Source organism: Shewanella aquimarina (assembly GCF_023349185.1).
GTDB lineage: Bacteria > Pseudomonadota > Gammaproteobacteria > Enterobacterales > Shewanellaceae > Shewanella > Shewanella aquimarina.
The window spans coordinates 1-57671 of sequence record NZ_JAKIKY010000008.1; the positions used below are offsets into that span (position 1 = coordinate 1).

General features: G+C 53.3%; 55 protein-coding genes and 1 tRNA gene (1 of these 56 running past the window's edge). 31 read left to right on the forward strand and 25 right to left on the reverse strand.

Annotated features, from left to right (window positions below; genetic code table 11):
* From L2731_RS11050 to hemC, 5 genes are all read right to left on the reverse strand, one after another.
* On the reverse strand, nt 1–1407 hold a 1407-nt coding region (locus L2731_RS11050), incomplete at its 3' end, for a retention module-containing protein (RefSeq protein ID WP_249253147.1).
* Between the two features lie 290 nt (nt 1408–1697).
* Nucleotides 1698–2864 (reverse strand): heme biosynthesis HemY N-terminal domain-containing protein, encoded by a 1167-nt coding sequence (locus L2731_RS11055; RefSeq protein ID WP_249253149.1) that lies wholly within the window; start codon nt 2862–2864, stop codon nt 1698–1700.
* Nucleotides 2861–4003 (reverse strand): uroporphyrinogen-III C-methyltransferase, encoded by a 1143-nt coding sequence (locus L2731_RS11060; protein WP_249253151.1) that lies wholly within the window; start codon nt 4001–4003, stop codon nt 2861–2863. The genes L2731_RS11055 and L2731_RS11060 overlap by 4 nt, the downstream gene beginning before the upstream one ends.
* 55 nt (nt 4004–4058) lie before the next feature.
* Entirely contained in the window at nt 4059–4790 is a 732-nt protein-coding gene (locus L2731_RS11065; RefSeq protein WP_249253153.1) for a uroporphyrinogen-III synthase, read from the reverse strand.
* A 2-nt stretch (nt 4791–4792) separates the two neighbouring features.
* The gene (gene hemC, locus L2731_RS11070; protein ID WP_249253154.1) at nt 4793–5722 is read right to left on the reverse strand and encodes a hydroxymethylbilane synthase; all 930 of its coding nucleotides are present in this window, start codon (nt 5720–5722) and stop codon (nt 4793–4795) included.
* A 209-nt stretch (nt 5723–5931) separates the two neighbouring features.
* On the opposite strand from hemC, the gene L2731_RS11075 reads away from it, so the two are divergent.
* Nucleotides 5932–8352 (forward strand): class I adenylate cyclase, encoded by a 2421-nt coding sequence (locus tag L2731_RS11075; protein ID WP_249253155.1) that lies wholly within the window; start codon nt 5932–5934, stop codon nt 8350–8352.
* A gap of 7 nt (nt 8353–8359) precedes the next feature.
* Here the strand turns inward: L2731_RS11075 and cyaY are convergent, their stop codons facing one another.
* A complete protein-coding gene (cyaY, locus tag L2731_RS11080) occupies nt 8360–8692 on the reverse strand; it encodes an iron donor protein CyaY (RefSeq protein ID WP_041510749.1) in 333 nt (110 codons plus the stop codon).
* Between the two features lie 543 nt (nt 8693–9235).
* Between cyaY and lptM the strand changes: the two genes are divergently transcribed.
* The 7 genes from lptM to L2731_RS11115 all read left to right on the forward strand — a co-directional run bounded on the left by lptM (nt 9236) and on the right by L2731_RS11115 (nt 14438).
* Nucleotides 9236–9391: an LPS translocon maturation chaperone LptM gene (gene lptM / locus L2731_RS11085; protein WP_249253156.1), complete on the forward strand. Its 156-nt coding sequence runs from the start codon at nt 9236–9238 to the stop codon at nt 9389–9391.
* Between the two features lie 5 nt (nt 9392–9396).
* Entirely contained in the window at nt 9397–10641 is a 1245-nt protein-coding gene (gene lysA, locus L2731_RS11090; protein WP_249253157.1) for a diaminopimelate decarboxylase, read from the forward strand.
* 37 nt (nt 10642–10678) lie between these two features.
* A complete protein-coding gene (gene dapF, locus L2731_RS11095) occupies nt 10679–11518 on the forward strand; it encodes a diaminopimelate epimerase (RefSeq protein WP_239852961.1) in 840 nt (279 codons plus the stop codon).
* Nucleotides 11515–12153, forward strand: coding sequence for a DUF484 family protein (locus L2731_RS11100; protein WP_415837002.1), 639 nt, complete (start codon nt 11515–11517; stop codon nt 12151–12153). Before dapF ends, L2731_RS11100 begins: the two co-directional genes overlap by 4 nt.
* A 7-nt stretch (nt 12154–12160) precedes the next feature.
* Nucleotides 12161–13054 carry a tyrosine recombinase XerC gene (gene xerC, locus L2731_RS11105; RefSeq protein WP_249253158.1) on the forward strand — a complete coding sequence of 298 codons (894 nt, stop codon included), beginning with the start codon at nt 12161–12163 and terminating at the stop codon, nt 13052–13054.
* Nucleotides 13047–13769 carry an HAD-IA family hydrolase gene (locus L2731_RS11110; RefSeq protein WP_283165068.1) on the forward strand — a complete coding sequence of 241 codons (723 nt, stop codon included), beginning with the start codon at nt 13047–13049 and terminating at the stop codon, nt 13767–13769. The genes xerC and L2731_RS11110 overlap by 8 nt, the downstream gene beginning before the upstream one ends.
* A 93-nt stretch (nt 13770–13862) precedes the next feature.
* Entirely contained in the window at nt 13863–14438 is a 576-nt protein-coding gene (locus L2731_RS11115) for a HupE/UreJ family protein (RefSeq protein ID WP_249253159.1), read from the forward strand.
* Nucleotides 14439–14534: 96 nt separating this feature from the next.
* Here L2731_RS11115 and ric read toward each other — a convergent pair whose 3' ends face one another.
* The 4 genes from ric to prmA form a co-directional block, all read right to left on the reverse strand.
* A complete protein-coding gene (ric, locus tag L2731_RS11120) occupies nt 14535–15251 on the reverse strand; it encodes an iron-sulfur cluster repair di-iron protein (RefSeq protein WP_249253160.1) in 717 nt (238 codons plus the stop codon).
* A gap of 255 nt (nt 15252–15506) precedes the next feature.
* Complete coding sequence (gene fis, locus L2731_RS11125) at nt 15507–15812, reverse strand: DNA-binding transcriptional regulator Fis (RefSeq protein ID WP_011864135.1); 306 nt, start codon at nt 15810–15812, stop codon at nt 15507–15509.
* 17 nt (nt 15813–15829) lie between these two features.
* Entirely contained in the window at nt 15830–16798 is a 969-nt protein-coding gene (gene dusB, locus L2731_RS11130; RefSeq protein WP_041510757.1) for a tRNA dihydrouridine synthase DusB, read from the reverse strand.
* Nucleotides 16799–16949: 151 nt separating this feature from the next.
* Nucleotides 16950–17831 carry a 50S ribosomal protein L11 methyltransferase gene (prmA, locus tag L2731_RS11135; RefSeq protein ID WP_041510758.1) on the reverse strand — a complete coding sequence of 294 codons (882 nt, stop codon included), beginning with the start codon at nt 17829–17831 and terminating at the stop codon, nt 16950–16952.
* A gap of 357 nt (nt 17832–18188) precedes the next feature.
* On the opposite strand from prmA, the gene L2731_RS11140 reads away from it, so the two are divergent.
* From L2731_RS11140 to L2731_RS11160, 5 genes are all read left to right on the forward strand, one after another.
* Nucleotides 18189–18911 (forward strand): fumarate reductase cytochrome b subunit, encoded by a 723-nt coding sequence (locus L2731_RS11140; protein ID WP_041510759.1) that lies wholly within the window; start codon nt 18189–18191, stop codon nt 18909–18911.
* A 155-nt stretch (nt 18912–19066) separates the two neighbouring features.
* A complete protein-coding gene (locus L2731_RS11145; RefSeq protein WP_239852957.1) occupies nt 19067–19738 on the forward strand; it encodes a fumarate reductase cytochrome b subunit in 672 nt (223 codons plus the stop codon).
* A 47-nt stretch (nt 19739–19785) separates the two neighbouring features.
* Nucleotides 19786–21792: a fumarate reductase flavoprotein subunit gene (locus L2731_RS11150; RefSeq protein ID WP_239852956.1), complete on the forward strand. Its 2007-nt coding sequence runs from the start codon at nt 19786–19788 to the stop codon at nt 21790–21792.
* Entirely contained in the window at nt 21789–22520 is a 732-nt protein-coding gene (locus tag L2731_RS11155; protein WP_041510762.1) for a fumarate reductase iron-sulfur subunit, read from the forward strand. The genes L2731_RS11150 and L2731_RS11155 overlap by 4 nt, the downstream gene beginning before the upstream one ends.
* A 238-nt stretch (nt 22521–22758) precedes the next feature.
* Entirely contained in the window at nt 22759–23670 is a 912-nt protein-coding gene (locus tag L2731_RS11160; protein WP_249253162.1) for a LysR family transcriptional regulator, read from the forward strand.
* A gap of 50 nt (nt 23671–23720) precedes the next feature.
* On the opposite strand, the gene rho is transcribed toward L2731_RS11160, so the two are convergent.
* Together rho and trxA are read right to left on the reverse strand one after the other, a co-directional pair.
* Nucleotides 23721–24986: a transcription termination factor Rho gene (rho, locus tag L2731_RS11165; RefSeq protein ID WP_011864143.1), complete on the reverse strand. Its 1266-nt coding sequence runs from the start codon at nt 24984–24986 to the stop codon at nt 23721–23723.
* Between the two features lie 231 nt (nt 24987–25217).
* Complete coding sequence (trxA, locus tag L2731_RS11170; RefSeq protein ID WP_041510764.1) at nt 25218–25544, reverse strand: thioredoxin TrxA; 327 nt, start codon at nt 25542–25544, stop codon at nt 25218–25220.
* 171 nt (nt 25545–25715) lie between these two features.
* Here trxA and rhlB point away from each other — a divergent pair, with 171 nt between their 5' ends.
* From rhlB to L2731_RS11185, 3 genes are all read left to right on the forward strand, one after another.
* Nucleotides 25716–27023, forward strand: a complete 1308-nt coding sequence (gene rhlB / locus L2731_RS11175; RefSeq protein WP_249253164.1) for an ATP-dependent RNA helicase RhlB — start codon at nt 25716–25718, stop codon at nt 27021–27023.
* Nucleotides 27023–27955, forward strand: coding sequence for a Ppx/GppA phosphatase family protein (locus tag L2731_RS11180; RefSeq protein WP_249253166.1), 933 nt, complete (start codon nt 27023–27025; stop codon nt 27953–27955). The genes rhlB and L2731_RS11180 overlap by 1 nt, the downstream gene beginning before the upstream one ends.
* 292 nt (nt 27956–28247) lie before the next feature.
* Nucleotides 28248–31226 (forward strand): TonB-dependent receptor, encoded by a 2979-nt coding sequence (locus tag L2731_RS11185; RefSeq protein ID WP_249253168.1) that lies wholly within the window; start codon nt 28248–28250, stop codon nt 31224–31226.
* 54 nt (nt 31227–31280) lie between these two features.
* Here the strand turns inward: L2731_RS11185 and L2731_RS11190 are convergent, their stop codons facing one another.
* Together L2731_RS11190 and L2731_RS11195 are read right to left on the reverse strand one after the other, a co-directional pair.
* Nucleotides 31281–31817, reverse strand: a complete 537-nt coding sequence (locus tag L2731_RS11190; protein ID WP_041510768.1) for a thioredoxin family protein — start codon at nt 31815–31817, stop codon at nt 31281–31283.
* Between the two features lie 226 nt (nt 31818–32043).
* Nucleotides 32044–32622, reverse strand: a complete 579-nt coding sequence (locus tag L2731_RS11195) for a nucleoside triphosphate pyrophosphohydrolase family protein (RefSeq protein ID WP_249253170.1) — start codon at nt 32620–32622, stop codon at nt 32044–32046.
* A 382-nt stretch (nt 32623–33004) separates the two neighbouring features.
* Here L2731_RS11195 and nhaC point away from each other — a divergent pair, with 382 nt between their 5' ends.
* Nucleotides 33005–34525: a Na+/H+ antiporter NhaC gene (gene nhaC / locus L2731_RS11200; protein WP_249253173.1), complete on the forward strand. Its 1521-nt coding sequence runs from the start codon at nt 33005–33007 to the stop codon at nt 34523–34525.
* 122 nt (nt 34526–34647) lie between these two features.
* On the opposite strand, the gene L2731_RS11205 is transcribed toward nhaC, so the two are convergent.
* From L2731_RS11205 to L2731_RS11215, 3 genes are read right to left on the reverse strand one after another with little or no spacing between them, the layout of a single operon-like run.
* Nucleotides 34648–35253 (reverse strand): TlpA family protein disulfide reductase, encoded by a 606-nt coding sequence (locus L2731_RS11205; RefSeq protein ID WP_249253176.1) that lies wholly within the window; start codon nt 35251–35253, stop codon nt 34648–34650.
* Complete coding sequence (locus L2731_RS11210) at nt 35250–35687, reverse strand: cytochrome c-type biogenesis protein (protein WP_249253178.1); 438 nt, start codon at nt 35685–35687, stop codon at nt 35250–35252. Before L2731_RS11210 ends, L2731_RS11205 begins: the two co-directional genes overlap by 4 nt.
* Nucleotides 35684–37642: a heme lyase CcmF/NrfE family subunit gene (locus tag L2731_RS11215; protein ID WP_249253180.1), complete on the reverse strand. Its 1959-nt coding sequence runs from the start codon at nt 37640–37642 to the stop codon at nt 35684–35686. Before L2731_RS11215 ends, L2731_RS11210 begins: the two co-directional genes overlap by 4 nt.
* 467 nt (nt 37643–38109) lie before the next feature.
* Here L2731_RS11215 and L2731_RS11220 point away from each other — a divergent pair, with 467 nt between their 5' ends.
* The 11 genes from L2731_RS11220 to L2731_RS11270 all read left to right on the forward strand — a co-directional run bounded on the left by L2731_RS11220 (nt 38110) and on the right by L2731_RS11270 (nt 49039).
* Nucleotides 38110–40149: a multiheme c-type cytochrome gene (locus L2731_RS11220; RefSeq protein WP_249253182.1), complete on the forward strand. Its 2040-nt coding sequence runs from the start codon at nt 38110–38112 to the stop codon at nt 40147–40149.
* Nucleotides 40150–40221: 72 nt separating this feature from the next.
* Nucleotides 40222–40647 (forward strand): rhodanese-like domain-containing protein, encoded by a 426-nt coding sequence (locus tag L2731_RS11225; RefSeq protein WP_041510773.1) that lies wholly within the window; start codon nt 40222–40224, stop codon nt 40645–40647.
* Between the two features lie 68 nt (nt 40648–40715).
* Entirely contained in the window at nt 40716–41501 is a 786-nt protein-coding gene (locus L2731_RS11230; RefSeq protein ID WP_249253184.1) for an FKBP-type peptidyl-prolyl cis-trans isomerase, read from the forward strand.
* A gap of 23 nt (nt 41502–41524) precedes the next feature.
* On the forward strand, nt 41525–42217 hold the full coding sequence (locus tag L2731_RS11235; protein WP_041510775.1) for a tetratricopeptide repeat protein: 693 nt from the start codon (nt 41525–41527) through the stop codon (nt 42215–42217).
* A 60-nt stretch (nt 42218–42277) separates the two neighbouring features.
* Nucleotides 42278–42982, forward strand: coding sequence for a 4Fe-4S dicluster domain-containing protein (locus L2731_RS11240; protein ID WP_041510790.1), 705 nt, complete (start codon nt 42278–42280; stop codon nt 42980–42982).
* Between the two features lie 2 nt (nt 42983–42984).
* Nucleotides 42985–43932 carry an NrfD/PsrC family molybdoenzyme membrane anchor subunit gene (gene nrfD, locus L2731_RS11245; RefSeq protein ID WP_249253186.1) on the forward strand — a complete coding sequence of 316 codons (948 nt, stop codon included), beginning with the start codon at nt 42985–42987 and terminating at the stop codon, nt 43930–43932.
* 54 nt (nt 43933–43986) lie between these two features.
* On the forward strand, nt 43987–44475 hold the full coding sequence (locus tag L2731_RS11250; RefSeq protein WP_239852935.1) for a nitrous oxide reductase accessory protein NosL: 489 nt from the start codon (nt 43987–43989) through the stop codon (nt 44473–44475).
* Entirely contained in the window at nt 44453–45808 is a 1356-nt protein-coding gene (nosD, locus tag L2731_RS11255; RefSeq protein ID WP_249253188.1) for a nitrous oxide reductase family maturation protein NosD, read from the forward strand. The genes L2731_RS11250 and nosD overlap by 23 nt, the downstream gene beginning before the upstream one ends.
* Complete coding sequence (locus L2731_RS11260; protein ID WP_249253190.1) at nt 45805–46728, forward strand: ABC transporter ATP-binding protein; 924 nt, start codon at nt 45805–45807, stop codon at nt 46726–46728. The genes nosD and L2731_RS11260 overlap by 4 nt, the downstream gene beginning before the upstream one ends.
* A complete protein-coding gene (locus L2731_RS11265) occupies nt 46728–47576 on the forward strand; it encodes an ABC transporter permease (protein WP_249253191.1) in 849 nt (282 codons plus the stop codon). Before L2731_RS11260 ends, L2731_RS11265 begins: the two co-directional genes overlap by 1 nt.
* Before the next feature lie 182 nt (nt 47577–47758).
* Complete coding sequence (locus L2731_RS11270; protein ID WP_249253192.1) at nt 47759–49039, forward strand: winged helix-turn-helix domain-containing protein; 1281 nt, start codon at nt 47759–47761, stop codon at nt 49037–49039.
* Between the two features lie 50 nt (nt 49040–49089).
* Here the strand turns inward: L2731_RS11270 and fre are convergent, their stop codons facing one another.
* Nucleotides 49090–49788, reverse strand: coding sequence for an NAD(P)H-flavin reductase (gene fre, locus L2731_RS11275; RefSeq protein WP_249253193.1), 699 nt, complete (start codon nt 49786–49788; stop codon nt 49090–49092).
* Nucleotides 49789–49923: 135 nt separating this feature from the next.
* A complete protein-coding gene (gene ubiD, locus L2731_RS11280) occupies nt 49924–51405 on the reverse strand; it encodes a 4-hydroxy-3-polyprenylbenzoate decarboxylase (RefSeq protein WP_249253194.1) in 1482 nt (493 codons plus the stop codon).
* A gap of 179 nt (nt 51406–51584) precedes the next feature.
* On the opposite strand from ubiD, the gene L2731_RS11285 reads away from it, so the two are divergent.
* Nucleotides 51585–52052 carry a hypothetical protein gene (locus tag L2731_RS11285; RefSeq protein WP_249253195.1) on the forward strand — a complete coding sequence of 156 codons (468 nt, stop codon included), beginning with the start codon at nt 51585–51587 and terminating at the stop codon, nt 52050–52052.
* A 31-nt stretch (nt 52053–52083) separates the two neighbouring features.
* Here L2731_RS11285 and lepB read toward each other — a convergent pair whose 3' ends face one another.
* Nucleotides 52084–52767, reverse strand: a complete 684-nt coding sequence (gene lepB / locus L2731_RS11290) for a signal peptidase I (protein ID WP_249253196.1) — start codon at nt 52765–52767, stop codon at nt 52084–52086.
* A 163-nt stretch (nt 52768–52930) separates the two neighbouring features.
* Here lepB and yjjG point away from each other — a divergent pair, with 163 nt between their 5' ends.
* Nucleotides 52931–53608 carry a pyrimidine 5'-nucleotidase gene (gene yjjG, locus L2731_RS11295; RefSeq protein WP_239852923.1) on the forward strand — a complete coding sequence of 226 codons (678 nt, stop codon included), beginning with the start codon at nt 52931–52933 and terminating at the stop codon, nt 53606–53608.
* Nucleotides 53609–53619: 11 nt separating this feature from the next.
* Here yjjG and L2731_RS11300 read toward each other — a convergent pair whose 3' ends face one another.
* Entirely contained in the window at nt 53620–54111 is a 492-nt protein-coding gene (locus tag L2731_RS11300) for a type IV pilin protein (protein ID WP_249253197.1), read from the reverse strand.
* Between the two features lie 189 nt (nt 54112–54300).
* Between L2731_RS11300 and L2731_RS11305 the strand changes: the two genes are divergently transcribed.
* Nucleotides 54301–54391: transfer RNA gene (locus tag L2731_RS11305), tRNA-Ser, on the forward strand.
* A 637-nt stretch (nt 54392–55028) separates the two neighbouring features.
* Here the strand turns inward: L2731_RS11305 and L2731_RS11310 are convergent.
* From L2731_RS11310 to hslU, 4 genes are all read right to left on the reverse strand, one after another.
* Nucleotides 55029–55895, reverse strand: coding sequence for an AraC family transcriptional regulator (locus tag L2731_RS11310; RefSeq protein ID WP_249253199.1), 867 nt, complete (start codon nt 55893–55895; stop codon nt 55029–55031).
* A 95-nt stretch (nt 55896–55990) separates the two neighbouring features.
* The gene (locus L2731_RS11315; RefSeq protein ID WP_249253201.1) at nt 55991–56425 is read right to left on the reverse strand and encodes a DUF3859 domain-containing protein; all 435 of its coding nucleotides are present in this window, start codon (nt 56423–56425) and stop codon (nt 55991–55993) included.
* A gap of 19 nt (nt 56426–56444) precedes the next feature.
* Complete coding sequence (locus tag L2731_RS11320; RefSeq protein ID WP_041510794.1) at nt 56445–56840, reverse strand: gamma-butyrobetaine hydroxylase family protein; 396 nt, start codon at nt 56838–56840, stop codon at nt 56445–56447.
* A 72-nt stretch (nt 56841–56912) separates the two neighbouring features.
* A protein-coding gene (hslU, locus tag L2731_RS11325) for an ATP-dependent protease ATPase subunit HslU (protein WP_041510795.1) crosses the window boundary here: on the reverse strand, nt 56913–57671 show its 3' portion. Its footprint extends 567 nt past the window's final position; the window shows 759 of its 1326 coding nt (coding positions 568–1326); the start codon falls outside the window, past its right edge; it ends in the stop codon at nt 56913–56915.

The following is a 57671-nucleotide window of genomic DNA, read 5'->3' on the forward strand; positions in this document are numbered from 1 at the left end:
ATTGTTGTAGACCTCGGTGACGCTGTGGGTGTTGTTGACATCCACGTCGGTGAAGCTGAGGGCGCCGCTGTCGGTCAGGTTAGGGTTGCTGGCATCTTCCGTCACGCCGCCTAGGCCGTCAATTGTCAGTATTGGAAGATCGTTAGTACCCGTGATGGTAATGGTCAGTGGGACGAGTACCGCGTCGCCGTCGCTGTCGGTTAGCAGGTAATTAAAGGTTTCTGTTATCTGCTCACCGAGCGCAAGTGACTGTACTGAGTTGGAGCCATTGTTGAGTTGATAGCTATAGCTGCCATCGGCAAACAGGGTGAGTACCCCGAACTGGCCTTGGATGCTATTGATCTCACCAAGGTTGATGGAGGTGCCTTGGCTATTGGTGACGGCTGTAACCTGAGCTGAGTCTGCACCCAGAGTATCATTTACGAGCAAGTTGCCTGTTGCCACGGTGGCCGAATCTTCTGTGACGGCGTTGCTGTCGGCGAGTCCTGTAGGTTGATCGTCGATAATATTGACTGTAATGGTACCTGTGGCGACAGCACCCTGATTATCGATCAGTTCAATGTTGAACAGGAATTGCAGTTGATCGCCTGCGCTGTGATCGGCTGCGCTATTGAAAGCATAGTCGTAGGTAAATTGTCCCGATGCGCTGTCAAAGCCTGTAATGGTGAGGACACCGTTTGGAGTATTGATCACTATAGGACCGGCAAATTGGCCGCCACTAATGATGTTGATGCCATTAATGGTGAGGCTACTAATGCCTGCATCTGCTGCGGTTTGAATACTGTTGGCAAAACTGGTTAATAGGGCAGACGGTGAGCTACCCTGCGCCAGATTGGCCTCAAATAGCGAGAAGGTCGCAGAGGATACCGTTGGCGTGGGTTGAAGCTCGGGAATGATCACTTCTTCAACCGTGGTATCCGATGTCAGTGGGAAACCTGTTGTGTCCCAGCCCGCATCGGCAAGTGTCTCATCGCCGGCTCTGCCGATGGAGACGAAGTCGGATCCACCTTCATTACCGCCAGTACCGGCTCCGGCCGCTGTTTCTGGGAGTCCTTGGGTCGGATCATCACCGGCTAGTATCTGGGCTTGCAGTGCGGCGATTTCGGGATCCAGAGCTACTGGCGTATCGGTTTCGGGCGCGGCGTCATTCTGTTGTCCCTGGCTGGTAGCATTGCTGACCCTTGTGTCTTGATTAAGTGTATCTTGCATCAAGTTGGCTTGGGTCGTTGATGAGCCATCTTCATATTCAAGATTAAACTTAACATTGGGTGAAAATATAAGTTGCTCCCCGGCATGGATCAGGTCGCCTATTTTTACCTCTCTGATATTTCCTTGTTCATCTTTAACCTTGAGTTCGCCTACAAGGTTAACAACTACTGCATCCTGTGTTGTGATTGAAGCACCCATAATCATTTCTCGCTCTACTAAATGTAAAATCAAGAGCAAAAGAGTTCTGTTTTGCGCTTGCTATTGGTATACCCACCTGGTTTATCTCTTTAAGTGTGGTTGGCATTGAATAGCTGTCAAATAGCGGCAATTAAGCGAAAAATAGGGGAAAATACAGTGTTTTGATAAAAGTACAACTAATTGATTGTTTTAGAGAGGGTTATATGGAAGGAAGCAAGTTAGGGACTCCTTTAAAAACAAAAAACCACCAGTGATGGTGGTTTCTTATCTAAAAACAGTATAAGAAAGCGTCAAAAAATTGCCGCTTTACGGTAATTTTGTAGCGCCTGGTTCTGTTCTCCCAGGTGTTCGCAGGCCTCGGCAAGCGCCAGCCAACGCTGTTTAGTGGGGGATTGTTGACAGACTCTTAACCACCATTTCTGTGACTCTCTGAACTCCTTACTCTGATCATACAGGGCGGCGATACAGGCTTGGTATTCGGTTTGTTCGCCGAGTTTCTTTTCAAGTTCAAAAAGTTGCTTTCTTGCGTCGAGATCGGCGGGGGTCAATACCTGGGGAAGAGCGTCGAAGATCGCCTGCGTCGGTTGCTGTTTTGCCTGCTTCATCAAGAGCTTGATCGCCTCGTCTCTGCGCTCGAATTTGGCCAGACCCAGGGCATATTGTGCAATAAACTCGGTTTGTTTGCGTTCTACTCGGCTAAGCCAGTGCCAGGCTTTTTCTAATGCCTGTTCGTTCTGCCCCGCAGCTTGCTTGAGCAGGGCCAGATTCACTTCGGCGTTGAGCTGCTGATGCTCTGTCTCGTCGATAATCCCTCGCTTCTTAACTATGGGAAGCAACAGCTTGAGGGCTGACCAATCCTCCTGGGCACGGTAGAGATCGAGCGCCAACCCTAACACAGGCGGCTTACTCTTGCTGGTTGGATTGAGCTCGTCCAGTAGTGCGCGTGCCCGGGTGAGTTCACCCTGTTGAAGTAGATATCTAACCCTAGTGGTGAGTACAGCCTTGTATGCAGCAGGGTCTTTTGCCGCCTCGTTGAGGTAATGGTCGCGGGCGTCATGATCATTTCTATGTTGGGCGGCGCGGGCGGCCGCTAACAGGTTCAAAGCCGGGATCTCACCCTTGTCAGCCCCGCGGGCCATGGCTTTTTCGGCGGTGGACCAGTCCTCTTCTGCCAACGCCAGGGCGCCGGTCAGGGTATGTTTTCTAGCCGCCTTACGGCGCCACTTTTCCGGTAACAGACGGCTGTTTAGGACCAGGTTCACGCTCCAGACGACCAGCATTTCCAGCAAGACCAGGCCCACGTAAAACATGACGGCAGCAAACATGGCAAATACTAGGCTGGTTTCCAGTTCATAGTCGCCGATGGCGATATAGATATAACCCTTTAGCCAGGACAGATAGGGGCTGGCGATTAACCCTATTATGACGATTACCAGGTAGATCAAGGCTCTTATCATAGCGATGTCTCCCGAGCTTTAATTAGGCTGCCATTTGAGACCAGTTGCTGTAGCAGCGGCGTGGCGGCAAATTGTTCTATGGTGGGCGACTGGATTTCCAGCGTGGCCAAGGCATCCAGGGCGGCCAGTGTCTGCTCGGTTTTGTTATCGTCGAGAGCGAAGTACTGGAAGATCCACTTTCTGGCGAGGGTTACCGACTGACGATAGTTCACCTGATCCTGACGGAACAGAGCCAACTGGGCCTGTAGGAGTTTGTTGCGAATATTTTCAACAAGATACCACTGTTGATCGGGTGCCAGTAGCGGTGCTGGGTCAGTGGTGCGCTTGCGTATGATGACAAACTCTTCGATGAGTGCCTGCCAGGACTTGGCCAGATTGGTCTGCCAGTCGTCGATAGACTCGGTGACTTGCAGGGAATCGTCTCTGGCGTTGATCTTGGATTCGCTACGGTTAACCTTTAGTTTCGGCAGGCGCTCTATGATGGTGTCTAGGCTAAGCACTGTGCCGGCGACATCGGTACTCTTGATGGCGGCGACATCGCTCATGTCCCGTGCCAGGGCTTTGCGGATCGGCGTCAGCGAAGGATCTTTCATGGTTTCGATGCGATCGTCCGCAGCCTCTAAGAGACTCAGCGCCGTCTGGGGATCTTTCTCTAACCAAAGCTTATTGCCGGCCATTCTGACCAGATACTTGGCCTCTTCTGCCATCCAATGATTAGGATTACGCTGAGCCAGTTTGTTGACTTGGTCCTGCACCTCATTCTGTTTAGCCTGTAGCTGGGCAAGCTTTTGATCGAATTGATTTTCTGAGGTGCGTTGCTGCTGTTCCAGATGGGTGATGCGGGTGCGCGGGTCGTCGAGACCCTGTTGCAACTGCTTAGCCAGCGCGACCGTCTTTTCCTGTTGCTGGGTTAACTCCTGATACAGGTAGAAACCACCGGTTGCCGTGGCAAATAGGAGCAACAAGATAAATACCAGATTAAAGAGGAATCCCCAGGAAACCCCACCGCCAGACGAAGCAGGCTTAGCCTCCTGGGAAGTCGTCGAGTTGGCCTGTGGCGTCTCGGTAAAGGTCGCATCGATAGACTCATCGTGCTCTGTGGTGGCGACCGCTTTACTCTCTTGGGTATTTTTGTCCATTTAGGCAGATCCTTGAAGACGAGGGCGACATCGGCGAGCAGCTGAGTAAGAAGGTTTAATCCTGTAAACCTAAGGCTGTGAGTACTGCGTCGCGGTTTGCTGCTTTTGCATTGGTGACCCGTGTAAAACCTGCCGCGATGGCTTGGTTATAGACACGTTCGCTGGGCACTATAATATGACATGCGTGCAGCCAAGCAAATAATTCTTTAGGTACAAGTGTAATTAGGTTAGCCAGAATTTCACCACTGGTAATGACTATGGTGTCAATCGCTTGCGCTTGCCATTCAAAGGCGGTGCTGGGATCGAATTCAGGGCAGGCGCGGCGATAGACCTCCCAGTAGTCCACCTGTGCCCCTCGCTCTGCTAGCGCACTAGCCAGGGCTTCTCTGCCACCAACGCCTCTGACTATGGTGATCCGCTTAGCCGTTAAGGCCTGGAGTGAAGGTAAGGTGAGTAGGCCTTCAGTTTGCTGACAAGACTCGGGGGCCTCGGTGGCGGTAATGCCTTTGGCTTGCAGGGCAGCGTAGGTTGCCTGACCGACCGCAAAATATTGCTTATCCTTCGGCCAATCTGACGCCAGGGCGGTATCGGCATACTCTACCGCGTTGGTGCTGATAAAGATGATGATGTCAGACTGATAAAATAGCTTTTTCTTGTGCTCATGGTCGGCGGCGTCGTTAGCGACGACCTGAAGTAACGGCGCTATGGTAAAAGGCACGCCACGCTGTGACAATGCCTCGGCCATAGACTGATTGCGCCCTTCTGGGCGCGTCAGTAGTAGCTTCATTTTTACTTGGCGTATACCGCATCTAAAATGGCTTTGGCGCCTTTAGACAGCAGCTCATCGGCCAGTGCAATACCCAGCTGCTCCGCATCTTGCTTAGAACCGCTGGTCGCGCCGCGGATCACCTGGCTACCATCTGGGTTACCCACCAGGCCGCGTAGCGACAGGGTGTCACCGTCGATTTCGGCGTAGGCGCCGATAGGTACCTGGCAGCCACCCTCAAGGCGAGTGTTCATGGCGCGCTCGGCGATGACACGATAGCGTGTCTCTGTATGTTCGAGTGGTGCCAACAGTGCCTTGACGCGCTCATCGTCGGTGCGACATTCGATACCCACGGCGCCCTGGCCGTTAGCAGGTAGCGAGTCTTCCGCCGAGATAAAGCTGGCGATACGCTCCTCTAGTTTCAGGCGTTTTAGACCGGCTGCTGCCAAGATGATGGCGTCGTAGTTACCGGCATCGAGTTTCGCCAGACGAGTGCCTACGTTGCCACGCAGGTCGCGAATTTTTAGGTCAGGACGTGCCGCACGGATCTGGCATTGGCGTCTCAGGCTCGAGGTGCCGACGATGGCGCCCTGTGGCAACTCTTCTATGTTTTTATAGGTATTAGAGACGAAGGCATCACGTGGATCTTCGCGCTCGCAGATCACCTGCAGTCCCAGGCCTTCGGGGAAGTCGACCGGCACATCTTTCATCGAGTGCACGGCGATATCGGCCTTGCCTTCGAGCATGGCAACTTCCAACTCTTTAACGAACAAGCCTTTACCGCCTACTTTTGCCAATGGCGTGTCCAGAATGACATCCCCTTTGGTGCTCATAGGTAGGAGTTCGACGACCAATCCCTCATGGGCTTTTTCTAGTTCGGCTTTAACAAATTCAGCTTGCCACATTGCCAGTGGACTTTTACGTGTAGCGATACGAATGACGTTTTGAGACATGCTCGATATTCCATCAGAGGCCATAGTTGCGCTAATGCTAACATTGCTTATTGCTATATGTAAGAAATGCCTGTCGATTCTTTGAAGTTCACCCGTTTACCATTTTAGCGCCATGAGGAAAAAGTGTGATCCAGCTCTCATATACTTGCTGTTTTTGTCTAAGCTGTTAGCATGCTATAGGTGAGCTAAATTGACTAGGTTGCTTGAAATTGAAAGAGCAAGAGCATTTTATCGCAACGGCGGAGCGCTTAAACAAGGTACGTTTAGCACGTGCGCTTGCCATATTGACGCCCCTGCAGCGTCATTTGATGCAACTGATCCCTGTGCTGTTTCATTATCATCGTAGCGACTATCCCGGCTATAACGGCCCCATGACGCCTAGCGGCATATTCGAATACTTTCCCAGTGATGATGCCCTAGAGGCCTGCGACACCCTTGGGCTCAGCGAGCCGCAGGTGATTCACCAGCAGCAGAGTGCCATCTATGGCGTCTACACCATGGGCAGCACCGCCAGCTTCGGCCAGAACCCTAAGAGTGATATCGACGTTTGGTTGGTGTATGACCCGACCCTGGCCGAAGATGAAATTGCCTCCCTGCAGGAAAAGTCCCAGCGACTGACGGCCTGGTTTGGCCAACACGATCTCGAAGTGAATATCTATCTGGTTCATCCGAAACAGTTTCTTGCCAGCAGTGGCGAAGGCGTATATCAGGCTGCCAGCCTCGGCTGTGAAAACAGTGGCAGTGTGCAGCACTGGTTGCTGCTCGAAGAGTTTTACCGCAGCCACATCTGCCTCGGTGGTAAGCGGGTTGCATGGTGGCCGGGGGCGGAGGCGATAGAGAGTCATCTCTTCCTGGGGGACGTGAGTAATTTGCCCGCCAGTGAGTACTTTGGCGCCTCCCTGTGGCAGCTCTATAAAGGCTTGGACAAGCCCCATAAGGCGCTGCTCAAGGTAATGCTGCTGGAGGCTTATGCCAGCGATTATCCCAATAGTAATCTGGTGACCACCCAGGTTTGGCAGCGTACCCTGGCAGGGGATTTTTCGGCTTTCAACGATGCCTATTTTCTGCTGTATCAATCGATCGAACATTATCTGGAATACAAGGGAGATAAGAGGCGCCTCGAGATTGTACGCCGTTGTTTCTATTTGAAATGTGGTATCAGGCTGACGGTCGCCGAACACCCTAAAGACTGGCGCTACTACAAGTTGCAGTCGCTGGTGACGCGTTGGGCCTGGTCTGACAATTTGCTGCGCACCTTAGATCAGTGCGCCAGCTGGCACTGTGGCCAGCTACAGTGGTTCAACGAACAACTCAATGAGTTGATGCTTGGCTGCTACCAGACCCTGCTGCAATTTGCCTCGGCCAACAAGTTGAGTGACAGCCTGAAGATCTCCGAGCTGGGCCTATTGACCCGTAAGCTACACACCTATTTTAGTGAGGATGATAAGCAGATCATCAGCCTCAATCGGCTCTGGACGCGATCCGTGGCCGAGGCGCACCTGACGGTGATCTATAGCCACAACTCCAAGGAATATTACCTCTATCGCTGCACGCCAGAGTCGAAAAACTTCATGGGGAATCGAGCGGTATGTCACTCCCATAGCAAGGCTAAGCTATTGATTTGGGCCAGCCTGAATGGTGTGTCGACCGCTCAAACACAATGGTATGCCTTCGGTGAGGGTAAGGGGCATGACAGGGCGCTCACCAAGGCGGCCAAGCGCCTGCCAACTATCATGTCGGAGCGTCGCTGGCGGGCATCCAAGCTGGATCTGTGTCAGCCATGGCATTTTCGCCAGCTGCTTTTTCTGATTAATTTTAATCGCGATGAGACCGAGTTGTGGCGGGGACAGGAGATCATTTTCGACTATATGAATGCCAATATTTTCTCCATGGGTCGCCATCATAAGAACATGGTGCAGTCGTTGGATGTGATCTGCCAAAACAGCTGGGGAGAATGGCATTGCCATCACTTTGAAGGCAACGAGGCCATCTTAGATGCCCTGGTTCATATTACGCCCGGCATGCAGAGGGCGGCTCAGCCGGTGAAGGTGGATGTGGTGAGCTGTTCCAGCCGGTTAAGTTCGCAGATCGAGCGCAGCATCAGCCAGCTGGTTCACAGAGCAAATCGCATGTGTACCAAGGCGAAAACCTCGTCGACCATGGTGCATCCGCTTCAGGTGGGTGGCATTAAATATGGCCTGTTTTTCAACTCTAAGGGCATGGTGTATCAGGATCTGAGTGAGTCAACGGCCTTCTATCAGCGACTCTCCAAGCAACGTATGCTGGAGCTGCCGCGGCCGGATCTCGGCAACGAGCCTTTTAGTAAGATCCCTGAAGTGATCCAAGATTTTGCCGCCATAGGTGCGATTCAATACTTCCTGCGGCCGGGTAAGGAAGGGATAGACGTGTTTGTGCTCGATGAAAAAAATGAGCTGAATCATTATGTTCAGCCGGGGAATAACCTGGAAGAGCTGGTGAGTCAGGTGAGCCACCATCACGCCTTTGCCGACTCTTATCTGGATAACGAACGCTTTAATCTACCGCAGTTTTTCCGTCTGGTAAGAGTCGATGGCCGACTGGAGGCGCAGCCCTTTGGGGTCAACGCCGATGAGGCAGCCATCGAATTTTAACGCCGTCTTATAGGCTCAGCGCTATGCCACCTTGACGCAGGATAGAGGCGAGCACGAAGGGCATAAATTCGCCAGCATCGCTGCGCTCATCTAACCATTTGCCATCGACGTAAGAGAAATGGTATCCGCCAAACTGTGTCGCCACCCAAATCTGATGCAGGGGCTCTTGCTTATTGATGACGATCTTGGACTTGTCCTGAAACTCGAGTTGCAAAACATTGCCTGAGGCATCGATGTCGATATCGGCATCTTGCTCATCGATTGCGTTCTCTATGGCATCTTCAAGGGCGTTAAACATTTCGTCGGCGAGCTTATGGTACTCGGAATCTGTCATTGCCATCTGGGCATCCTTCAGTGGAGTGGGTTGTTGCAGAGCCCACATAGTAATACCAATTTTACTAAATATCTAACTTTGGCCAGGTCTGGGTGCAGTTAAGGTTTTATGTGGAACAGGAGTTTCATTTACCACTCTGGGATAAGGGCAGGCTGCCCTTGGCACGAGAATGAATAAAAATATTCATATTCGGGGTTTTTAGTCTGGGTTAAGCTTGACGTTTTAACCCTATCTCTGCAAACATCAGACAGACTCTATATTGATTGTGCAAGGGCGAGTCCCAAGCCGGATGAGCACACTGTTTGATGGTGATAATGCCTGCCTGCGCAGCTTAGGGAATTCGTTTTTTCCTGATGATGGCAGACATATGAAATATAGATTTTTATAGGCTTTGGCGGGGATTTATCCTGTTTGGGGTAAAAATCATCTTTTTCTCCCCTCTAGCCTCGATAGCGCATACAATCATGAGAAACATGATTAAAAAAGGTGCGGAGCCCTTGGCTACCGTGTGTGATCCCCTCGATACTGGAATGTCTGATGTTGAATAAGATGAAACCGATTTTGTTTATGTTGTTGGCGAGTTTTGTGCTGAGTGCCTGCGGACAGAAGGGGCCTCTGTACAAATCGCCAGAACAGGAAGACAACCAGAAGGCGCAGGTGGAGCAGTCCACATCAGCAACCCAGCAGAAGAACAATAAGGACTAAGCCAAGTGGATCACTTTCTTTATCAACAAGACGAGCTCCATGCCGAGCAATGTGCCGTTGCCGAACTCGCCAACACCTATGGCACCCCCCTTTATATCTATTCGCGCGCCACGTTAGAGCGTCACTGGCATGCCTTCGACAATGCGGTTGCCGACCATCCGCACATGATCTGCTATGCGGTGAAGGCCAACTCGAATCTGGCGGTGTTGAATGTGTTAGCCCGGCTGGGGAGTGGTTTCGATATAGTCTCCGGCGGCGAACTCGCTCGGGTATTAGAAGCAGGTGGAGAGGCGAGTAAGGTGGTCTTCTCCGGCGTCGGCAAGACGGTTGCCGAGATGGAGATGGCGCTGGAGGCGGGGATCTACTGTTTTAATGTCGAGTCGGCCGCCGAGCTTGAGCAGCTAAACGAGGTCGCCCTGAGGCTGGGTAAGGTCGCACCTGTGTCGCTACGGGTGAACCCTGATGTGGACGCCGGAACCCATCCCTATATTTCCACCGGTCTTAAAGAGAATAAGTTTGGCATCGCCATGGAAGAAGCCGAGGCGATCTTCCTGCGGGCCAATACATTAGCTGGCTTGGCGGTGAAGGGCGCCGATTGTCATATCGGTTCACAGCTAACCGAATTGCAACCCTTCCTCGATGCCATGGATCGTATGTTAGCCCTTATCGATCGTCTGGCAGAGCAGGGCGTTAAGATTGCTCATCTGGATGTGGGCGGCGGCTTGGGCGTGACCTATGATGGTGAACAGCCGCCTGAGCCAAGTGCCTATGCCAGTGCCTTGCTGGCCAAGCTCGCGGGACGCGACCTGAAACTTATCTTCGAGCCGGGCCGCGCCATCGCCGCAAATGCCGGTATTTTTGTGACTCAGGTGCTCTATCTGAAAGAGAATGCCGATAAGAATTTTGCTCTAGTCGACGGTGCGATGAACGACCTGATCCGTCCTTCCTTGTATAGCGCCTGGCAGAAGATCATTCCCGTGGTTCCTCGCCCGGGTGAGACCCGTCATTATGACGTGGTGGGCCCAGTGTGTGAGACTGGCGACTTCTTAGGTAAAGACAGGGCGCTCAATATCGCAGCAAACGATCTTCTAGCGGTGCGCTCGTCGGGCGCCTATGGCTTTACCATGGCATCAAATTATAACTCCCGTCCTCGCGCCGCCGAGGTGATGGTGGATGGCGATCGTCATTATTTGGTGAGAGAGCGAGAAAAAATCGCTCAATTGTGGCAAGGTGAACAACTCCTCCCTTAAGCAAGGGAGGCTGGTTATTTATTGAAGGAAAACACTTTTGATCCATTTCACCAAGATGCATGGTTTAGGCAATGATTTTATGGTGGTCGATGGCGTGACGCAGAATGTCTATTTCTCGCCCGAGCAGATAAAGCGCTTAGCGGATCGCAATTTCGGCATAGGTTTCGATCAGCTTCTGTTAGTGGAGCCGCCTTATGATCCTGACCTGGACTTTCATTATCGCATCTTCAATGCCGATGGTAGCGAAGTCGAACAGTGTGGTAACGGCGCGCGCTGTTTTGCTCGCTTCGTCAAGAGCAAGGGGCTGATCCATAAGCAGAAAATTAAGGTCAGCACCTCATCGGGAAAGATGACCTTGCGCCTCGAGCGTGACGGCAGCGTCACGGTCAATATGGGTATCCCTGTGCTAGAACCCAGTAAGATTCCTTTCAACGCCAAGAAGGCGGAAAAGACCTACCTGTTGCAGGCCGATATGCCTGAGGGGATGCAAACCTTCTTGTGTGGCGCCGTGTCTATGGGTAATCCCCACTGCGTGCTCGAGGTCGATGACGTGGCGAATGCCGACGTCGAGCGGATCGGTGCCTTGCTGACCAAGCATGAGCGTTTCCCCAAGGGGGTGAACGTGGGGTTCATGCAGGTGGTCGATGCAAACCATATTAAACTTAGGGTATATGAGCGCGGCGCGGCCGAAACCTTGGCCTGTGGCAGCGGCGCCTGTGCGGCCGTGGTCGTGGGTCAGTTGCAAGGCAAGCTGGCCAGACGCGTGCGGGTCGACCTGCCCGGTGGTAGCTTAACCATTAATTGGGAAGGCGAGGGTAAGCCCCTATGGATGACGGGGCCTGCTGAACATGTATACGATGGACAGATACAGCAATGAATGATGCGATGAACAAAAAAGCCGAGTTGCCCTTCGATGAAGTCTTGATCCGCGAGTATTTGCTCGACAATCCCGACTTCTTCACCCGCTACCCAGAGTTGCTACTTGCGATGCGAATCCCCCATGAGCAGCGTGGTGCCGTCTCACTGGTGGAGCGTCGTCAGGAGATGCTGAGAGCCAGGGTGACGCAACTCGAAGAGGAGATCACCTCGCTACTGTCCATGGCCTCGCGTAACGAACAGATCTATATGTTCAATACCGCCTTGTCACTCAAGCTGTTGCAGGCCGAAGATCTGGGGGAATTAAGACAGATACTGTCGAGCGAGTTACAGCAGCAGTTTCAGTTTACCCATGTGCGGCTGATCACCGTCCATGATATCGACAGTGAATTGTCCAATATCTGGAGTGAGCGCCTGAAACAGGGCTACTACTTCGGCCGTCTTACCCAGAACGAATCTAAGCGTCTGTTTGGCTGCGAGGTGGGCTCGGTGGCGCTGTCCCGCCTGTCACAGCAGTGTGGCCAGGTGATCTTTGCTATCGCCAGCCAAGACCCTATGCATTTCCATCCCGAAATGGATAACCTCTTGCTGGATCAGCTAAAACAGTTGCTCGATCACCTGCTACCTAAGTTGTGATATCGCTATGTCAGTCGACTGGGTGAAGGAATTTGTCTCTTATTTGGCGAACGAGCGGCAGCTCTCTCCCCACACGGTCAGAAATTATCGCTTCGAGCTCGACCGGGTTGGCGAGCTCTTACCTCAAGATCTTGCCTGGGGCGAGGTGAGTGACGAGCAGCTGCAAGCCGTGCTCAATAAGCTGCACCGTAAGGGGCTCGGGCCTCGCTCCATCGCCCTGACGCTTTCGGCCCTTAAGCAGTTTTGTCACTATCTGCTGCAAGAGGGCTATATCAGTAAAGATCCCAGCCTTAACCTCTGCGCCCCCAAGCAGCAAAAGCCCCTGCCTAAGAACATGGATCTCGACTCTGTGACCCATCTTCTGGCTATCGAGGGGGACGATCCTTTAGCGCTGCGAGACAAGGCGATCATGGAGCTGTTCTACTCTTCTGGCTTGCGCCTGGCGGAGTTGGCGGCCCTGGATACCCGGGATATTGCCAGCGGTGAGCATCAGGTGAAAGTCATGGGTAAGGGCAGCAAGGAGCGTATCGTGCCCATAGGTAGCATGGCGCTGACTGCCATCGACGACTGGCTCAAGGTGCGAGCAAGCCTGCCCTGTGAGGACGATGCCCTGTTTGTGACCGCCAAGGGTAAACGCCTCGCCCACCGAAGCATTCAGGCCAGGCTAAACAAGTGGGGTCAGCAGCAGGGGTTAAACGCCCGGGTGCATCCCCACAAACTGCGTCACTCCTTTGCGACTCACATGCTGGAATCCAGTGCCGATCTCAGGGCGGTGCAGGAACTGCTTGGCCACGCCAATCTGTCGACGACTCAGGTCTACACCAGCCTGGATTTTCAACATCTTGCCAAGGTCTATGACGGCGCTCACCCTAGAGCCAAGAAGCGAGGTGGCAATGGTTAGTGTGGCCATAGGTCTGCGCCCCTTCAAGGCGATCAGCTTCGACCTGGACGATACCCTGTATGACAATCGGCCCATCATCATGGCGGCCGAGAGGCGCCTGCTGAGCTACCTGGCCGAGAAGCATCCGGTAACCCAAGATTGGGGCCTGGATGACTGGCAGGCCTTGAAGCGTCAGCTTATCCAGCAAACGCCCATGCTGGCACATGACACCTCGGCCGCGCGTCTGGCGACGCTGGAGCAGGGATTGATGACCTTAGGTTATGCCAGCAAGACCGCAGCAGAGGCAGCGCAGCAGGCCTTAGCCTACTTTGTGGAGCAGCGCTCCGATTTTACCGTTGCGCCCGAGATCATCGCCAAGCTCACTCGTCTGGCGCGGCATTATCCCTTGGTTGGCATCACCAATGGCAATGTCGATGCCCAGCGGATTGGACTGGGTGAGGTGCTGGAGTTTGTCCTGCACCCAGGCAATGGCACCCGCATGAAACCCTATCCCGATATGTTCTATCAGGCCTGTCATCGGCTCGATATCGATTGTGAGCAGCTCTTGCACCTGGGCGATAGCTTTAAGGCCGATGTTCAGGGAGCACGCCGAGCGGGGTGTCAATCTGCCTGGCTCAACCCTGCGGTCGGGAGAGAGCCACAGAAAAACGCCCAGGGGCAACTTCCTCATATTACCTGTAGCACTTTGGACGTTCTCCTAGCGCTTATTGACTAGGGCACTTATTTATACTTTTTAGCTAAGCGTCACAGTCCATTAATCTCATTTCCTCTATTGTCAGCGCTATCATTTCAAGGATAGAGAGGACTCATGCGTACAAGGTTACTTCCCCTATTGCTGCTGGCGTGGACAACGCCGGTGTTTGCCCATGGCATCACTCATGGTGCCGGCTTTATGACAGGCTTTAATCATCCCGTATTGGGCTTTGACCACCTCTTGGCCATGCTTAGCGTGGGCCTGTTGAGTACTCAGCTGGGTGGGCGAGCGATCTGGACCGTACCGCTGGCCTTCATGGCCTTCATGTTAGTGGGTGGCATCTTAGGACTCTATGGGGTAGAGCTGCCACTGGTAGAGTTGGGAATTGCCTTGTCTGTATTGCTGCTTGGTCTGGCTATCGCCTTGGGTCGACAGATTCCGCTGCTACTTGCCATGGGATTTGTGGGGCTGTTTGCCATCTTTCATGGTCATGCTCACGGCGCCGAGATGCCGGCCTTAGCCAGCCCGGTGCTCTATGCGTTAGGTTTCCTCACGGGAACCGCTGTGATCCATCTGCTCGGTGTGGCGCTGGGTATCATAATGCAGCACCTGAGTCGCAAGCTGCCGCTTCTGCGCCTTAGTGGTGGTGTGATCGCCTTGGTCGGTGGCTATCTGATTGTCGGCATCTAGGGCCCGATTGGATAGGGGCGCTAGTTGCTGCGCCCCTTCTCTTGCTAAGTGATAGATAAATAAGCTTTAAATAGCTAATTGTTGAATGGCTATGTTTTAAATCGCTAGGGTCTTAGGGAAGAGGATGTTGTTCTCGATATGTATGTGCTGCTGCAGATCGGCGACAAACTCTTTCAGGGTGGCGTAGCAGATGCGCCAAGTGGTGCAGGCGTGGGCCGGCGGCGTGAAGTCGTTGGTGAGGGCTCTCAGGCGCTCGACGATCTCGCTGGCCTCATCATGCTCATGTTCCATCGCGTTGATGGGGTTTCCTATGTGACCAAAGCAGCCGCTGACCTGTTCGCCATTGGCCATGGCGCGGATGGCCGGGAAGAGGATCTGTTCCTCCTTCATCAGGTGGGGCATGAGATCTTCTATCAGGGCACGCACCCAACCCGCAAAGGGTTTTATCTCGTCATAATGTTCGCCATGGGCGCGCACCATCTTCTGGCTATATTCGATTAGCAGGGGGGCTTTATCACGAACATAGTCATGGTGGGTCGCCTCGATATAGTCGATCAACTCGACTAGGGGGAGTTGATTCAGGCTATCTTCCTGCATCCCTTCAGCCTTAACAGCCTGGAGCGCCGCCTCTACCTCTACCAGTGCTATGCCTGCTCGATCACAGGCCTTTGCCAGGGTGCGCTTGCCGCCACAGCAGAAATCGATGCCAAATTGGCTAAATACATGGGCACGGCGAAAGTCGCCAGCCACTAAGCTGCCAACCGTCTCGTCGGCAAATTCTGAGGCCAGTGGGGACTGTGTAGATAAAGACATGGTGACTCCAATATTAAAAAGATATATTTAATAAGCGTGTTTTGATGGTAGAGAGATTGCCGATTAAATTCAACGTAAACTTGAGTAATTTAGTCGGGTTTGTTGAGGCAGATCATGATTTGTGCGCTAAGGCGCTAGCACGAGATGGTGGAATAGAATGAAGGCTCGTACGGTTGGGCTTGCATTAAGTGGCTGAAAGCAAAACGGGCTCACCATTGCTGGTGAGCCCGTTTAATACAGCTAACTAAGAAGGTCTTAGTTCATGCCGTATTTCTTTAATTTCTTACGCAGAGTACCACGGTTGATACCTAGCATGTTGGCAGCACGAGTCTGGTTGCCACGGGTGTGTTGCATGATGATATCTAGTAGAGGTGCTTCAACTTCACATAACACCATTTCATAAACTTCTTCGGCTTCCTGGCCGTCCATTTGAGCGAAAAAGTTAGTTACCGCACGCTTCACTGCGTCACGAAGTAACTGAGGCTTGATAGTGCCGTTAGCGGTTTCGATTTTGCCTACGGTAAGCTGATGAGCTTCTGGTTGAGTTGTCTGATCAAACATTCGTATTCTGCTCTTTATTAATTCTTTACTAATTCATCAAAATAACGCTCCAACATGGAACGTTGTTCTTCAACAGTTTCCAGCCGATTGAAGTCGGCTCTAAAAGATCTCTGCGCTTCTTGGTCCAGATACCATCCAACATGCTTTCTGGCGATACGTAACCCTTTGTATTCACCATATAATGCATATAAATTCTTGAGGTGTTCCAGCATCACTTGACGCTTTTCGTCCACTTCAATGGGCGCTAGCTTATTACCTGTTTCCAAGTAATGTTGGATCTCTCTGAATAGCCAAGGTCGTCCTTGAGCGCCTCTTCCTATCATCACGGCGTCTGCCCCCGTATAGTCCAGCACGTGACGTGCCTTCTCTGGAGTGCAGATATCGCCATTTGCGACAACTGGAATAGAGACATTCTGTTTAATCGCACGAATCGTGTCGTACTCGGCATCGCCTTTGTACATGCATTGTCGCGTACGGCCATGGACCGCGAGCGAGGCAATGCCACAATCTTGCGCAATTTGGGCTATCTGAACGCCATTTCGGTGTTCTGGCGCCCAACCTGTGCGAATCTTCAGGGTGACGGGTACATCCACAGCGGCAACGACAGCCTGTAAAATTGCTTTTACCTGCTCTGGTTGCTGCAGTAGTGCCGAACCTGCCAACTTCTTATTCACTTTCTTTGCAGGACACCCCATGTTGATATCGATGATCTGTGCGCCTTGTTGTACGTTGACAACGGCGGCATGGGCCATCATATCGGGGTCGGCACCTGCAATTTGTACTGAGCGAATCCCATCTTCACCAGCGTGTGCCATGCGCTGTCGGCTCTTGTCCGTGTCCCACACTTCGGGATTAGACGAAAGCATCTCCGATACGGCCAGGGCGGCACCGTAGCGTAAACAGAGATTTCGGAAGGGTTGGTCGGTGACTCCTGCCATAGGAGCCACGATCAGCTGATTCTTCAGTTGATAGGGCCCAATCTGCATTAATCATTACACCTTGCGCTTCAAAGGGGCGCTATAGTACGCCTTTTTCAAGCCGGTGAAAAGGTCAATAAATGACCTGAGAGCAACTTTTTTGCTTGACTTTTGCGAGCTGAGAAGTCTGTGGCGGCCTTGCGGCCGCTGGCTTTTACCCCTATTTGCGTCTGCCTGTCAAGCGGCTCCAATCTTCTTTGTGAGCTGGTGCGTCCATGTCGAACCACTGGGCATAATGCTGGCTGATCTCGTCGGCTTGTTCCTTTAACAGACCAGAGAGTGCGAGCAAGCCGCCCGGTTGTACTTTTTCGGCGATCAGCGGAGCCAGTTCGCGTAGCGGGCCGGCAAGGATGTTGGCAACCAGGACTTCCGCCTTAAGGTCGGCCGGTTGGTCCTCTGGCAGATACAAGGCTAACTTGTCGGCCACATGGTTACGTTCGGCGTTAGCCTTAGAAGCCTCGATCGCCTGGTAGTCGATGTCGATACCGGTAACCTTGGCGGCGCCCAGCTTGAGCGCTGCGACGGCGAGAATGCCTGAACCACAGCCAAAATCGATCGCCTCTTTATCTTTTAGGTCCAGGCTGTCCAACCATTCGAGGCACAGGGCCGTGGTTGGGTGGGTGCCGGTACCGAAGGCTAGGCCGGGATCCAGCATGACGTTGACTGCGTCTGGGTCGGGGACTTCGCGCCAGCTTGGGCAGATCCATAGGCGACGACCAAATTGAATGGGGTGGAAGTTGTCCATCCACTCTCTTTCCCAGTCTTTGTCTTCGACCTGTTCTATCTTGTGGCTAAAGTCTGCGCCTAAATAAGGCTGTAGCTTAAGCATCTCCACCACAGGCGCCAGATCATAGTCTGCCTCGAACAGGGCGGTGATCACCGTATGGCTCCATAGCGGAGTCTCGCCCAGGTTAGGCTCGTAGATCGGAGTGTCTTTACCATCTTCGTAGGTGATCGACAGCGAACCCAGCTCCATCAGCATGTCGCTGAGTTGCTCGGCGTGTTGGTTATCTGTGTCTATCTTTAACTGGATCCAGGCCATGGGATCTTCTCTCTAAGGTCAATATAAGTTCAATAATGGCCCTATTGTAAACCAAGCCTAAGGCAAAGGCCGAGGAATCTGTGCTGAAACTGAGATTTGAGGGAATTAGCATCTAAATTCAATTGGTTATTTTTACCGATTTGTCATTGATTGTATTGTTTGAAATGGTTGTTTAAATTACTGATTAATAGTGGGTAATTGGTTTTACCTTTGTTTTGTTGTTGGCATATTGTTTGTGATCGGCGTCAAATGTTCCACCTTGGCATGGTGAGGTGTCTCACGCTTTTTAGGCATCCGTATAGGCAGCTCAAAACTTGTTGGTATGGTGTAGATCCCGACACTAGGCGCAGAAAGATCATGAAGGTTAACAGCTTGCAGTACCAACACACACATTACGCTGCTTTGGGCAGTCCCTGGTCGGCCAAGGCTGACAGAATACAGAGTGCCACCGGCATCTTATTGGGATGTTTCTTGTTGGCGCATCTGCACTTCGAGTCGAGCATCCTCTTCGGTAAAGAGACCTTCTATCAGGTGGTGCAGTTTCTCGAAGGCGGCATGTTTAGCAGTGATGGCCATGGCATGCCGATAGTGACCAAGGTATTTTCCATTTTTATCATGGTGGTGGTGATGCTGCATGCGGCGGTGGCTCTGCGTCGCTTCCCGGCGCAGCTGGGTCAATGGCGCGCGTTGCGTAATCACATGCAGGGGATTAAACATAAGGATAGCCATGCCTGGTTCTGGCAGTTGGTCACGGGCTTCATCCTGTTCTTCCTGGCGCCTGTGCATATCTTTACCATGATCACCAACCCTGAAATTGGTCCGCACCTGTCGGCCGAACGCGTCTATCACGCCAATGCCTGGCTGCTGTATGCCCTGTTGCTGCCCGCCGTGGTAGTGCACGCCATGATCGGCCTGTACCGGGTGGCGGTGAAGTGGGGGCTGATCCGTCACCGTAAGGGACTGAGAAAGGCGATCAAGGTCTTGATCATCTATCTGATGACGCTAGGGATCCTCAGCCTTATCTCTTACATCATGATTGGCAGATCACTGGTGTTGCCAATTACGCCGTTTGTGCCTTAACTGTGTAGGCGCGAGATAGATTAGCAAATTGTAAAGTATAGGGTTTTGTTTTGATCTATCTCACGGTTTTTGTTGGGTTTGTGAGCGACATTAAGGCTAACTATTTTTAGCTTTTGCACTGTCTTGCCCTTATCCCACTATTCACAGGAGTGCCTATGTCGCTGGCGAAGAAAAATAATAATGTAAGCGGTTGGCTCGATATGAGTCAGAGTGTCTCGGGCGTCATCTTGGCGCTGTTTCTCTGGACACATCTGGTATTGGTTTCCTCGATCCTCCTGGGAGCCGATGCCATGACCTTTGTGGCGCGCACCATGGAGCTGAGTTTTCTCAGCGCCGATGGTCATGGCTATCCCTGGGTGGTGTCAGGCATCGCCATCATAGTGGCGCTATTGGCCTTGATACATGTCTTGGTCGCGGTTCACAAGATGCCACTGAACCTGCAGCAGCAGCGGGCGCTACGTCAGCAGATGAGCGTGATCCACCACGACGATACCAAGCTGTGGGTGTGGCAGGCGATCACCGGAGTGGGCATCTTCCTGCTCTTGCCTGTGCATCTGTGGTTGATCGGTAGTGCACCGGAAACCATAGGCCCGATCGGCAGCGCCGATCGTATCTGGAACCAAGGGGTTTGGATGGTCTATCTGCCGCTGCTCCTGTGTGTCGAGTTACATGCCGCCATCGGCATCTATCGTGTGGCTATCAAGTGGGGAGCAAAACGCGCCATCGATGCCCGCGCCCGAATTAGAAAAATAAAAACCATAGTGAGTGTGGTGTTTGTGGTCATAGGTCTGGCGTCTCTGCTCGCCTTCCTGCCCTACGCCAGCTAATCACTTAGAAGCTAAATTTGATCTCTTATCCCTCGTAAGGAGCAAGTGTGAAACTGATATATACCGATTCTTTAGTCGTGGGCGCAGGACTGGCCGGACTGAGGGTCGCCATAGCCTCGAAGGAACGCGGCCTGGATACCCTGGTGCTGTCATTGATCCCCGCTAAGCGTTCTCATTCGGCCGCGGCCCAGGGGGGCATGCAGGCCAGCCTGGGGAATACCGTCAAAGGCATGGGAGATGATGAAGACGTCCATTTCCAGGATACGGTAAAGGGATCGGACTGGGGCTGTGATCAGGAAGTGGCGCGGATGTTTGCGCACTGTGCGCCCAAGGCGGTGCGTGAGCTGGCAAACTGGGGTGTGCCCTGGACGCGAGTCACCAAGGGGCCACGACAGGTGGTGGTGAATGCCGAGAAGGTCACCATCGAAGAGGCCGAAGAGGCCCATGGCCTGATCAACGCTCGTGACTTCGGCGGCACCAAGAAGTGGCGTACCTGTTATACCGCAGACGGTACCGGCCATTCGCTGCTTTATGCCGTCGACAACAAGGCGATTTCACTCGACATTCCTGTGCACGAGAGAGTAGAGGCGCTGGCGCTGATCCACGATGGCAAGCGTTGCCATGGGGTGGTGGCCAGATGCCTGATCACGGGGGAACTGCGTGCCTATGTGGCCAAGTCCACCACCATAGCCACCGGCGGTTATGGCCGTATCTACGAGGTGTCTACCAATGCGATCATCTGCGAGGGGATAGGCCAGGCGTTGGCGCTGGAAACCGGCGTGGCGACACTGGGTAATATGGAGGCGGTGCAGTTCCATCCGACCGCCATCGTGCCCGTGGGGATCCTCACCACAGAAGGTTGCCGCGGTGACGGTGGCCTGCTCAGAGACAAAGATGGCCATCGTTTCATGCCCGACTATGAGCCGGAGAAGAAAGAGCTGGCCTCGCGGGACGTGGTATCTCGCCGCATGACAGAACACATGCGCAAGGGCAAGGGGGTCGATAGCCCTTACGGACCACACCTCTGGCTCGATATCACCCTGCTGGGGCGCAAGCATGTGGAGACCAACCTGCGTGAGGTGAAGGAGATCTGTGAGAACTTCCTCGGCATAGATCCCGCCGAAGATTGGATCCCTGTGCGTCCAACTCAACACTATTCTATGGGCGGTATACGTACGGATGCCAAGGGACAGAGTCCTCAGCTAAAAGGCCTGTTCAGTGTGGGTGAAGCCGCCTGCTGGGATATGCATGGCTTCAACCGTCTGGGGGGCAACTCGTTGGCGGAAACCGTGGTGGGCGGCATGATTATCGGCAAGTATGTCGCCGACTTCTGCGAGGAGAACACACTCGAGATAGACACCGCACTGGCCGAGCGTTTCGTGGCTCAGGTGCGCGATGAGATAGACAGCCTAGTCGAAGGCCAGGGCAGTGAGTCGGCCTATGAGCTTAAGCGCGAGATGCAGCGCATCATGATGGATTATGTGGGGATCTTCCGTAATGGTCCCGAGCTGACCAAGGCGGTCGAGGAGTTGGAAGCCTTGCTGATCCGTTCGCGTAACCTCGGCCTTAAGTGCAAGAAGCGTCATGCCAACCCAGAGCTGGTGGAGGCGCTTAGGGTCAAGCGTATGATCAAGGTGGCGTTGACGGTGGCCTGCGGCGCCGAGGCGCGCACCGAGAGTCGCGGCGCCCATGCCCGCGAAGACTATCCGCAGCGTAACGATAAAGAGTGGCTCAACCGCACGCTTTCTTCCTGGCCGAGCGCCGATGCAACGCGGCCGCAGCTGGATTATGAAGCGCTCGACGTGATGAAGATGGAGCTGCCGCCTGGCTATCGTGGCTATGGTATCAACAATGCCATCGCCCATCCGGATACCGAGAAGCGCGAGAAACAGATCGTCGAGATCTTGAGTAACCTGGGAGAAGAGGCCGATCGTCACGAGCGCCAGCACGCCTTGATGCCGTTCGAGGTACCAGAATCCCTTAGAGAGAAGAATGAGCGTTTGCATGATAAGCCGCTCGGAAACAGTCAGCAGCTTGGAGAAGAGAGCAAATGAGTCAGGGTCGTACACTAACCTTTAATATCTTCCGTTATGATCCTCAGGTGCCGGACGATAAGCCTAAGATGGTGAAGTATCAGCTGGAAGAGGCGCCGGGCATGACGGTGTTTATCGCGCTCAACATGCTGCGGGAACAGCAGGATCCCTCGCTGCAGTTCGACTTCGTCTGCCGCGCCGGGATCTGCGGCAGCTGTGCCATGGTGATCAACGGCTATCCCACCTTGGCCTGCCGCACCCTGACCAGCAAGTATCCTAAGGGGGAGATCACCCTGATGCCGCTGCCGGGCTTTGAGCTGATCGGCGATCTCTCGGTCAATACGGGCAAGTTTATGCGCGAACTGGCGGAGCGTCTCAAGCTGTGGCTGCATCCGAGAAACGACGAGGTCGACATTCATCGCATCGAGGCGCCCATGGATCCCGAGGAGGCCGCCAAGCTCTATGAGCTGGAGCGCTGCGTCGAATGCGGCGTGTGTGTCTCGGCCTGTGCCACCAAGCAGATGCGCGACACCTTCGTCGGCGCCGTGGGCATGATGAAGATCGCCCGCTTCGAACTCGACAGTCGCGATGCCCGCAGCGTGGAAGACTTCTACCATGTGATCGGTAATCAGGATGGGGTGTTTGGTTGTATGACCCTGCTGGGTTGTCAGGACAACTGCCCTAAGGATCTGCCCCATATGCAGCAGATCGCCTACCTCAGACGCAAGATGGCGACCGCCTTGGTCTAAAAGCTCTAAGCCGATAGCGCTAAAGTGTCTGCGTAATACCTAAAGAAGCCTGCCCATGCAGGCTTTTTTATTGTCTCTCTGCCTTTTATCAAAAATATTTTGATAAAGGTAAGGTTTTTAGCCAGTCTATGCTTAACTGAAGCGAATAAAAAAGGGCTCTTAAAAAGGGGCTCATTAAGAGAGTCTCACAAACGAGAAGCTTCGCGAGAGAGGCGGTAAGAGGACGGGGAAGTAAATCATGCAGGTCAATGATCTATTGTTATTTGTGCGGGTCGCCGACTGTGGCAGCCTGAGCGGCGCGGCGGTGGAGCTGGAGATCTCCGCGGCGGTGGCCAGCGCCAGTCTGAAGCGGCTGGAGAAGGAGCTGGATACCGTGCTCTTTATCCGTAGCACCCGAAGCCTGCGCCTGACCGATGCCGGCGAGCGCTACCTGAGCTATTGTCGCCGGGCCCTGGAGGACTTACGCCTGGGCGAGCAGGCGCTGGCCTGTGCCAAGTCGCAGATTGCCGGTAAGCTGAGCGTCGCCCTGCCATCCGATGCTGGGCGCAACTATATTCTGCCCTGGCTGGATCACCTGATGGATGAATATCCCAGGTTGCAGCTGAGGCTGCATCTGGCCGACAGCCTGACCAACTTCTATCACGACAAGATAGATGTCGCCCTGCGCAGCGGCACCCCGAAAGATTCAAGCCTGGTGGCCTTTAAGATCTGCTCGGCCCAGCGCATCTTGTGCGCCTCACCGGAGTATATTGCCCGTCATGGTCGGCCCGAGACCCTTAGCGATCTGGAGAAGCATAACTGTTTGTTTTTCATGTTAGATGAGAAGACCCACGACCAATGGTGCTTCTATCGCGATGGTCAGACACATAGGGTGAGGGTGTCGGGCAATCGCACCTGTAACGATGCCGAGGTGGCCCGCAAGTGGGCGTTGGCGGGCAAGGGGATAGTCTATAAGTCATCGCTGGACCTGGCGGATGATTTGGCCAGCGGCGCCCTGGTGCCACTGCTGACTCAGTACAGTGGCGAGAGCGCCGATCTCTATCTCGTCTGCCCAGGACGGCAACATGTGACGCCTCTGGTGCTGACCCTGAGGGATCAGCTGCGCCAGCGCTGTGCTCAGCGCGCCCAGAGGCTCGCCGAGCAGGTATAAAAAAAGCCGCATGTTTGCGGCTTTTTCTTTATCGCTAAAGTCTTAAGATTTTAGGACTTAGCGCGTTTCATCGCGGTGAAGAACTCTTCGTTGGTCTTGGTCATGGCAAGCTTGTCGATGAGGAACTCCATGCCGCTGACTTCGTCCATTGGGTTGAGGATTTTACGCAGGATCCACATCTTCTGTAGTTCGTCCGGTGTGGTCAGCTTCTCTTCGCGACGGGTACCCGAGCGGTTGAAGTCGATGGCAGGGAAGACGCGCTTCTCGGCGGCCTTACGAGACAGGTGGAGTTCCTGGTTACCCGTACCCTTAAATTCTTCGTAGATCACTTCATCCATCTTAGAACCCGTATCGACCAGCGCGGTGGCGATAATGGTCAGGCTGCCGCCGTGTTCGATGTTACGTGCCGCGCCGAAGAAGCGCTTAGGACGATGCAGTGCGTTGGCGTCAACACCACCAGTCAGTACCTTACCAGATGATGGGATCACTGTGTTGTAGGCGCGTGCCAGACGGGTAATAGAGTCGAGCAGGATCACGACATCTTTCTTGTGTTCAACCAGACGCTTAGCCTTCTCGATAACCATTTCGGCTACCTGTACGTGACGGCTGGCTGGTTCGTCGAAGGTGGAGGCAACCACTTCGCCTTTCACCAGGCGTTGCATCTCGGTCACTTCTTCCGGACGCTCGTCAATCAGCAGTACCATGAGCACAACTTCAGGGTTGTTGTAGGTGATGCTCTGGGCGATGTTTTGCAGCAGCAATGTCTTACCGGCCTTCGGCGGTGCGACGATTAGACCACGCTGGCCCTTACCGATAGGCGAGCAGAGGTCGAGAATACGGGCGGTAATGTCTTCGGTCGAACCGTTACCACGCTCCATTCGGATGCGTTCTTCTGCGTGAAGTGGGGTTAAGTTTTCGAAGAGGATCTTGCTGCGGGAGTTTTCGGGTTTGTCGAAGTTAACTTCACTGACTTTCAGTAGTGCGAAATAACGTTCACCTTCTTTCGGGGGACGGATTTTACCAAAAATGGTATCACCGGTGCGCATGTTGAAGCGGCGAATCTGACTCGGTGAAACATAGATATCGTCTGGACCTGCAAGGTAAGAACCGTCTGCGCTACGAAGGAAACCAAAACCATCTTGCAGGATTTCGAGTACCCCGCCACCGAAAATATCTTCACCGCTTTTGGCGTGGGCTTTAAGGATTGCGAAAATAATGTCCTGTTTGCGGGCTCGGGCCATGTTCTCGATTTTCATATCCTGGGCCAGAATGACCAGGTCTGAAATCGACTTCTCTTTTAATTCTGATAAATTCATTGTGGTGGGTCTTGTATATTGCGAGACAAAGCTATTCTAGGACTAATAGCATAAAGTTGTTTGGATATTAATCGAAATAGCGAGGTGTGGTTAATGAGAAAGTTTCTGGTTATTAAAGTAGCACTATAGGAGCAGGGCGTCTAGAAATTTAGCGACCCTCGACACAATTACTTGACTAAGCTGTGTCGAGAATCACTTTCTATGACAAAAATGTCATAGGGATCGATGCATTTATAGTTGTGCGTCGATGAACTCTTTCAGTTGAGTCTTAGAAAGGGCGCCTACTTTAGTGTCGGCAAGCTCACCATTCTTGAACATAAGCAGTGTTGGGATGCCACGTACGCCATACTTAGCCGGAGAGGCGTTGTTTTGGTCTACGTTTAGCTTAGCGATAGTTACCTTGCCGGCATATTCGTCTGCAACGTCATCCAGGATAGGGGCGATCATTTTGCAAGGGCCGCACCATTCTGCCCAGAAATCAACGAGGACTGGGAGGTCTGATTTTAAAACGTCGTTTTCAAAGCTGTCGTCGCTTAGGGTAATAATTTTATCGCTCATGATGTTCTCCAGTTAGGGTGCCATTGCTGGTTTGTTAATGGCTTAACCTGTATATTGGGTCTGAAATTCGCTTTTCAAGAGTTATTCGCGGCTTTCAACGGTCTTTTTTTATTAGCCGTTATTTCAAACGATCGAGTTCCTTATTGCAACCCTAACTGGTATGCTTGCGCTATGAGCGAAACACATTTAACTAATCAAAAGTTTGCCGACTTTTCTCTGCATCCAGAGATACAACAGGCACTAGTCGAAAGCGGCTTTGAATATTGCACGCCTATCCAGGCATTATCATTACCGATTTTACTCCAACATAAAGATATCGCAGGCCAAGCGCAGACGGGTACAGGTAAAACCCTGGCTTTTCTGGTCGCCACCTTCAATCATCTACTAACCACACCTATCCCCGACGAACGTCAACTCAATCAGCCGAGAGCCATAGTGATGGCACCGACCCGCGAACTGGCTATTCAGATCGCCAAGGACGCAGAGCTGCTTGCGAAGCATACCGGCCTGAAGGTGGGTATTGTCTACGGCGGCGAAAGCTACGAAGTACAGCGTAAGGTGTTGGATAAAGGGGTCGATATCCTTATAGGCACCACGGGACGCATCATAGACTATGTGCGTCAGGGGGTGATCAACCTCAGCGCCATTCAGGCGGTGGTGTTGGACGAAGCCGATCGCATGTTCGATCTCGGTTTTATCAAAGATATTCGCTTCCTCTTCAGACGCATGCCAGATGCCAACGATCGTCTGAACATGCTCTTCTCGGCAACATTGTCGATGAAGGTGCAGGAGCTGGCCTACGATCATATGAATGATCCTGAGAAGGTCGAGATCGCGCCAAGCGAGAAGACTTCCAAGAACATTACCGAAGAGATCTTCTATCCGTCGATGGAAGATAAGATGCGCCTGCTGCTGAGCCTGATCGAAGAAGATTGGCCTGAGAAGGCAATCGTGTTCTCTAACACTAAGCACAGCTGTGAAAACCTCTGGGCCCACCTGGAAGGTGACGGTCACAGGGTTGGCCTGCTCACCGGCGATGTGCCGCAGAAGAAACGTATCCGTATTCTCGAGCAGTTCACCAAGGGCGAGCTGGATATCCTGGTGGCCACAGACGTCGCGGCGCGCGGCCTGCATATCTCGGACGTGTCTCATGTTTATAACTATGACCTGCCCGACGATTGTGAAGACTATGTGCACCGTATTGGTCGTACCGGACGTGCGGGTCAGAAAGGGGTCTCAGTCAGTTTCGCTTGTGAAGAGTACGCCCTGAACCTGCCGGCTATCGAGAGCTATATTCAACATAGCATCCCTGTGACTAACTACGACAGCGAAGCGCTGCTCGATGATATTCCGCCACCGGTGCGAATTCATCGTAAGCACTCGCCACGTCCAACGGGTCGTTCGGGTGGCGGTAAACCTCAGGGTGGCCGTCCAGGTGCTCGTCCAAGACGTCACGACAGGACCCGTAGACACAGTTAATGAAGCACTCTGGCGTCAGTCCCTTGTATGCGGCCATTACCTTAGGCTCGAATAGTTTTAACATGCTGGTGGCGCAAACCCGTGCCGGCAAGCCGACCGTAGTGGCCAAGTATAAGCGCAAGGTACGCCTTGCCGAGGGGATAGGCGCAGATGGCGTGCTCAGCCCCGAGGTGTTCGACCGTGGCCTGGATTGTCTGCAGATGTTTTCGCAGATGCTGGACCAGGACGGGGTCAGTCGCGAGCATATTGCCGTTATCGCCACCGCGACCCTGCGCAGTATCAGCAATGCCGAGGCCTTTTGCGAGGCCGCCCTGCCTATCCTGGGACAACCCATAGAGATCATCTCTGGCCTGCGTGAGGCGGAGCTCATCTATCAGGGGATGGTTGCAACCACCCAGGGCGAGGGGCGACGCCTGGTGATCGACATCGGCGGTGCCAGTACCGAGTTCATCATTGGGGATGGCAATAAGGTGCTGCTTAAGACCAGCCTGCCCATGGGCTGCGTCACCTTCAACGATAAATTCTTCAACAGCTTCCCATTTCAGCAACTGGATTTCGATGCGGCCCAGAGTCAGGTCGAAACCGCCCTGGGGGATTACCGCAGACAGCTGACCGATTATGGCTGGCACTGTGTGGTCGGCGCCTCGGGTACGGTGCAGTCTGTGGTGGAGCTACTCAATGATCGCGGCGCCTGTGAAACCATCACCCCGGCGGTGCTCAGTGATCTCAGGGGCGAGGTGCTGGCGCAGACAGATGTGAGCCTGAGAGACATTCGCGGCCTGCATAGCGAGCGCGCACCTACCTTCGCCGCAGGCTTAGCCATCTTATCGGCCCTGTTTAATCTACTCGACATACAGTCCCTCAACCTCTCCGGCGGCGCCCTGAGAGAAGGCGTGCTGCATCAACTTGCCCAGCGAGTTTTACCCGCCTAATGACATCTTAGGTTGGCGATGGCCAACATTGAATTAACGCCCTTCGCCTTCGGCATATCTCCTCCTTTTCTTAACGAAACCAAAATAATCTAATTATTTTCATAGGCTTGTGATCCGCCATTGCCTGTCGCCCTCTCGACTGCTCTGTATGAGGATCTTTTGTATATTGAAGATTGTATAAAATATGTCTTTTGTGTTATGTTTTTGTTGCGTTCGGGGGCTGTACCCATAAAACCTTAAATTCATTGCCTCGAACGTCAGCAAAATAATAAAGAGAAGGGAGATAAAACTTATGTCAGGAAGTAACGCTACTAAGCGTTTTGTCCCGAGAAAGACCCTGGCGGCAATCGCTGTCGGTTCGGTACTTATGATGTCCGCGCCAGCCGCGATGGCGGCCGATGGTCTGGGCACGATTAAAGGGCATATCACAAGTGCTGTCGGCGCCGATGTGAATAATGCCAAGGTGATCATTCGTCACGAAAGCAAAGGCATAGTCAAGGAGACAACTACGGGCGCCAACGGTAGCTTCTCATTGAAGGGTCTGCCGATCGGTAATTACACTATCACTATCGTTAAGGATGGTTTCTATCAGGTACAAGAGCAGCACGTTGCCGTGACCGTGGGTAATGCTTTGACCTTCGATGTGGCACTGGATGCACAGAACAATGAAGTGGAGCGCATCGCAGTTACCGGCGCCCGCATCAGCCGCGTAGATACCTCGAGCACCACTAACTCTCAGGTGATCTCTATCGAAGAGCTCAACCAGCTACCGGTAGAGTTAGACTCCACCTCCATTGCACTGCTGAGCCCTGGCGCAGTAGCGGGCGATAACGGTTTCGGTGGCGTGGCCATCGCCGGTTCTTCGGTGGCCGAGAACGGTTACTACCTTAACGGCCTGAATATTACCGACCTACGTAAAGGCATGGGCGATATCGATCTGCCCTGGGAAGCCATCTCGCAAACCGAGGTGCAGACAGGTGGCGTGTCGGCCGAATATGGTCGCTTCATCGGTGGCGTCGTAAACCTGGTGTCCAAGTCGGGTGACAACGAGTGGCAATTTGGTGCCAAGGCTGAAGTCGCGCCCGATGCCCTGGCCGAACCTATGCCGCGCATGAAAGACGATGGCAGCATAGAAACCGTTTCAGATGCCTATTGGCAGGAAACCGAATATAACCTCTGGGCCTCGGGTGCATTGATCGAAGACAAGCTCTTCTTCTACGGTTTGTGGAACCCTTATGGCGAAGAGTCGACCGCCTATGGCGAGACCACGCTGCGTGACAAAGAGTGGGATACCAACCGCTGGTTTACCAAGGTGGACTGGTTCATTCACGAGGATCACTCAGTTGGCGTGATGGCCTTCAGCAACGAAGGGGATTATGCCAGCACTCAGTATCGCCGTGCAGAGGATGGTAGCCGTGGTGATGCCATCGGCCTAACCGAGAGCACCTATGGCGGCATCGGCTGGAACGCCCAGTATACAGGTTATCTGACCGACGACATCACCTTGTCGGCCATGTACGGTGAGATCACGCAATCCACCAAGGACAACTCGGGCACCCTAGATCAGTCCACCTATGAAGATTATCGTTCCGGTAGCTATCAGCGTCTGGGTGACTGGGTTGGCTATGGTTCTTCCGAGACAGAAGATAAGCGTATTACCTATCGTATCGACCTGGACTGGGTCATTGGCGATCACACGCTGCGCGCCGGTTATGACTATGAGCGCCTCGAAATCGCCGACTTCTACACACCGCACGGTGACGGCTGGTATGAGTATTACACCGCAGGTGCCGATAACGCCTATGGTCTGGCCGAAGGCACGGAATACGCGGATCTGCGTATCTGGGGTAAGGCGAGTGAGACAGAAAACGTGCACACCGCCCTGTATGTGTCTGACACCTGGATGGTCACAGATACTGTGACAGTCAATGCCGGCGTGCGTTATAGCGAGTTCAGCAACACTACAGGCTCTGGCGACAAGTATGTCGATCTCGATGGTCAGTTTGCCCCACGTCTAGGCGTCACCTGGGATGTGATCGGTGACGGTTCAAGTAAGGTTTACGCCTCTTATGGCCGTTACTTTCAGCCGGTATCGCCAAACACCAACCTGCGTATGGCCTCTGCCGCCTACGATTCGCACATCGTCAGCCATCTTAATGGTGTGAATGCCGATGGCTCGCCAATCCTGGGGGATGAGATCTCTCGCCGCGTGGTGGCCGATGGCACAGTGCCAGATGCCGACCAGCTGTTTAACAACAAGGCTGGGTCTATGTACTCGGATGAGTTTGCCCTGGGCTTCCAGCAGCAGCTCAACGACGACTGGGCCGTGGGTATTCGCGGTGTCTATCGCGACCTTAAGCAGTCGATTGAAGACGTGTCCTTTAACTATGGTATGAACCAGTGGATTAAGGAAAACTACGATTCTTCCTGGTATGCCGGCAATGGCGAGACCAGCGCCGAAGATTACTTCGTCGGTGGTTGGTTCCCAACCTTAACCAACCCAGGCATAGGCACAGAGATCCACTATGATGTCGACGGCGATGGTGTGAAGGAAACGGTAAACGTGACCGCAGATCAGATGGGCTTCCCTAAGGCGACTCGTACCTATAAGGCGGTCGAGCTGAGCTTTAGCGGTAACGTGACCGAAGACTTTACCCTCAACGGTTCATATACTTGGTCTAAGAGTGAAGGTAACACAGAGGGTCTGGTACGCTCGGACAACGAGCAGGCCGATCCGGGTTGGACCACCTCATTCGACTACCCTGAGCTGATGGATAATGGCGATGGTTATCTGCCTAACGACAGACGCCATAACTTCAAGCTCTATGGTGTGTACCACATCACTGATGACTTGAGTGTCGGCTTTAACTCTTACCTGCAATCGGGTCGTCCGATCAACGCCTTCGGCCTGCATCCGGCAGATCAGGGTTACTGTGTGAAGGCGATCGCCATCGACGGCACCTGTTACGGTCGTGACTGGTACGGCGCCTCATCTTTCTACGCCAATGGCGAGGCGGCACCGCGTGGTAGCATGGGGCGCACAGATTGGGTCTACAACATAGATCTGAACCTGTCTTACACCATGGACTTCGACACCGCGGGACGCCTGAACTTCAAGTTGAACGTGTACAACCTGTTTAACTTCGACGGCATTACCGGTGTAGATGAGCAGTATGAGCTAGACAGTGGCGATAAGAACATTCGCTACGGCTATGCCGACAGCTTCCAGACGCCAAGATATGTACGTGCATCAATACGCTACGATTTTTAATCGGGATTAAGATCAAAAAAGGCCGCATTTGCGGCCTTTTTTATTGCAGCGGGTTTAGTTGAGGATCTTCGCCAGGTCCACCTCTAGTGAGGTTTCAGGACGCTCAACGATACGGCCAATCTCTTCGCCATTTTGCTTCACGATGAAGGTTGGGATGCGGGTAAAGTCATACTTGGCCGCCAGACCTTCGGGGTCTTGTTTCTTACGATCCACGCCTATGTAAGTCACCTTGATGTTGGCGTTGTTGGCCGCTTCCATGATGCGGATAAAGCGCGGGGTCTCACGGTGGCAGTCTGGGCACCAAGTGCCAATGATGACGACGATCTCGGTTGGTGTCTGCAGGTTCTTGATTGGCGCGATGGCAGCCTCGTCGACCTGATAGCTCTTATAACCCTGGGTGAAATCGTCAAGCTCTGTGACTAAGGTCTGGGCTTGTACTTCGCCTGTCAGTATCACTTCCTGTTTCTCCTCACTGCAGGTGGCGATAAAGCCTTCCTGCTTCTCATCAAATGCACAGCCATTATTTGCCAGTGCCTGAGTGCTAAAGAACAGCGCTGTGGTGGCAAGTAATGCTTTAATATTATTGGTCATAAATAGTACCTCAGGCCCGTAGACAAAAACCAGAATTGAGCATTCATTTCATTCTGATGCTATTCAATCATCTAAGTTGCACCGAGAGTAGCGCCAATGCGGCGAGCTGTTAACTGGATCACGCCATGATGGTCTGCTTGGCGCAGGGCTTCACACATTTGTCGCTAAATTGCAGAATTTTTCCGCTATCGGCAACAAGGTGTTAACCCTGCGGGGCGCGAGGTAGTTAGGCGGCGACTAGCTTGGCGAGATCCGCTGGGCGATAGTAGACAGACTTGAGCACCTTGCCCTGACGCACCACCTTACCGGCCATCTCCACATCTTTGGCACACTTGGCGATGATGAAGTCGCCCTTGCGGCTGCCGATGATCTCTACCCCCTGCTTGGCGTAGTGGGCGATGGTTTCTTGCAGTTCCTGCTCGTTACGGCACACCTTACTCATATTGCTCGAATGTACCTCGTCCCAGCAGCGGATGAAGTCGATGTCGCGGTTCTTGGCGACATGCAGCAGCAGATCGATCACATAGCTGATCTCCTGGCGAGCATTTACTTGCTTAGCCCCCAGATGCACCAGGCGGCCCATGAGTACATAAACCGAATCGACGATGGCATCGGCCTGCTCGACGCGGCTGTCAGCCTCGGCCAGCTCGGTTAACTCCTCGATAGCCAAAGAGGTGTGCAGGGTATCGGCCTGCTCATCCAGGCTGGTCTCATCTTCGATAGGCAGATCGAAGGTAGAGCGGAACTGGTGGATGTCGCGGTAGAGGTGGTCGTAAAGGGGCTGATCGAGTGCGGTCAGTTTCATCTGTGTGCCTTACTGGGTCTTGAATGTCTAAATGCGTGGCGGCAATTTTAATTTAACGGCGCAGTAATTGAAAGCTGACTTCCAGGCGCAAAGTCAGCGAGTATTAGGGACTTTTTTCATCCTTTTAAAAGCCAGAATATATGTGCAATAGATGCATAACCACGCTCAAAACCGCCTTAGTGATGAATTTATACGCTCAACGGCATGGCTTTGCCGCGCCTTGGGCGTATCGGCATCCCAGGCCGGTCTGGACTGGATTGTTAAAAATGTGTAACTATGTTCGGCCCGCCTGAGGATTAAACCTTTGATGCCCGAATTAATAGGGCCGGTGTGATGGCGGGGAGAAAAATAGGAAACCCCATAATTATAATAAGGATTATCCATGACCTCTCATCCGCAGTCGCCAGAACAGCCTGGTAGAGATTCGAGTCCCGCGTCGGGCACCACACACAAGCAGCCGACGCTATTAGATGCCCTGATCCCCATTTTTGCCTTGGTCTGCATGTTAACGGCATCAGTGTATCTATTCTCTTCAGACAGCTCCTATGGCGCCAACCAGATTGCCCTTATCATGGCGGCCTGTATCACCCTGGTTATCGGGGTGAAGAACGGCTATAGCTGGAAGGAGATGGAGGCGGGGATCGTCAAGAGTGTCTCGCTGGCCACAGGCGCTTTATTGATCCTGTTTTCTGTAGGCTCCCTGATCGGCACCTGGATCTTGGCCGGCACAGTGCCCACCATGATCTTCTACGGTATGAAGATCTTAAACCCAGATTATTTCTACGCCGCCTCCTGTCTGCTGTGCGCGGTTGTGGCCTTGAGTATCGGCAGTTCCTGGACGGTCGCCGGTACCTTAGGTATCGCGCTGATTGGCGTCGCCGGTGCCATGGGGCTCAGCGTCGAGATCACCGCCGGTGCCATCATCAGTGGCGCCTATTTCGGTGACAAGATGTCGCCCATGTCCGACACCACCAACCTGGCGCCAGCCGTCGCCGGTAGCGAGCTGTTTGGCCATATCCGCCACATGGTGTGGACCACCACGCCGAGCATACTGCTGGCCCTGACAGGCTTTCTGTTTATCGGTCTGAGCAGCGACAGCAGCGGCGCGGTGACGGATCTTGCCGCGACCATGTCACGCATCGAGGCTCAGTATCATCCGGGGTTGCATCTGCTGCTACCCTTGCTGGTGGTCTTAGTGCTGGCCTATAAGAAGCTGCCCGCCTTCCCGACTGTGATTCTTGGCACCTTGGCCGGTGCCATCTGTGCGGCGCTGTTTCAGTTCGACGGGGTGATCAAGTTCGTCAACGACGACAGCCTGCCCACCATGGTCGCCCTGGTGAAGGGGATCTGGGTGGCGATGTTCGACGGCTATACCGCTAATACCGGAGATAAGACGCTCGACAGTCTGCTGAGCCGCGGCGGCATGAGCAGCATGGTCAATACCGTCTGGTTGATCCTCTGCGCCATGGCCTTCGGTGGCGTGATGGAAAAAACCGGCCTGCTACAAAGGTTGTTGCAAGGGGTGCTACGTCTGGTGAAATCCAGTGGCAGCCTGATCATCACCACCCTGGCCAGCTGCATCGGCGCTAACCTGATCACAGGCGATCAGTTTATTGCCATCTTGCTGCCGGGTCGTATGCTCAAGGTCGAGTATGAAAAACATGGCCTGGCACCTGTAAACCTGAGTCGTGCCCTGGAAGATTCGGCCACCATCACCAGTCCCTTGGTGCCCTGGAATACCTGCGGCGCCTATATGGCCAGCACCTTAGGGGTCGCCACCATCGCCTATCTGCCTTTCGCCTTCTTCAATCTCATCTGTCCCTTCATCAGCGCGGCGTACGCCTACTATGACTTCAAGATTGAGCGACTGGCAGAGAGTGAAGCCATGGAGGCCGTGGCTTAAGTTGGCGGGATAACCCGCTTTGATTTAGTTATAAAAAAATCCGCCCGGCGAAGTGACTGGCGTGGTGCCGGGCGGGAGCAATAAAGTGTGATGGTGGATACGGCGCCGAATGACGCGATTGCTTAATGAAGATTTTTTGCCGTGTCAGGGTTGGCGTACTTAGCCGTTAGTTGTTCCAGATAGGGCTGAACCGCCTTGTCCCCCCAATCGAGGTAACCGCGTAAGAAGCCGACCAAGTTGCCCTCGCCATCGAAGGCGTAGGTGGCCGGAACAATATTGGCCGGCAGCATGGTTTCCACCTGCAGCTTGGGGTCGATTAGCGTCGGATAGCCTGCCAGCTGATGGCGGGCCAGGAAGGCCGCGACCTCGCCATGGGCCTCGTCGATGGACAGGGGCAGCACTACCAGATCTTTGTCGAGATTGTCCCGTCTTATCTTATCCATCATAGGGATCTCCTTGATGCAGGGAGCGCACCAGGTAGCCCAGAGGTTGATTAATACTAGCTTGCCTCGATAATCACTCAGCTTCACCTGATGACCATTGAGATCCTCGAATGTGGCCTCGTCGACCTTGCGGGCGCTGGTCATCTCCACAAAGCGCGACATGATCATTGGCTTGGGTAAGTTTTCTCCTGTGTCATACACCTTGGCACTTGGCATGACGGCCAGGGAAGGTAGGCTGAGCGTCATTAGGCTAAAGGCGAGCAGGGTACGTGGTAATTTTCTCATGATCTGTGTTCCTGACTATGGGGTAATGGTCGGCGCGTATGCATTTGTCGCAGGTACCAGAATAGGACGGCGGAAAGCAGCCCGAGCGGCATAAAAAAGAGGAGTGCGGTACCCGATGTCAGGCTGGGCATATAGCGGATCCGCTCACCGTAGCGGGCGACCATAAAGTCGACAATCTCATCGGCCGTCTTTCCCCGTTCAAGTTGCAGATAGATCTCCGCCTTGAGTTCGCTGGCGATCGGGCTTTGTGAGTCCAGCAGGTTCTGATTGGTGGACATGGGGCAGCGCAGGGTGGCTGCAATCTCTATGGCCTGGCGCTTTAGCACCGCCGGTGCCTGCAAGGAGGTGTTAGTCTGCACCTCTGCTTGTGCCTGCCCGAGGAGCAGTGTGAGCGTGGCGCCAAGTAGAAGTAGTCGCTTAATGCTTGTCATCATCGGGCTCCTTTTACCGCGAGTTGAGGGGGCGACACGCGGGCTTGTCTGCAGGCGTCACTCGGACGCAACAGGCTGAGACCGGCAAACATCATGATGAGGGCGCCAATCCAGATCCAGCCGACGAGTGGCTTGTAGCTGATGCGGATTAAAAACTCCTCCTCGCTGAGCTGGTTGCCCATGGAGATATAGAGATCGGCAAACAGGCTACGATGGATCCCCGCGGCGGAGATCTGCATGGCGTTGCTGTTAAAGGTCTGGCGCTGGGGATAGAGATAGGTCAGATGCTGATCGCGTTTGTCTCTCACCTCTATCTTGGCCTGTAGCGCACTGTAGCTAGTGTGCGAGACCGTTTCTGTTGCCTGGTAGATAAAGGTATAGCCCGCCACGACCCTGCCCTGACCTGGCCCCATCCTCAGTAGCTCTTCCTGCTGAAAATAGCTTGAACAGGTGGCGCCTAAGATACTCAACGCCACACCTAGGTGGGTAACACACATGACGTAAAAGCGTCTGTTGCCGGTAGGGAGCGTCATTCTTCTCAGATGATTACGTACATACAGGCCCGTACAGGAGATCAGCCAGAGGCTGGCGAAACTGCCAAGCATAAAGTGAGCATCTATTTCACCCAGCATCAGATAATTGAGGCTGAAGCTGACCCCTAGGCAGATGCATGCCAGCAGCGCGAGTGGTTTTATCGCATCTTGACGCGATGCCTGCCAGCCCATCAAGGGGGCGGCGCCCATGAAGAGACTGATGATCCCAGTTAATGGAATGAAGAGGCTATTAAAGTAAGGTGCCCCCACCGAAATGCTTTGCCCCGTGACGACTTCATACAGCAATGGATAGCAGGTACCCAGCAAGATGGAGAGCGCGGCAACCAGCAGTAACAGGTTGCCAAGTTGCATCAGGTTTTCCCGGCTCAGCCCTTGGGTGCTTATCGGCCTGATGAGTTTTGGCAATCTGTGCAGCAGCAAAGTAAAGCCGCAGATAGAAACCAGAGCGAACAGGGTGAGCATGGCTGCGCCACGCAGGGGATCGGCTGCAAAGGCGTGTACCGACTGCACCACGCCCGAGCGAACCAGAAAGGTGCCCAGCAGGCAAAGACTGAAGCCGAGTATTGCGAGAAACAGGCTGGTGCCGTGAAACCTGTCCCTTTGCTCGCCTAAAATGAGTGAGTGCATGAGCGCCGTGGCGACTAACCAGGGGATAAACGAGGCGTTTTCGACCGGATCCCAAAACCACCATCCGCCCCAGCCCAGTTCGTTATATGCCCACCAGGAGCCGAAGGCGTTGCCCCCGGTTAGCATGGCCCACGCCAGAATGGCCCAGGGGCGCATCACTCGGCAGTGATGCTTCATAGATTGGCTATTGTCTAACAAGGCGGCGACAGCCGCGGCGAAACAGACAGCCAGCCCTACATATCCCACAAATAGCAGAGGTGGATGCAGGATAAGACCTATATCTTGAAGTATGGGGTTGAGATCCCGCCCTTCGACTGGGATGCCGGGTAATAGCCTGGCAAAGGGATTTGAACCTATGAGGAGAAAGGCGATTAATCCGGCTTGAATCGCACCTAGGACCGCGTGAAGGTAGTGAAAAAAGGGCGCGGTGGCATCTGATTTCAAGCTGATCACCCAGCTCCAGATGCCGATGGCGGCAACCCAAAACAACATAGAACCTTCGTGTCCTCCCCAGACGGCGGCGACCTTATAGAGGCTGGCCAGTTGGCTGTTGGAGTTATTGGCCACGTATGCCACAGAAAAGTCGTTATCCAGGAAGAGGAAAACGAGGATCAATAGGCTAGCCAGTTGCGCCAGCGTGTTTAGCTTAATAAAGAGAGACAGATAGTCGTGCAGTGCCACGCGGCAACGGCAGGCCTGCGCAATAGGCATCGCGGCCATGAGCAAGCATAGCGTCAGTGAGATAGTAAGAAGTAATAAGCCAATTTCTGCGTTCATCGCCTCGCCTTCAACCAATCGAACGAAATAATTCGTCTAACTAATAGTGATGGGTAAGTTTGTCTCTGATTGAGCCTAACCTTAGGTGAACTTCTTCATGGATTCTGTGAGCTGTGGCAGGGTCCGTTTTACCCCTTTTCTCCCTCAATCTTTTTCATAACTCAAAAAGCGACTTGAGGTTTTTTGAGATCTAAAAATACCGGTTTTAGAACTAAAAAAGAAAACACTAAAAAGATTTAAATATTTGTTTTTATTTGTTTTATATCTATTCACAACTCATGGTTTTTTCCCTGTGCGCCAGCTCAACTTTTTTGTCTTTGGTCTGTGAAAAATACTGAAGCTGCTCAGCTGTAAAGTCGTTCGGTTAACGATGAGGTTTATTCCCTTTAATTCCCGTCAGCGAAAAGGATGAGCCGATCTGGAATTAAGCATAAACAGATAAAACTAAAAATATTTAGGAGTGAATGATGAGACGATGGAAACACAAGGTAGCCTTGAGTGCGCTATTTTGTTTCGGTGCCATTGCCAATGTGAACGCTGCTGGTGGTAAATACAACAGCGTGCCTGAGATGGGCGAAACTGCCAAAGGCGCGATCGCAAACTATCAGGGCATGGAAAAAGTCAACGGCGTAAAAACCCTTCAGGACTATGTAGTTCAAGAAGCCGCGTTGTTTGACTTCTTGTTTGAAAACCACCCTATGTTCAAATACCAGGAAGCGGGCAATCTGGTTGGCGATTATCATGTCAGTGATCGTGGCGAAGAGTATCTGGATACCGGCCATAGCCCTGACTACAGCAAGAAAGTGGGTAAACCCAGAGCCGTACAGTACAGGCTAGGCGCCAAGTCTATCCTGGACTTTCCCAACAATTTTGTCGGCCCGGAAAAGTGCGCCGAATGTCATGCGACCCAGTATGAGAAGTGGAGCCGTTCACGTCATGCCAAGACAGTTCGTTTCCCTGGGGAGCATCCCGAGGTGGACAACGACCTCAACAAGACAATGTATGGCACTAAAGACACTTCTATTCTCCCCGACGGCATCACGCCGGATGTGATCTATGCGACCGTGGGTACGCCCAGAACCAAATATGGCTTTATCGATGCCTGGTTGGTGCGTGGCTCTTACCATATCGAAGGTGGCTTATTGAAGGATGGTACCGGCAAGATGGTTGCCGGTGCTAACCAGTTCTCTCGTGGTTGGGCCGAGTGGTTAACCCCTGAGATGGCTAAGAAGATCAACGCCGTGATCCCTGATTTCCCTACCACCTTGGCTGCTTATGGTGACTCGGGTTCTCATCAGTGGGGCATGAGTTCTTACGGCGCCAAGTACCGTAAAGAGATGTTGTTCCAGCCAGCAAGTTCTTACTGCGAAGTTTGTCATACCTTCAAGTTCGACTTTAAGTCTCAGCAAGAGTACTTCGATGCCCTGGGCGATCCTAAGAAGCTGCAGGAACACACCATCAGTAAGGGCATTGCCTGTGAGGAGTGCCACGGTGCTGGTGGCCACCTAGATGGCGGTACAGGCGGTATGCAGTCTAACTGCGAACGTTGTCACCAACGCTTCCAATACGATCCTGTCATGGCCGAGACGCCAGCCGCACAGGAAAAACCTGAGCTGGCCTTTGGCGTGAAGATGAAGTCGCTATGTCCTTCTTGTGGTACCGAAGGCTCACAGATGTACGGTTCGGCGCACTATGAGAAAGGCATGCGTTGTACTACTTGTCACGATCCTCACGAGGTCACCGATGGTTCCTGGTTGTCGGGAATCACTAAGCCCAAGTTGAAGAAAGACTGTAAGGACTGTCACGAGGCGCAGACTGTGATAGCCAGCAACACAGACACTCACGCCAACCAGACCTGTCAGAGCTGTCACATGCCAAACATGGGTAGCTGTGAAAACTTCAAGGCGATGCAGTTCCCCGATCAAGCAGGCTTCGACGCCGTTCGTAAGTCACACATGTGGAAGATTGATGTCGACCCTGTGCGCAAGACGCTTAACCCACCAGAGGGAGCGCCTAGAACCCAGGGACCAGATGCGGCTAAAGGCTGGACTGTGGCCAAGAACGAGGAGGGACGTACCTATCTGGATCTCATGTGGTCTTGTGCCCGTACCTCAATTTCTGACCACGATGTGGTGGAAAACAAGGGCTGTCACAGCCAGTTCCAATCTGAGCTAGAAACCGGCCTGCACTATAAGGATCAGCTGGAGATCTACGGTGAAGTCATGAAGTGGCAGAAGCCGATCAAAGAGGTCTTCGGTCAGGTTGAGCAGGCGCTGGTGCGTATCGATCAGCTGCTTGAGGTCACTAAGTTGTCTACTGAAGACAAGACTCAGGTGCTGATGTTGGCGGAGAAGGCTCAGGCCACAGTGGATCTGATCAAGCAAGATGGTTCTTGGGGCGTTCATGGCTTCCGTTATAGCCAGAAGCGTCTGGATGCCGCGCTGACCTATGTGACTCAAGCGCAGAAGATCTTAGATGGCAGTGGCTATTCGGCCAAGGCGAACTAGTTCTCTCACAGTAACGTGATTGACCAACCACCCGGCGCCACGCCAGGCGCCGGGTATTAGGGGAGAGAGAAGATGAAATCGAGAATAGGCCTGTCTTTGGCCTTGCTGTTGGGCTTGACTCCGCTATGCAGTCAGGCGGGCGGCGGCGCCGAGATGGCACCGGCTCACAGGTATGAACATAGCCTGCACACTATTAGTCTGGCCCAGGCCGAAGCCCTGCTGGCCGAGGGGAATGTTTACTTCTTCGACGTCAACACCTTAGAGCTTTGGGCCGAGGGGTATATCCCTGGGGCCGTCTACTTCAATGTCGATAACTGGAAGACCCTGCTACCGGAAGATAAGGCGGCGCGAATGGTGTTTTACTGTGCCAATCGCCTCTGTAATGCCAGCGAGATTGCCGCCCATCAGGTAATGAAGCTGGGCTACACCAATGTGATGCAGATGCACGATGGGATCTATGGCTGGCGCCTGTCGGGTCGAGCTATTGAAAAACCATAATAAACAAATCCTTGCGTAATTTTTTGAACAGTTAGCATTTTGAGCAATAGATGAACGAGAGTGTGAATATGAAAGCGAGTCTACTGAGATCTTGTCGTGTTACCACCTTAGCCCTGGCCTTGAGTGGGTCATTCTTTGCCGTGGCCAGCGAGTCGCCTCAGGAGGTCGAAGATGCCTCCTATGCATTAGGTGCGTCCGTGGGCCATTACATATCGGGCAAGATCTATAACCAAGTTGACTTAGGTGCCCAGGTCAATATCGACACTGTGGTCAAAGGGGTCGTCGATGCCCTCAAGGGTGAGGGCAAGATGTCCAATGAGGAGATACTGACCCATCTCAACGCCCGCGCCGAATGGCTCAACAATGCCAAGAGCGCCAAGCTGGAGGCCTTGGCCAATAAGCATCTGGCCGAGGGGCAAGCCTATCTGGCAAGTAACAAGAGCAAGGCTGGGGTGACGGTAACCGAATCGGGTCTTCAGTATGAAGTGCTGAAGCAAGGCGATGGCCCTAAACCTGTCGAGTCTGACGTGGTAACGGTTCACTACGTAGGTAAGCTGCTCGATGGAACTGAATTTGATAACTCTTATGAGCGCGATGAACCCAATCGTTTTGCCCTAATGTCGGTGATTGATGGCTGGAAAGAGGGGATAGCCCTGATGCCCGTGGGTTCCACCTATCGCTTGACCATTCCTGCCGAGTTGGCCTACGGCAAAGAGGTGGTGGGGATTATCCCACCGGGCTCGACCCTAATCTTCGATGTTGAGCTGCTCAAGCTTGAGGCTCCTGGCGAAAACGCCCATGGCATGGGGCTAAGTGGTATGGGCATGGGCGGCATGATGGGCATGGGTCACTAGGTTATCGGCAGTAGGTGCTTGTTATGAATCATTTAGTGTTTGCCATGGCGGTCACGCTTGTTTGTTTTATTGCGCCTGTTTGGCGCCACTATTTCATCCAGGCGGCGAATGCCAAGGCCGGTGATGCGACCATCCCTGCTAGGAAGCGGATCCAGACACCAATTTGGGTGACGGGCATGCTACTGCTGATACCACTGACCCTCTATGGTCTGCTGGGGCGTTTTAACGACTGGCACACAGGCCAGATAGACGAAAACATCGATTACTTGATTGCCGCCGACATCAACAAGAATGCACGTATCTTAGATGATGCCCCCCTCGATAGGCTTGCCTTGCTCAATCTGGCCAATGCCTACGCCGAAGGTGGTCGCTATGGCGATGCGGTAGCGACACTAGACAAATTACTGGCAATAGCGCCCGACGCCGAGCTGTTTGGCATGAAGGCGACGGCGCTCTATTACCGTGATAACCGCGCCATGAGCCTGGAGGTATCGATTGCGATATCTCAGGCGCTGGCGCTCGATCCTAAGGAAGTGCAGTCACTGCTGCTGATGGCGACCCACGCTTATTTGAATAGGGATTTTCAACAGGCGATCGCTTATTGGCAACAGTTACTGGACAGTGATAACCCCAACATAAACCGAGCATCGATTAACAGTGCGATTGTCAACGCTGAGCAGAAAATGGCTAACCGTACCGTGACTGCATCTGAGTAAAAGTCACCAAGATGAAAGATTCAATGAGGTCGGCGTGCGTGCCGACGGATGGAGGATGCTGTGAGTGAAAATATAGAGAGACGGAGGTTCCTGAAATGCTTAGGAGCCGGCTCTTTGATGTTGGCGCCCTTGGGCTGCAGCGTTAAGGAGCAGACTGCTCAAACCGAATCGCCACACTATGTGATGGTGTTCGATCAAAATAAATGTGTGGGGTGTGGCGGTTGTAAGGAGGCCTGTAATAAAGCCAACAACCTGCCCGAGGGACGTTCGCGAGTGATACTGGAGCAGCAGTCATCTGCCGTTGCGGGGCAGGCTTGTCCCCATTGCGGCAAGACAGATTGCGATTGCCAGCGTAAGTATGTGCGGGTCTCCTGTCAGCAATGTCAGAATGCCCCCTGTGTGTCTGTGTGCCCAACGGGGGCGGCTCACAGAGATCCCAACACAGGCATAGTCACCATGGATGCCAGCAAGTGTGCCGGCTGTAAATACTGTATCGCCGCTTGTCCTTACAACGCGCGCTATATCAATAGTGAGACGGATGTGGCCGATAACTGTGACTTCTGCCTCGAGAGCAAATTAAGCAAGGGAGAGTTGCCTGCCTGCGTACAGGAGTGTCGTTACGATGCCCTGATCTTTGGCGATGCCAACGACCCTAACTCCTATGTGAGTCGTTTGCTGGCGGTGAAGGATTCGGTAAGGATTAAGGCCCATCTGGGGACCGAGCCGAGCCTACGTTACATTCCTATCGTTAAGTTGGGGGTATAGAGATGGACGGAACACTCGGATTTACCATAGGTTTGTCGGAAGGGGTTGCCTGGCCTTGGCCCATTGCCGTGTACCTGTTTTTTGCCGGTATCTCGGGCGGTGCCCTGTCGGTCGCGTTGTTCATTCGCTTCTATAAACAGCAGAGCGTTAACACCCCCTTCCTCAAGGCGTCGGCGCTAATTGCCTTCGTGACCATAGCTCTGGGCATGCTTTGTCTGGTGTTGGATCTGACCAACCCGCTGTTTTTCTGGCGTATCTTGGTCTACTACAACCTCAACTCCGTGATGTCTGTCGGGGTGATCGCCTTGTCGGCCTATATCCCGCTGGTCGCCTTGATCGCCTTGTTTGCCCTGGAGGAGGAGATCCGTCGCCTGCCTATTTTGGCGCCGCTGCTGCCGCTTATCGACAGGTTAAGACCCTGGCGACGGGCGAGTGAAACCTTAGTGTTGCTATTGGCGCTGGCAGTATGTGCCTACACAGGCTTCTTAATCTCAGCCTTGATTCGCTTCCCTATCATCAACACCTCGGTGTTGCCTGCGCTGTTTGTGGCCTCTGGTCTGTCGGCCGGCGCGGCGGCGGCCAAGATGCTGGCGGTTGGGTTGTTTAAGGAAGACAGACACAGCAGCGACATGCAGATTTTGCACGGTGCCGAGTGGCCGATCATGTTTGCCGAGGTCTTGTTCCTCTTCATGATCATCATGTCACTGGCCACTGGTAATGCCGGCGCGCAGAGTGCCTTCGAGGCTTTCCACAGCGGCAGCTGGTCTATGGTGTTCTGGCTGGGTGTCGTGGGCATCGGATTTGGTGGCCCTCTGCTGCTGAATTTTGCCACAGGTAAGCAATTCAGTCATTCGGCCCAGGCCTTCTACCTCTCGGGTCTATGCGCCGTGAGCGGCATGATGTGCCTGAGGATGTTCATCCTCTACGCCGGTCAAAACTTTGCGATTTGATCCTTTAGCTCAGCCCCTGTGTGACAGGGGCTGATTATCCGTTTAGGAGACACAATGAGAGCCTTTATCTTCATTTTTATTTGTTCCTTGTTTATGTCGGGGTGCGGCGCGGCCGAGAGCGACACTCATAGTCACGCGAGTCTGGTGATCGACGCCCATGAACGCTGTCACATGTGCGGCATGATGGTGAAGCAGTATCCCGGCCCTAAGGGGAGCCTGCATCTTAAGGGGGGAGAGCTACAACCTAAGTTCTGTTCGACCCGTGACATGTTCATGTTTGCCCTGCAGCCCGAGAATCGACGTCAGGTCGAGACACTTTGGGTGCACGATATGGCGGCAACAGATTGGCAGTATCCGGACGATGAGCATTTTATCGATGCCACTAAGGCCTGGTATGTCTATGGATCCAATCGTAAGGCGGTGATGGGGGTTGCCGTAGCTCCTTTCTCAACTCTCACTGCGGCCGAAGAGTTTGCCCGCCAGTATGGCGGCGCCGTGTTCAAATATGACGAGATAACTCTTGAGTTACTTTCGGCTGATTAAGCACCGTCTTTGGCCTGTGTTGGCTCAGTCATTGGGCCTGTGCCTGTGTGGTTTACTGTTTATGGCGCCAGTGCTGGCACAATCCAGTGATGGGACTCGGCACGTTACTGTGGTGGACAGCGAGACGTTACACTCGGCGTTGACCTCCATGCCCCAAGGCGCAGAGATACGGCTAAAACCTGGGCTCTATCGGGGGCACTTTCACATCGAAAAGCCCCTGACCCTCATCGGAGCACCTGGCGTGGTGTTCGATGCTCAGGGAGTCGGTTCGGCAATCGTGGTCAGTGCGCCGGGGGTGAGTATTACCCGGGTGACTGTGCAGCGCTGGGGGCAGGATCTCTATGAGAAGGATGCCGCCATTCGCCTGATGCCCGGCGCAAACGACGTTGCAATTATTGCCAATCGGCTTGTCGGTCCCGGTTTCGGTGTTTACGCCAGCGAGGTGAGCGACCTTAGGTTGCTGGATAATCAAATACAGGGAGATGAGCAGACATTCTTGCTGGATCGCGGCGATGGGATTCATCTGCTGAAGGTGAATCACCCTACTGTTCGCGGCAACCGTATCAGCAAGGTGCGTGATGGTATCTACCTTGAGTCGGGTATAGGCAGTCGCATCTATAGCAATCATCTCTCCGATCTGCAGTATGGCCTGCACTATATGTATACCCAACAGGATGAAGCCATGGACAACCAGGCGACTCGGGTGAGTGGTGGTTACGCCCTGATGAACTCGCAGGGGATTCATTTGATCGCAAACACAGTAAAGCACGCCCAGGAGTTTGGGGTGCTGCTCAATCTTACCCATGACGCCAAGATCCAAGCCAATCAGATTGAGGCGACCCAGATGGCCAATAGTGTGGCCGGCGATCTGTTTAGCGAAGGCAAAGGCTTGTTTGTATACGGCGCTCAACGCAATCAGATCATCGGCAACTCAGTTACAGGTAATCAGATTGGCATCGCCATGGCGCTAGGCGGTGAAGACAATGCCGTTTATCAAAACCAGTTTTTAGCGAATAAGACCCAGGTGCGCTACGTGGGGGAGCAGCGAGTAGAGTGGAGCTTTCAAGGCCGGGGAAATTACTGGAGCGACTATCAGGGCTGGGATCTCGACGGTGATGGCATAGGCGACAGTCAGCATCTGCCCAATGATAATTTGGATCGTCTGTTTTGGCTGTATCCGGAGGCAAGGTTTTTAATGGAGAGCCCCATAGTGAAGTTACTGAAATGGTTGGATAACCAGATACAAGACGAGCATTCTGCTGGCGTGGTAGACAGCTATCCTCTGATGGTGCCGTTAAATGCTTTCGTGCCGCATACCGGGGAGGCACTATGAGTCAGATAGCGGTGAGTGTGAGGCAGGTGAGTCATTTCTTTGATGAGCGCAGTGCCCTGAATGAACTGAGTTTCTCGCTGCCGAGCGGCCAATTGATGGCGCTCCTGGGTCATAACGGTGCGGGCAAGTCGACGCTGATCAAGATGATTCTAGGCCTACTGCGTCCTACCTCGGGCGAGGTGAACGTATTCGGGCGTGCGGTGACGACATCGGGCGCCATGACTGAGATAGGTTATCTTCCTGAGAACATTAGCTTTTACGATAAATTAACCGGCCATGAGGTACTGAGTTATTTTGCGGCGTTAAAGGGGATCTCAAAACAGACTGTGAATCGGCTGCTGGAGGAGTTTGGCCTGGCCTATGCGCAGCACAAGTCGGTTAAGGACTACTCCAAAGGGATGAAACAGCGCCTGGGATTTGCTCAGGCTATTCTGGCCCGGCCCAGGTTGCTGCTGCTGGATGAGCCTACTGTGGGGCTCGATCCGCAGGCGTCGCAGTTTATCTATCACAAGATCAAACAGCTGGTTACACAGGGAAGTACGGTGATTGTTTGTACCCACGAACTACAGCTGGTGGAATCGCAGCTGGATCTGGCCTTAATTCTCGGCAGAGGGCGCAGACTTGCCTTCGGTACGCTCGACGAACTGCTGCACAGCGGCAACATGAACCTACGCGTAGAGCATCCACGCCTAGATAGCCTGGTAGTGACCCATCCCCTATTAAAATCTTTTTACGCAGACGGCGGCTTAAATTGTCCTGTCTCACAACGTGAGGTGTTGATGAAATATCTGATCTTAGAGTGCCAACTGTATGATGTTAAGGTGAGCACCCCGGATCTGGCGCAGGTGTACCATGCCAAAATGGCTCAGATGCAGGTTTTAAACGAGCTGGGACTGAGCCTGACACCGGGAGATATCTGATGCTGACCATAGCTAAGCGGCCGAGCCTCGGCCTCATCTGGGTGATCGCGAACAAAGAGCTGAAAGACAGCCTCAGAAATCGTTGGGTGCTGGTGGTTTTTGCCATCTTCTGGGTCTTGGCGTTGAGCATGACTTTTGCCGGCAGCGCCGTCAGCGGCACGCTAGCCTTACCTAGCCTAAGTAGCGTTATCGCATCCTTGACCACTGTCTCTGTGTTTATCATCCCCCTGGCGGCGATTTTGCTCAGCCATGATGCCTTCGTGGGGGAGGAGGAGGCGGGCACTCTCTGCTTACTGCTTACCTATCCGGTGAGCAAGTCGCAGATCCTTGTCGGTAAGTTGCTGGCCCACTGTACGGTGACATTTACTGCCATTACCAGCAGCTACGGCAGTAGCGCCGCGATCTTGATGCTGTTTGGTCGTGGTGAGGCCTGGGAGGAGATACTGTCGGCCTTTGGGCTCTTGATTGCCAGTAGCTGCCTGCTGGCAACAATCTTCATTCTGATCAGTTACCTGGTGAGCCTTAAATCGGCAGAAAAGGCCAGAGCGGTAGGGAGTCTATTGGGACTCTGGTTTGCCTTGGTGCTTATCTATGATCTGCTGCTGTTGGCACTCTTGGTGGCCGATCTCGGCTATGGCAGCCAATGGTTGGTCAACCTGCTTATCTTGCTAAATCCAACCGATCTCTACCGCGCCATTAACCTGGTGAGTGCTGGTGCCCCTCTGGGAAGCCTTGGACTGCTGGCTCAGTATGAGTGGAGTTTGCCGCTTCTGCTGGGGGCCTGCGTTGCCTGGCCATTGCTGCTTCTGTTTTGGACTCGCCGCGTATTTATCACCAAGTTGGTGTAGTGCTTAGCCGCAGCATATTGAAGCAGGGTTTTGGGCGGTAGTTCACATTCTTCGTGGCTGCCTGAAATCCTGGCGCAGTATTTGAGTGAATAATCACGTTAATTTTGTAGGGACATTAATAAAATATCATAGATAACAATAAGATATTTCTAATTGATGATTAGGAATTATTGAGGTGTCAGGTGTTAAAAATTACGCCATATCTTGAGTTCGATGATGAGGCGCACCAACTGCATGATCGCACCTGTGGTGCCACCATAGGGCTGAGCTTTTCCGAGTCGGCGGTGTTGGCGCACCTATTGTCTCAGCCTGATGCCATCTGTGATAAAGAAGCGTTGATCGCCGTTGGCTGGCCCGATCGTGTGGTGGCGGCGACCTCGCTGACACAATGCATCAGCACTCTTCGCAAGAAGCTGGAGCCTTTTCCCGAAGTTCAACTGAAAACGGTCGCCCGGCGTGGCTACCAGCTACATGTCTCACCTAAATCCCGTGTCACCATGCTGGCGGTGACTGATGCGGAGTCGATCAAAGATGCGCTGATCGATGTTTCCTTGATGGTTAAGATTAGCGGCATCTTGATTGCGCTGGGGATTGTGGCCACCCTCTGGTATCAGAGTGATTATCATAAGGTGATGAAACATTCGGCCAAGTGGGTGTCAGGCAGCGAAATTAATCTGAACATAGGGGGAACCAAGCGGCCACTGACGCTGATCCACCCTAAAGGGGTCGATAGTCTACATCCTTCCAATTGGCAGAAGCATATTGCGCCCGAGAGCAATAGCATTGAGGGATTTAACCATTTTGGTGGTTTCGCCTTTACCGATGGCACCCACTATTCGGTAGCGGTATGCGACCTGGGTGACAACGGCGAGTGTCGCCGAGATAAGATCATCAATTTGACCGAAATCGACCTGAAGCCTGCCGGCCTCAACATGGTGGAGTTTGTCGAGCTGAGTAAGCGAATGGAAGATAGGATCCGCTACAACCGCATCCTGATCCCCCCTAGCGAGGCCGAAGGTGAGCTGGTGGAACATCACTACAATGGTGATATCTATTTTCCGGTGGCAGACGAGTTGCTGGTACGTGCCGACTTAGGGATCTCTCTGGTGTACGACAAACCTCTCAGCGGTAAGTTTTACTCCCGCGCCTGTATTACGGATCAGGACTGCCTGACCACGCCGATTAAGTATCAGATCCGCGGCGAGTTCGAGCAGTATCGTCAGCAGCTTGGTCAGCTGGATGTGGATGTCTTTTATGTTAAGGTCAGGCAGAAAGATCTGATCATGCCAGAGGTGGTGAGTGACTCGGCCATGCACTTCTATCGTGAGATTCGTAAACATAATATTCGCGACGAGGAGCTGTTTTACATGCGAATACATGCCGACAACGGCACTGCGGTCTGGGTGGTGCCATTGCTAGGCAGTCTGGTCGCCTGGACCAAGTATGAGAAGGTAGCCCTCTAACGGTGAGGGCATAAGCCCCGACCTTAAAGGTCAGGGCTTGCGCGATAGCATTACTTGATGAAGGCAAAGGCGTCGCCGTAGAGGTGCTGCTCTTCGACGCCGATCTCGCGGAAGACTTCGCGGGCGGCGCCGACCATGTCGAAACGACCGGCGATATAGATGTCGTAGCCGTTGAGGCTGACATAATCCTGCTTAATCTGCGCCAATAGGTTGGCCGTTTTGCCTTGCCACTCGGGCGTCGACTCTTCTACCACAGGCACGAAATGTAGCCAGGTGTGATCCTGATGCCATTGACGTGCCAGCGACTCATAGTACATAGCATCTTGGTTACGACAGCCCCAGTAGAGGGTAGTCTCAACATTCTGCCCAAGGGCGATCGCCTGTTCGACTATGCTCTTGATGTAGGAGAAACCTGTGCCGCCGGCGATCAGCAGGCGGGGTCTGTGGCTGTCGGCGCGTAGGAAGGCTTCGCCGCCCGGCGCTTCGATGTCGATATATTCGCTCTGCTGCAGGCGCTCGACTACCTGCATGGGGTAGCTCTCGCTGACGGCGGCACCTATGTGCAGCTCGATCTGCTCCTGGCCTGGCGCAGAGGCGATAGAGAAGGGACGTTTATCTTTTTCACCCATTACGACGCAAAGGTACTGACCAGCCTTAAATTCGAAGCTGGTTTCTGGGGTTAATGCTACCTGATAGACGGCATCATTAAAGGCGGTAACATGTTCAACTTTACAGCGTATGGTGTTCATTGGTTTTCCTTTCAGACCCTCTCTGTGGAGGTTTAGCTCCTTCGAATACCTGATTAAATTGTTCAAGTATTCAAAGGGTTAACTTCTTTGATTTATTTTTTAAAATTCAGACGATTAGTTTATGTCTGATATTGATTATAGCGTTGGCGCTTCGTCTATGCCCAGGTCATCCCAGATCGCATCGATCCTCTGTTTGACCGCTTCGTCCATGACGATAGGGGTGCCCCATTCGCGATTGGTTTCCCCTTCCCACTTGTTGGTGGCATCCATCCCCATCTTAGAGCCGAGTCCGGCAACCGGGGAGGCGAAATCCAGGTAGTCGATAGGCGTGTTGTCTATCATCAGGGTATCACGCTTGGGATCCATCCGGGTGGTGATGGCCCAGATCACATCGTTCCAGTCGCGGCAGTTGACATCCTCATCCACTATGATGATGAACTTGGTGTACATGAACTGGCGCAGGAAGGACCAGGCGCCCATCATTACCCGCTTGGCATGTCCCGGATACTGCTTGCGGATGGAGATCACCGCCATGCGATAGGAGCAGCCTTCGGGCGGCAGATAGAAGTCGACGATCTCCGGATATTGCTTACGCAAGATAGGCACGAACACCTCGTTCAGTGCCACACCCAACATGGCGGGCTCATCGGGTGGCCTGCCGGTGTAGGTGCTGTGATAGATGGCGTCGCGTCTGTGGCTCACATGGGTCACGGTGAAGACAGGGAACTCGTCGGTCTCGTTGTAATAACCCGTGTGATCCCCGTAAGGCCCTTCTTCGGCCATCTCGCCGGGCTCGATATAACCTTCGAGGATGATCTCGCTGGTGGCGGGCACCTCGAGATCGCAGCTCAGCGCCTTACACACCTCGGTGCGTTCGCCGCGCAGTAGACCGGCAAAGGCGTACTCGCTCATGGCATCGGGTACTGGCGTCACGGCGCCAAGTATGGTCACAGGATCGGCGCCCAGCGCCACCACCACGGGATAACGTTCGCCGGGATGCTGTGCCTTAAAGTCTTTGAAATCCAGTGCGCCGCCGCGATGATCCAGCCAGCGCATGATCAGCTTGTTCTTGCCCAGCAATTGTTGGCGGTAGATCCCTAGGTTTTGGCGTTTCTGCCTCGGTCCCTTGGTGATGGTGAGTCCCCAGGTGACCAAGGGGGCGACATCGCCGGGCCAGCAGTGCTGAATGGGCAGCATAGTGAGATCGACCTCATCGCCACTGACCACAACCTCCTGACACGGAGCATTGCGTACCGTCTTAGGTGGCATGTTTAGCGCCTGCTTGAACATGGGGATCTTGGCGATGGCGTCTTTAAAGCCGCGTGGCGGCTCGGGTTCCTTGAGGAAGGCCAGCAGCTCACCCACATCGCGTAGGGCGAGTGGGTCTTCTTTACCCAGGGCCATGGCGACGCGTTTGGGAGTGCCAAATAAGTTAGCCAGTACCGGCATTGTCTTGCCGACAGGATTTTCAAACAGCAGCGCCGGGCCCTTGGCTCTTAGCACACGATCGGCGATCTCTGTCATCTCCAGATGGGGATCGACGGGGTGGCTAATGCGTTTTAGCTCGCCATTGGCTTCGAGGTGATCGATAAAACTGCGTAAATCCTTAAAACTCATTTGGAAATACTCGCGTTGAGAAAAATGTGATATGGCGCGCACTATACCATTTATGGGCGTTATTCCCAAATGCCTTACACCGGCTTTGCAACCCCGGCATGGCAAGATTTTCAGGGCGTATAATTAAGGGTAAGATGCGGTGAATCTCTCGGGCATGAGGTGGCAAGATGAGGCTTAATGTGAACCCTTTATTACTCCTGGCTGGGCTGTTGTGGCTTGGTGTCTTGCCGCCGATTTCTACCGACGCTTGGGCGTTGAAGACAGACAAATATGAGCTGGCTCCATACGTCGGTCTAGGGTGGGGCTATCGCCCTGGCTGGCATCGGGACTTCTATGACCCTTGGCGCTGGCAAGTCGGTATAGGCACAGGTTTTCCCTACTGGCGCCATGGCTACCGGGGCAATGACTGGGGCTACTGGCGAGACGACTGGCGTTACCCCTATCGCTATCAGCCGCGTAAGCGCCGGGAGCCTAAACCTATCGCACCGCCTCAGCGGGTGACCACTAGCCTAGCTCAGAGCGATGCGATTCATAGCCTGCCAGCCAATGCCAGAGTGAAGGTGAAGGACGGCAGGACGGTATACGAATGGCAAGGCGTTGAGTATGTCTACGACTGGAATAGCGACAGCTACCGGATTGTAAAGTAGCCGTCGCGGCTTACCCTTTACGCTTTAGGGTTTAGAGTGGCTGCAACCAACGCTCTGGCCGGAATAGGTAGTAGTGTTCCGGATCGTTGGAGAAGGCGACTCTATGGGCCTTGCCGGTGATCTCTTCGCGGGGGACGAAGCCGATGACGCGGGAGTCGGCACTGGCGTCGCGATTGTCACCAAGGGCCAGGTAGTGCCCTTCGGGCACGGTCACAGGGCCGAAATTGGCCAATCTCGAGGGTTGGTCATTCAACCTGATGGCGTGGGATTTGCTGGGCAGGGCCTCTTGCCGTTCGCTATAGGCTTGTTTTCGTGTGCCAAAGACTTGCTGCTCGTCAGTGTTATCGGGCGCCTCTTGGTAGCTTAAGGCCTCACCATTTAGGTAGAGGCGATTGTTGCGCATGGCCAGGGTGTCACCGGGCAGGCCTATGATGCGTTTGACCAGTTTCTTGTCGGCCACGGCCGAGTCGAAGGTGATGATGTCGCCACGCTCTGGATCCGCCAGCTTCATCAGGCTGATATGGGTAAAGGGCAGACGCAGATCGTAGGCCATCTTGTTCACCAGTATGCGATCTCCCTGCACTATGGTGGGCAGCATGGAGCCGCTGGGGACATGATTCCAGTCGGCGACGGCACTGCGAAATACCAGCATCAGGCCGATAAACAGGATGAACTGGCGGTGTTGTTTTATAGAACGAATCACTTTTTTTAGCATACCAACTCCTTGGAAAGTAAAGTGTCTTGCAGAGTCAGACGCTTGTTTGCCCGAGTGGTTCCAACCGTATTCGCGTATAAGCGTAAGCAAATATTTTTGCTCTGCCGAGCTCGGCATTGATATAGTGCTGCCACTTGTCCTGAGGCCATCCCATGGAGAGAGAATGAAGTACCAGTGGATATTATTTGACGCCGATGAAACCCTGTTTCATTTCGACGCCTTTAAAGGATTACAGCTGATGTTTTCGCGTTTCGGTGTGGACTTCACCCTTACCGATTTCGAAGAGTATCAAACGGTTAATTTGCCTTTGTGGGTGGATTATCAAGACGGCAAGATCAGCGCCCGCCACCTGCAGGTGACCCGCTTCGAGCGTTGGGCCGAGAAGCTCTCTGTGACTGCCGAGCATCTCAACGCGGCGTTTCTTTCGGCCATGGCCGATATCTGCACCTTGCTGCCCGGCGCCGCCGAGTTGGTGGACGCCCTCTATGGCAAGGTGAAAATGGGGATCATTACCAATGGTTTCACCGACCTGCAGACGGTGCGCCTAGAACGTACCGGCTTGCTGCATGCCTTTTCGCCCGTGGTGATTTCCGAAGAGGTTGGCGTTGCCAAACCCGATGTGGCGATCTTTGAACACGCCCTGTCGCAGATGGCTCATCCCCCCAGGGAGCATGTGTTGATGGTGGGGGATAACCCTCATTCAGATATTCAGGGGGGGCTCAATGCCGGGTTCGATACCTGTTGGCTGAATCCTGCCAGTCAGCCTGCACCCGAGGGGATAACGCCACACTATCAGGTGACTTCGCTCACCGAGCTGAAACACCTGCTGCTTAAAGGCTAACTCAATTCGGGCTAACAGCCTGAATCGACAATCTCGAAGGTCGGGCCCTGAGAAGTACTCAGGGCCTGGGTGTATTTGAGGTAGCAGTTTTGGCCGCTGGATTTCCTGCTTGGGTGCATGAAGCGGATAAAAGGCTCGGCCTTGTTATTGTGAAAGTACCAGTCGGCCGGATCGTCGGCGTTGAACACGGCATCGGCAAAGCTGGCCTCGAGCAAGAGATCCCAGGCGTGGGCCGAGTCGGCGGCGGGGTAACCATAGGCGAGTTCCACCTGATCGCCGTTGAGGCTTATGTTCGTACTGGCCTGTGTCTGCAGGTTTTCCTGACTCGCCTTGGTGAAGACCAGGGGCAGGGTGCCGCTCATCTCCCCTTTGAGCCCCTGAAGGGCTGCAACGCGCGCATCGGACTGGATATTGATGAAGCGTGGCAGGGCTATCGTTGCCAGAATCGCCAGTATGATCACCGTGATGACAAGTTCAATTAGGGTAAATCCGTTAGGTTTCATCTTGCTACCTGCAGTTTTCTTTGTGTTTATACTACACCCCGAGAAGGCATTTTATCCCCTAAACAAGCTTAAAAAGGTTGTTTTTAACGCATTTGTCATCGAAAAATGCCTTAATGGATTATTTGTTGCTCAGTTAGTGAAATTTAGGCTTTACATTTAAAGTCCATTTCCTTACTATTCTCGGCGTTCGGAGAGATGGCAGAGTGGTCGAATGCACCGGTCTTGAAAACCGGCACGGGTTTATAGCCCGTCTAGGGTTCAAATCCCTATCTCTCCGCCATATTAACAAAGCCCGCTTTATAGCGGGCTTTGTGCTATCTAGCATATAGCATTTGAGTCATAGCCGGGTTCCTAATGTTTAAGCCCGACTATCTCTTTGCCACATTAAGAAAAAAGGCTTCCAGAAATGGAAGCCTTTTTTCGTTTTGGCGAGTAAATACTTAAAGACTGACTATCGGGATCACTTGAACCCAGGGTTCCTAATGTTTAGATCCGGCTATCCCTCTGCCACATTAACAAAGCCCGCTTTATAGCGGGCTATATGCTAGATAGCATTTGAGTCATAGCCGGGTTCCTAATATTTAAATCTGGCTATCTCTCTATCACATTAAGAAAAAAGGCTTCCAGAAATGGAAGCCTTTTTTCGTTCTAGCTTTCGAGTGCTGGGCACTGTCTTGTCGGCGCTTTTCATACTGTCCTCTTGAGCCGTGTTATACCAATCACAGTAAACATGTGATCAGAAATAGCGCAGGAAAAACGCTTGAGAACAAAGCAGGATTTTTAGATAAGTAGTTATTCTACAGTTAAAAATACTAATACAGTTATCGAGCGTTTTAACAAGCTAGAATGATCAATTATTTATTACGATTGGTATTAACAACCAACACGAGCGACATTAGCACCGTGAACTCATGAGCTTAGACGAGCGAAAAATAGATGTCGGTGATCAGCTCATGCTCCGCCACTTCGGGGAAGAAGTTGTGGTACTCGAAGTAGAGGGGAAAATCCCTCAGCTCCTCGCCGCTCTCGGGTAACCAGTCGCGGTAGAACTGATAGATCTTATCGTCCATCTGATCGTGTGATCCCTGGTGGCGGATCACGGCGCAGCGACCGCCGGGGATCGTCTTGGTGATCACCCCAAAGTCATTGGCCTTGACCTCAGACGCTACCGAGCCACAGATGTCGAAGCGAAACGCCTCGGGCTCGACCGTGTTGGGGTCGTTAAAGGGCACCCCTAGTGTCAGACTGCTGGCCACAGGGGATTCGTTGCTCTGCTTACGCCAGCTGATAAATTGTTGAATCGAGTCGTTCAGTGAGGCCGGGCTGCCCAGGTGCTCCAGCACCGCGACCTTGATATCGTCTCTTTGCGTGAGTTTAATTTGCACAGTTTCTCTCCTTGTATAGTTCACCTTGGCATATTCCTGACTCCATTGCTCCCATTGCGGGGTCAACCTGAACTGGGATGGTGTCTGGGCAAATATCTGCTTGAAGGCACGCGAGAAGGATTCGCCGTTCTCAAACCCGGCGTCGAGGGCGATGTCGGTGATCTTGAGCTCGGGGTGAAACACCAATCGGTACGAGGCCCGCTTCAGCCTGAGCAGGCTGATGTATCTACCTAAGGTTATGCCGGTATACACCTGAAACTGGCGATGAAAATGATACTTGGAGAAGTGCGCCTTCTGACTGAGTTGTTCCAGCGTCAGGGGCTGGTCCAGATGTTTGGCAATATAGTCGCATACCGTCTGTATGCGTTGACTGTAGGCCTGGTGCGCTGCTCGGTTCATATACATCCCTTTTCAAGTGAGAGGCCATTGTGCGACGAGACGGTCGGCTTTACCTGACTCATATTGCTCAATTGAAGATGGCTGAGCGGACCGTCTTAGAAGCCTCTGCGCTTCCAGAAGTTGGCCACCTGGCTCTCCTCGTCATTAAGGTGCACATGAAAGGTTTTCTCGGCAACCACCTTGTCGCCCAGTGAGAGGGTCATGCGCCACTTGCCCACCTTATCATGCTCGGGGGCCCAGATGGTGTCACCCAGATAGAACTTCCAGTCGTTAGACTCGACGAACAGCTCACCCTCGAAGGGCGGACGAATATTGCCCTGCTGATCGGGAATGTGGGGATGATAGATGCAGTAGCTTAGCTTGCGATTCTTGGCCTTGCGGATGCGGGCGATAAAACCAAATTCTATGTCAATCTCTGCAGGCACATGGACTGTGGCCTTGAGAAATTTGGGCAGATCTGGGCTCTCTTCATCCCAACGGCTGAAGAGTCCCGCCTGCAGTATGGTGACGTCGGCTTTGAGCTTAGACAAAGTAGGCTGGCCTTATGGCCTAGGTGTGATACTTCACGGCCATGTCGATCAGCGGCTCGCGGCTGGCCTTAGCGGCGCGCAGCCTGGCCAGATAGTTCTCCCATAACTCCACCTGATTGGTAGCTAAGTCATAGAGCACCTTCCAGGAGTAGAGACCCGTGTCATGGCCGTCATCGAACACCAGCTTGACCGCATAGTTGCCCACGGGGGTGATGGCGTTGATATTGACGTTCTTCTTGTGAGTCACCAGCACTGGGTTGCCGTGACCATGCACCTCGGCCGAGGGGGAGTAGACCCTTAAGAGTTCACAGCTGAGGGTATATTGCTGGCCGTTATCGAAACTGACTTCCAGCTGACGCGACTTACGTTTGAGTTTGAGTCCTGTGACCTTGGGGGTATCGCTTTGAGGAGTCATGGCTTTGCCTTTTGGGAACGCTTGGGTGTTAAAAAAAGAGGGCCCGCAGGGGAACTGACGGGCCCTTTAAGTTTACAGGATGAAGCGGCTGAGGTCTTCGTCCTGTACCAAGTTGTCCAGGTGAGCGTTGACATAGTCGGCATCGATCACTGTGGTGCTGCCCGATTTGTCCGAGGCCTCGAAGGAGAGGTCTTCCATCAGACGCTCCATCACGGTATGCAGACGGCGGGCGCCAATGTTTTCGGTGCGTTCGTTCACCTGCCAGGCGGCCTGGGCGATGCGCTCGATACCCGACTCGCTGAACTCTACCTTAACGCCTTCGGTCGCCATCAGCGCCATATATTGCTCTGTGAGCGATGCATGGGGCTCGGTGAGGATGCGTTTAAAGTCGTTGGCCGAAAGGGCTTCCAGCTCGACACGGATCGGCAGACGACCCTGCAGCTCAGGAATCAGATCCGATGGCTTGGACATCTGGAAGGCACCCGAGGCGATAAACAGGATATGGTCTGTCTTGACCATGCCGTGTTTGGTGTTCACCGTGCAGCCTTCTACCAGTGGCAGCAGGTCGCGCTGAACCCCTTCGCGGGAGACGTCTGGGCCCGAGGTGTCGCCACGCTTACAGATCTTATCAATTTCGTCTAAGAACACTATGCCGTGCTGCTCAACCAGTTCGATAGCCTGTTCCTTAAGATCGTCAGGGTTTACCAGCTTGGCAGCTTCCTCTTCGATCAACAGCTTGTAGGCTTCCTTGATGGTCATCTTGCGGCGCTTGCTGGCGCCGGGGCCCATGTTTTGGAACATGCTCTGTAGTTGGTTGGTCATCTCCTCCAT

Excerpts from the sequence above, each read along its gene's own strand:
- L2731_RS11055 (WP_249253149.1), bottom strand. The coding sequence starts at position 2,864 with ATGATAAGAGCCTTGATCTACCTGGTAATCGTCATAATAGGGTTAATC.
- L2731_RS11060 (WP_249253151.1), bottom strand. The coding sequence starts at position 4,003 with ATGGACAAAAATACCCAAGAGAGTAAAGCGGTCGCCACCACAGAGCAC.
- L2731_RS11065 (WP_249253153.1), bottom strand. The coding sequence starts at position 4,790 with ATGAAGCTACTACTGACGCGCCCAGAAGGGCGCAATCAGTCTATGGCC.
- hemC (WP_249253154.1), bottom strand. The coding sequence starts at position 5,722 with ATGTCTCAAAACGTCATTCGTATCGCTACACGTAAAAGTCCACTGGCA.
- cyaY (WP_041510749.1), bottom strand. The coding sequence starts at position 8,692 with ATGGCAATGACAGATTCCGAGTACCATAAGCTCGCCGACGAAATGTTT.
- lptM (WP_249253156.1), top strand. The coding sequence starts at position 9,236 with ATGAAACCGATTTTGTTTATGTTGTTGGCGAGTTTTGTGCTGAGTGCC.
- L2731_RS11100 (WP_415837002.1), top strand. The coding sequence starts at position 11,515 with ATGAATGATGCGATGAACAAAAAAGCCGAGTTGCCCTTCGATGAAGTC.
- xerC (WP_249253158.1), top strand. The coding sequence starts at position 12,161 with ATGTCAGTCGACTGGGTGAAGGAATTTGTCTCTTATTTGGCGAACGAG.
- L2731_RS11110 (WP_283165068.1), top strand. The coding sequence starts at position 13,047 with ATGGTTAGTGTGGCCATAGGTCTGCGCCCCTTCAAGGCGATCAGCTTC.
- L2731_RS11115 (WP_249253159.1), top strand. The coding sequence starts at position 13,863 with ATGCGTACAAGGTTACTTCCCCTATTGCTGCTGGCGTGGACAACGCCG.
- ric (WP_249253160.1), bottom strand. The coding sequence starts at position 15,251 with ATGTCTTTATCTACACAGTCCCCACTGGCCTCAGAATTTGCCGACGAG.
- fis (WP_011864135.1), bottom strand. The coding sequence starts at position 15,812 with ATGTTTGATCAGACAACTCAACCAGAAGCTCATCAGCTTACCGTAGGC.
- dusB (WP_041510757.1), bottom strand. The coding sequence starts at position 16,798 with ATGCAGATTGGGCCCTATCAACTGAAGAATCAGCTGATCGTGGCTCCT.
- prmA (WP_041510758.1), bottom strand. The coding sequence starts at position 17,831 with ATGGCCTGGATCCAGTTAAAGATAGACACAGATAACCAACACGCCGAG.
- L2731_RS11140 (WP_041510759.1), top strand. The coding sequence starts at position 18,189 with ATGAAGGTTAACAGCTTGCAGTACCAACACACACATTACGCTGCTTTG.
- L2731_RS11145 (WP_239852957.1), top strand. The coding sequence starts at position 19,067 with ATGTCGCTGGCGAAGAAAAATAATAATGTAAGCGGTTGGCTCGATATG.
- L2731_RS11155 (WP_041510762.1), top strand. The coding sequence starts at position 21,789 with ATGAGTCAGGGTCGTACACTAACCTTTAATATCTTCCGTTATGATCCT.
- L2731_RS11160 (WP_249253162.1), top strand. The coding sequence starts at position 22,759 with ATGCAGGTCAATGATCTATTGTTATTTGTGCGGGTCGCCGACTGTGGC.
- rho (WP_011864143.1), bottom strand. The coding sequence starts at position 24,986 with ATGAATTTATCAGAATTAAAAGAGAAGTCGATTTCAGACCTGGTCATT.
- trxA (WP_041510764.1), bottom strand. The coding sequence starts at position 25,544 with ATGAGCGATAAAATTATTACCCTAAGCGACGACAGCTTTGAAAACGAC.
- rhlB (WP_249253164.1), top strand. The coding sequence starts at position 25,716 with ATGAGCGAAACACATTTAACTAATCAAAAGTTTGCCGACTTTTCTCTG.
- L2731_RS11180 (WP_249253166.1), top strand. The coding sequence starts at position 27,023 with ATGAAGCACTCTGGCGTCAGTCCCTTGTATGCGGCCATTACCTTAGGC.
- L2731_RS11185 (WP_249253168.1), top strand. The coding sequence starts at position 28,248 with ATGTCAGGAAGTAACGCTACTAAGCGTTTTGTCCCGAGAAAGACCCTG.
- L2731_RS11190 (WP_041510768.1), bottom strand. The coding sequence starts at position 31,817 with ATGACCAATAATATTAAAGCATTACTTGCCACCACAGCGCTGTTCTTT.
- L2731_RS11195 (WP_249253170.1), bottom strand. The coding sequence starts at position 32,622 with ATGAAACTGACCGCACTCGATCAGCCCCTTTACGACCACCTCTACCGC.
- nhaC (WP_249253173.1), top strand. The coding sequence starts at position 33,005 with ATGACCTCTCATCCGCAGTCGCCAGAACAGCCTGGTAGAGATTCGAGT.
- L2731_RS11205 (WP_249253176.1), bottom strand. The coding sequence starts at position 35,253 with ATGAGAAAATTACCACGTACCCTGCTCGCCTTTAGCCTAATGACGCTC.
- L2731_RS11210 (WP_249253178.1), bottom strand. The coding sequence starts at position 35,687 with ATGATGACAAGCATTAAGCGACTACTTCTACTTGGCGCCACGCTCACA.
- L2731_RS11215 (WP_249253180.1), bottom strand. The coding sequence starts at position 37,642 with ATGAACGCAGAAATTGGCTTATTACTTCTTACTATCTCACTGACGCTA.
- L2731_RS11220 (WP_249253182.1), top strand. The coding sequence starts at position 38,110 with ATGAGACGATGGAAACACAAGGTAGCCTTGAGTGCGCTATTTTGTTTC.
- L2731_RS11225 (WP_041510773.1), top strand. The coding sequence starts at position 40,222 with ATGAAATCGAGAATAGGCCTGTCTTTGGCCTTGCTGTTGGGCTTGACT.
- L2731_RS11230 (WP_249253184.1), top strand. The coding sequence starts at position 40,716 with ATGAAAGCGAGTCTACTGAGATCTTGTCGTGTTACCACCTTAGCCCTG.
- L2731_RS11235 (WP_041510775.1), top strand. The coding sequence starts at position 41,525 with ATGAATCATTTAGTGTTTGCCATGGCGGTCACGCTTGTTTGTTTTATT.
- nrfD (WP_249253186.1), top strand. The coding sequence starts at position 42,985 with ATGGACGGAACACTCGGATTTACCATAGGTTTGTCGGAAGGGGTTGCC.
- L2731_RS11250 (WP_239852935.1), top strand. The coding sequence starts at position 43,987 with ATGAGAGCCTTTATCTTCATTTTTATTTGTTCCTTGTTTATGTCGGGG.
- L2731_RS11260 (WP_249253190.1), top strand. The coding sequence starts at position 45,805 with ATGAGTCAGATAGCGGTGAGTGTGAGGCAGGTGAGTCATTTCTTTGAT.
- L2731_RS11265 (WP_249253191.1), top strand. The coding sequence starts at position 46,728 with ATGCTGACCATAGCTAAGCGGCCGAGCCTCGGCCTCATCTGGGTGATC.
- fre (WP_249253193.1), bottom strand. The coding sequence starts at position 49,788 with ATGAACACCATACGCTGTAAAGTTGAACATGTTACCGCCTTTAATGAT.
- ubiD (WP_249253194.1), bottom strand. The coding sequence starts at position 51,405 with ATGAGTTTTAAGGATTTACGCAGTTTTATCGATCACCTCGAAGCCAAT.
- lepB (WP_249253196.1), bottom strand. The coding sequence starts at position 52,767 with ATGCTAAAAAAAGTGATTCGTTCTATAAAACAACACCGCCAGTTCATC.
- yjjG (WP_239852923.1), top strand. The coding sequence starts at position 52,931 with ATGAAGTACCAGTGGATATTATTTGACGCCGATGAAACCCTGTTTCAT.
- L2731_RS11300 (WP_249253197.1), bottom strand. The coding sequence starts at position 54,111 with ATGAAACCTAACGGATTTACCCTAATTGAACTTGTCATCACGGTGATC.
- L2731_RS11310 (WP_249253199.1), bottom strand. The coding sequence starts at position 55,895 with ATGAACCGAGCAGCGCACCAGGCCTACAGTCAACGCATACAGACGGTA.
- L2731_RS11320 (WP_041510794.1), bottom strand. The coding sequence starts at position 56,840 with ATGACTCCTCAAAGCGATACCCCCAAGGTCACAGGACTCAAACTCAAA.